Source organism: Candidatus Electronema sp. JC (genome assembly GCF_048287365.2).
Classification (GTDB): domain Bacteria; phylum Desulfobacterota; class Desulfobulbia; order Desulfobulbales; family Desulfobulbaceae; genus Electronema.
This window is the reverse complement of record NZ_JBLWEM020000001.1, coordinates 1-54380: the sequence shown is the minus strand read 5'-3', so window position 1 is coordinate 54380 and position 54380 is coordinate 1. Positions and strand designations below refer to the sequence as shown.

At 58.7% G+C, this 54380-nt stretch carries 49 protein-coding genes, 1 tRNA gene and 1 pseudogene; 31 read left to right on the top strand and 20 right to left on the bottom strand.

What is annotated here, in order from left to right; genetic code table 11:
• On the bottom strand, positions 1-469 hold a 469-nt coding region (locus ACNKH3_RS00255), incomplete at its 3' end, for an FG-GAP repeat protein (protein WP_420207802.1).
• Positions 470-842: 373 nt separating this feature from the next.
• Here ACNKH3_RS00255 and ACNKH3_RS00250 point away from each other — a divergent pair.
• Both ACNKH3_RS00250 and ACNKH3_RS00245 read left to right on the top strand, forming a co-directional pair.
• The gene (locus tag ACNKH3_RS00250) at positions 843-1922 is read left to right on the top strand and encodes a hypothetical protein (protein ID WP_420207801.1); all 1080 of its coding nucleotides are present in this window, start codon (positions 843-845) and stop codon (positions 1920-1922) included.
• 13 nt (positions 1923-1935) lie between these two features.
• The gene (locus ACNKH3_RS00245; protein WP_420207800.1) at positions 1936-2109 is read left to right on the top strand and encodes a hypothetical protein; all 174 of its coding nucleotides are present in this window, start codon (positions 1936-1938) and stop codon (positions 2107-2109) included.
• Between the two features lie 132 nt (positions 2110-2241).
• On the opposite strand, the gene ACNKH3_RS00240 is transcribed toward ACNKH3_RS00245, so the two are convergent.
• Positions 2242-3345: an SO_0444 family Cu/Zn efflux transporter gene (locus tag ACNKH3_RS00240; protein WP_420207799.1), complete on the bottom strand. Its 1104-nt coding sequence runs from the start codon at positions 3343-3345 to the stop codon at positions 2242-2244.
• 168 nt (positions 3346-3513) lie between these two features.
• Between ACNKH3_RS00240 and tatB the strand changes: the two genes are divergently transcribed.
• Both tatB and tatC read left to right on the top strand, forming a co-directional pair.
• Complete coding sequence (tatB, locus tag ACNKH3_RS00235) at positions 3514-3957, top strand: Sec-independent protein translocase protein TatB (protein ID WP_420207798.1); 444 nt, start codon at positions 3514-3516, stop codon at positions 3955-3957.
• Positions 3954-4673 (top strand): twin-arginine translocase subunit TatC, encoded by a 720-nt coding sequence (tatC, locus tag ACNKH3_RS00230; protein ID WP_420207797.1) that lies wholly within the window; start codon positions 3954-3956, stop codon positions 4671-4673. The genes tatB and tatC overlap by 4 nt, the downstream gene beginning before the upstream one ends.
• A gap of 230 nt (positions 4674-4903) precedes the next feature.
• On the opposite strand, the gene ACNKH3_RS00225 is transcribed toward tatC, so the two are convergent.
• From ACNKH3_RS00225 to ACNKH3_RS00185, 9 genes are all read right to left on the bottom strand, one after another.
• Positions 4904-6478: a hypothetical protein gene (locus tag ACNKH3_RS00225; protein WP_420207796.1), complete on the bottom strand. Its 1575-nt coding sequence runs from the start codon at positions 6476-6478 to the stop codon at positions 4904-4906.
• A gap of 5 nt (positions 6479-6483) precedes the next feature.
• Complete coding sequence (locus ACNKH3_RS00220; RefSeq protein WP_420207795.1) at positions 6484-7641, bottom strand: LysM peptidoglycan-binding domain-containing protein; 1158 nt, start codon at positions 7639-7641, stop codon at positions 6484-6486.
• Complete coding sequence (locus ACNKH3_RS00215) at positions 7638-9950, bottom strand: Hsp70 family protein (RefSeq protein WP_420207794.1); 2313 nt, start codon at positions 9948-9950, stop codon at positions 7638-7640. Before ACNKH3_RS00215 ends, ACNKH3_RS00220 begins: the two co-directional genes overlap by 4 nt.
• Before the next feature lie 107 nt (positions 9951-10057).
• Positions 10058-11125: a response regulator gene (locus ACNKH3_RS00210; RefSeq protein ID WP_417916986.1), complete on the bottom strand. Its 1068-nt coding sequence runs from the start codon at positions 11123-11125 to the stop codon at positions 10058-10060.
• A gap of 262 nt (positions 11126-11387) precedes the next feature.
• Positions 11388-12758, bottom strand: a complete 1371-nt coding sequence (locus tag ACNKH3_RS00205) for a DUF1015 domain-containing protein (protein ID WP_420207793.1) — start codon at positions 12756-12758, stop codon at positions 11388-11390.
• A gap of 201 nt (positions 12759-12959) precedes the next feature.
• Positions 12960-18581, bottom strand: coding sequence for a toxin TcdB middle/N-terminal domain-containing protein (locus ACNKH3_RS00200; protein WP_420207792.1), 5622 nt, complete (start codon positions 18579-18581; stop codon positions 12960-12962).
• A 7-nt stretch (positions 18582-18588) separates the two neighbouring features.
• On the bottom strand, positions 18589-18807 hold the full coding sequence (locus tag ACNKH3_RS00195; RefSeq protein ID WP_420207791.1) for a hypothetical protein: 219 nt from the start codon (positions 18805-18807) through the stop codon (positions 18589-18591).
• 3 nt (positions 18808-18810) lie between these two features.
• Entirely contained in the window at positions 18811-20235 is a 1425-nt protein-coding gene (locus ACNKH3_RS00190) for an RHS repeat domain-containing protein (RefSeq protein WP_420207790.1), read from the bottom strand.
• 2 nt (positions 20236-20237) lie between these two features.
• A complete protein-coding gene (locus ACNKH3_RS00185; protein ID WP_420207789.1) occupies positions 20238-21128 on the bottom strand; it encodes a hypothetical protein in 891 nt (296 codons plus the stop codon).
• A gap of 220 nt (positions 21129-21348) precedes the next feature.
• Here ACNKH3_RS00185 and rpsU point away from each other — a divergent pair, with 220 nt between their 5' ends.
• The gene (gene rpsU / locus ACNKH3_RS00180) at positions 21349-21540 is read left to right on the top strand and encodes a 30S ribosomal protein S21 (protein ID WP_420207803.1); all 192 of its coding nucleotides are present in this window, start codon (positions 21349-21351) and stop codon (positions 21538-21540) included.
• 51 nt (positions 21541-21591) lie between these two features.
• Positions 21592-22500, top strand: coding sequence for a site-specific tyrosine recombinase XerD (gene xerD / locus ACNKH3_RS00175; RefSeq protein ID WP_420207788.1), 909 nt, complete (start codon positions 21592-21594; stop codon positions 22498-22500).
• On the opposite strand, the gene ACNKH3_RS00170 is transcribed toward xerD, so the two are convergent.
• The gene (locus ACNKH3_RS00170; RefSeq protein WP_420207787.1) at positions 22485-22844 is read right to left on the bottom strand and encodes a hypothetical protein; all 360 of its coding nucleotides are present in this window, start codon (positions 22842-22844) and stop codon (positions 22485-22487) included. The two genes, xerD and ACNKH3_RS00170, sit on opposite strands and share 16 nt — an antisense overlap.
• Positions 22841-23035 carry a hypothetical protein gene (locus ACNKH3_RS00165; RefSeq protein ID WP_420207786.1) on the bottom strand — a complete coding sequence of 65 codons (195 nt, stop codon included), beginning with the start codon at positions 23033-23035 and terminating at the stop codon, positions 22841-22843. Before ACNKH3_RS00165 ends, ACNKH3_RS00170 begins: the two co-directional genes overlap by 4 nt.
• 33 nt (positions 23036-23068) lie before the next feature.
• Here ACNKH3_RS00165 and pgsA point away from each other — a divergent pair, with 33 nt between their 5' ends.
• The 5 genes from pgsA (at position 23069) to ACNKH3_RS00140 (ending at position 27967) form a co-directional block, all read left to right on the top strand.
• A complete protein-coding gene (gene pgsA, locus ACNKH3_RS00160; protein WP_420207785.1) occupies positions 23069-23641 on the top strand; it encodes a CDP-diacylglycerol--glycerol-3-phosphate 3-phosphatidyltransferase in 573 nt (190 codons plus the stop codon).
• On the top strand, positions 23638-24567 hold the full coding sequence (locus ACNKH3_RS00155; protein WP_420207784.1) for an FAD-dependent thymidylate synthase: 930 nt from the start codon (positions 23638-23640) through the stop codon (positions 24565-24567). Before pgsA ends, ACNKH3_RS00155 begins: the two co-directional genes overlap by 4 nt.
• A gap of 372 nt (positions 24568-24939) precedes the next feature.
• Positions 24940-26163, top strand: coding sequence for a J domain-containing protein (locus ACNKH3_RS00150; RefSeq protein ID WP_420207783.1), 1224 nt, complete (start codon positions 24940-24942; stop codon positions 26161-26163).
• A gap of 10 nt (positions 26164-26173) precedes the next feature.
• On the top strand, positions 26174-26812 hold the full coding sequence (locus ACNKH3_RS00145; RefSeq protein WP_420207782.1) for a vWA domain-containing protein: 639 nt from the start codon (positions 26174-26176) through the stop codon (positions 26810-26812).
• Positions 26813-26821: 9 nt separating this feature from the next.
• A complete protein-coding gene (locus tag ACNKH3_RS00140; RefSeq protein WP_420207781.1) occupies positions 26822-27967 on the top strand; it encodes an AI-2E family transporter in 1146 nt (381 codons plus the stop codon).
• Between the two features lie 33 nt (positions 27968-28000).
• Here ACNKH3_RS00140 and ACNKH3_RS00135 read toward each other — a convergent pair whose 3' ends face one another.
• Positions 28001-28312: a DUF1844 domain-containing protein gene (locus ACNKH3_RS00135; RefSeq protein ID WP_420207780.1), complete on the bottom strand. Its 312-nt coding sequence runs from the start codon at positions 28310-28312 to the stop codon at positions 28001-28003.
• 12 nt (positions 28313-28324) lie between these two features.
• Entirely contained in the window at positions 28325-29923 is a 1599-nt protein-coding gene (gene serA / locus ACNKH3_RS00130; RefSeq protein ID WP_420207779.1) for a phosphoglycerate dehydrogenase, read from the bottom strand.
• A 284-nt stretch (positions 29924-30207) separates the two neighbouring features.
• Here serA and ACNKH3_RS00125 point away from each other — a divergent pair, with 284 nt between their 5' ends.
• From ACNKH3_RS00125 to ACNKH3_RS00085, 9 genes are all read left to right on the top strand, one after another.
• Positions 30208-30366, top strand: coding sequence for a hypothetical protein (locus tag ACNKH3_RS00125; protein ID WP_420207778.1), 159 nt, complete (start codon positions 30208-30210; stop codon positions 30364-30366).
• Between the two features lie 8 nt (positions 30367-30374).
• Positions 30375-31214 carry a zinc-ribbon domain-containing protein gene (locus tag ACNKH3_RS00120; RefSeq protein WP_420207777.1) on the top strand — a complete coding sequence of 280 codons (840 nt, stop codon included), beginning with the start codon at positions 30375-30377 and terminating at the stop codon, positions 31212-31214.
• Between the two features lie 192 nt (positions 31215-31406).
• Complete coding sequence (locus ACNKH3_RS00115; protein ID WP_420207776.1) at positions 31407-31655, top strand: AbrB/MazE/SpoVT family DNA-binding domain-containing protein; 249 nt, start codon at positions 31407-31409, stop codon at positions 31653-31655.
• Positions 31652-32050, top strand: a complete 399-nt coding sequence (locus ACNKH3_RS00110; RefSeq protein ID WP_420207775.1) for a PIN domain-containing protein — start codon at positions 31652-31654, stop codon at positions 32048-32050. Before ACNKH3_RS00115 ends, ACNKH3_RS00110 begins: the two co-directional genes overlap by 4 nt.
• 234 nt (positions 32051-32284) lie before the next feature.
• Positions 32285-32503, top strand: coding sequence for a hypothetical protein (locus tag ACNKH3_RS00105; RefSeq protein ID WP_420207774.1), 219 nt, complete (start codon positions 32285-32287; stop codon positions 32501-32503).
• Positions 32500-32901 (top strand): type II toxin-antitoxin system VapC family toxin, encoded by a 402-nt coding sequence (locus ACNKH3_RS00100; protein WP_420207773.1) that lies wholly within the window; start codon positions 32500-32502, stop codon positions 32899-32901. Before ACNKH3_RS00105 ends, ACNKH3_RS00100 begins: the two co-directional genes overlap by 4 nt.
• 34 nt (positions 32902-32935) lie before the next feature.
• Positions 32936-33430: a Uma2 family endonuclease gene (locus tag ACNKH3_RS00095; protein ID WP_420207772.1), complete on the top strand. Its 495-nt coding sequence runs from the start codon at positions 32936-32938 to the stop codon at positions 33428-33430.
• Positions 33431-33498: 68 nt separating this feature from the next.
• Positions 33499-35004, top strand: a complete 1506-nt coding sequence (gltX, locus tag ACNKH3_RS00090; RefSeq protein ID WP_420207771.1) for a glutamate--tRNA ligase — start codon at positions 33499-33501, stop codon at positions 35002-35004.
• 18 nt (positions 35005-35022) lie between these two features.
• Positions 35023-35286, top strand: a complete 264-nt coding sequence (locus tag ACNKH3_RS00085; protein ID WP_420207770.1) for a hypothetical protein — start codon at positions 35023-35025, stop codon at positions 35284-35286.
• A 69-nt stretch (positions 35287-35355) separates the two neighbouring features.
• Here the strand turns inward: ACNKH3_RS00085 and ACNKH3_RS00080 are convergent, their stop codons facing one another.
• The 5 genes from ACNKH3_RS00080 to ACNKH3_RS00060 form a co-directional block, all read right to left on the bottom strand.
• A complete protein-coding gene (locus ACNKH3_RS00080; RefSeq protein ID WP_417916699.1) occupies positions 35356-36732 on the bottom strand; it encodes a cobyrinate a,c-diamide synthase in 1377 nt (458 codons plus the stop codon).
• On the bottom strand, positions 36719-37063 hold the full coding sequence (locus tag ACNKH3_RS00075; RefSeq protein WP_417916698.1) for a type II toxin-antitoxin system HicB family antitoxin: 345 nt from the start codon (positions 37061-37063) through the stop codon (positions 36719-36721). Before ACNKH3_RS00075 ends, ACNKH3_RS00080 begins: the two co-directional genes overlap by 14 nt.
• Entirely contained in the window at positions 37047-37304 is a 258-nt protein-coding gene (locus ACNKH3_RS00070; protein ID WP_417916697.1) for a toxin HicA, read from the bottom strand. The genes ACNKH3_RS00075 and ACNKH3_RS00070 overlap by 17 nt, the downstream gene beginning before the upstream one ends.
• A gap of 38 nt (positions 37305-37342) precedes the next feature.
• Complete coding sequence (locus tag ACNKH3_RS00065) at positions 37343-38008, bottom strand: lysophospholipid acyltransferase family protein (protein ID WP_417916696.1); 666 nt, start codon at positions 38006-38008, stop codon at positions 37343-37345.
• A gap of 384 nt (positions 38009-38392) precedes the next feature.
• A tRNA-Thr gene (locus tag ACNKH3_RS00060) sits at positions 38393-38468 on the bottom strand.
• Between the two features lie 102 nt (positions 38469-38570).
• On the opposite strand from ACNKH3_RS00060, the gene ACNKH3_RS00055 reads away from it, so the two are divergent.
• The 11 genes and pseudogenes from ACNKH3_RS00055 to ACNKH3_RS00005 all read left to right on the top strand — a co-directional run.
• Positions 38571-40067: a hypothetical protein gene (locus tag ACNKH3_RS00055; protein ID WP_420207769.1), complete on the top strand. Its 1497-nt coding sequence runs from the start codon at positions 38571-38573 to the stop codon at positions 40065-40067.
• A gap of 48 nt (positions 40068-40115) precedes the next feature.
• Positions 40116-40760: a 16S rRNA (guanine(527)-N(7))-methyltransferase RsmG gene (gene rsmG / locus ACNKH3_RS00050; protein WP_420207768.1), complete on the top strand. Its 645-nt coding sequence runs from the start codon at positions 40116-40118 to the stop codon at positions 40758-40760.
• Between the two features lie 117 nt (positions 40761-40877).
• A complete protein-coding gene (locus ACNKH3_RS00045) occupies positions 40878-41375 on the top strand; it encodes a hypothetical protein (protein ID WP_417916615.1) in 498 nt (165 codons plus the stop codon).
• Positions 41372-42637 (top strand): caspase family protein, encoded by a 1266-nt coding sequence (locus ACNKH3_RS00040; RefSeq protein ID WP_417916616.1) that lies wholly within the window; start codon positions 41372-41374, stop codon positions 42635-42637. Before ACNKH3_RS00045 ends, ACNKH3_RS00040 begins: the two co-directional genes overlap by 4 nt.
• Positions 42638-42679: 42 nt before the next feature.
• Positions 42680-43195, top strand: coding sequence for a transposase (locus ACNKH3_RS00035; RefSeq protein ID WP_417916617.1), 516 nt, complete (start codon positions 42680-42682; stop codon positions 43193-43195).
• Between the two features lie 54 nt (positions 43196-43249).
• Entirely contained in the window at positions 43250-44983 is a 1734-nt protein-coding gene (gene msbA / locus ACNKH3_RS00030; RefSeq protein WP_417916618.1) for a lipid A export permease/ATP-binding protein MsbA, read from the top strand.
• A complete protein-coding gene (locus ACNKH3_RS00025) occupies positions 44980-47448 on the top strand; it encodes an O-antigen ligase family protein (RefSeq protein ID WP_417916619.1) in 2469 nt (822 codons plus the stop codon). The genes msbA and ACNKH3_RS00025 overlap by 4 nt, the downstream gene beginning before the upstream one ends.
• Positions 47445-48500 carry a glycosyltransferase family 9 protein gene (locus ACNKH3_RS00020; RefSeq protein ID WP_417916620.1) on the top strand — a complete coding sequence of 352 codons (1056 nt, stop codon included), beginning with the start codon at positions 47445-47447 and terminating at the stop codon, positions 48498-48500. Before ACNKH3_RS00025 ends, ACNKH3_RS00020 begins: the two co-directional genes overlap by 4 nt.
• 126 nt (positions 48501-48626) lie before the next feature.
• Positions 48627-49418 (top strand): glycosyltransferase family 2 protein, encoded by a 792-nt coding sequence (locus tag ACNKH3_RS00015; RefSeq protein ID WP_420207767.1) that lies wholly within the window; start codon positions 48627-48629, stop codon positions 49416-49418.
• The gene (locus ACNKH3_RS00010) at positions 49385-53218 is read left to right on the top strand and encodes a PAS domain S-box protein (protein ID WP_420207766.1); all 3834 of its coding nucleotides are present in this window, start codon (positions 49385-49387) and stop codon (positions 53216-53218) included. The genes ACNKH3_RS00015 and ACNKH3_RS00010 overlap by 34 nt, the downstream gene beginning before the upstream one ends.
• Before the next feature lie 18 nt (positions 53219-53236).
• Positions 53237-54139: pseudogene (locus tag ACNKH3_RS00005) on the top strand (ABC transporter permease); the annotation flags it as partial.
• Between the last annotated feature and the right edge of the window lie 241 nt (positions 54140-54380).

Below are 54380 nucleotides of genomic sequence, written 5' to 3'. Positions count from 1 at the left end.
CTCCAGCAGCACCATCCAAGGCTGGCACCTTGACCTGCTGGCTCCATGTGCCGTCCGCCGCCCGGCCAAAGACATAAACAGAGCCGGAATCAATGCCTGTGTCGTCATCACCATAAGCTCCGATTACTGCCGTGTCACCGGATACAGCCACGCTAAAGCCGAAATGATCTCCAGCCGCACCATCTAAGGCCAGCAGTTTCGCCTGCTGCGTCCATGTGCCGTCAGTAGCCCGGACAAAGACATAGGCAGAGCCGGAATCAATGCCGTTGTCGTCATCCCCATCAGCCCCGATCACCGCCGTATCACCGGATATAGCTATGCTTCTGCCGAAATGATCTTCGACCGCACCGTCCGAGGCCATCAGCTTCTGCGCTGTGGCTGGATCAATGGCCGCCTGCGCCGTGCCTCCAGCCAGCATAAGCAAAAAGAATGCCGCAAGCAGCATACGCCAATACGTCTGTTTTCTCATTTTGCTCCTCCTTGTGCAAGGATGTGATTTTCTTCCGCCCTCATCCAATGGAATGCTGGCCGTGCGAATAGGGGGAGCATAGTTCGGAATGCGTAACATATCAATAAGAAAAGCACGCTGCCGCTGCCGCTTTTCCTTCAGCGTCACGCTCCTGCTCATTTTGCAGCAAGGCGCCTCACTCTCAGAACGATAGGCACCTATCGCCAAACTCGATAGGAGCCTATCGTCAGCAGAGAGAGGAACCTATCGTTCTTCCGCCAAGGCGCCTGCAAAAATCAGCAGCAAAATCCTTGACAGGCAGGCTTCGCCGTCTTAGGATTGGCGGTATAAGGTTTGCACGGTTATCTCAACTGTTTAAGCAAGGAGAAAGATCATGGCGACTCTTCAATGGCGGCCCGAAATCAATGCCCTCACCACGCCGCAATCCTACTGGATTCGTTTTGTGCCCCGCAACAAGGCCAGCCGCAAGGATATCGCCGCTGACATCGCCCGGAAACATCCGAACTTCAATGAGTCTGATATCCTGACCATCTTGAACACGGAAACGGAAGCCATCCAGGAGCGGCTGCTCAATGGCGAACAGGTGACGCTGGAGGGCAGCTTCAGCTATTTTCCGTCCTTCACTGGCCGCCTGGACAGCCCGGACGACCCGCTGCCGCCTTTGGACGAGTGCCTGCAAGTCAATGTCCGGGTCTCGCCGCCCTTTGTCGAATTTTTGTGCCAGAATGCGCAGGCCGAACGTCTGCCGGAGGAGAAAAAGCTGCCCCTGATCAGCACCGCGCAGGATACCGTGCTTGGACTGAAAAATGTGCTCAACCCAGACGGCGTGCTGCTGCTGACCGGCAGCAACCTTGCCTTTGACCAGACCGCGCCGGACAACGGCGGGTGCGTGCTCGAAGGCACCCAGAGCGGCAGCTCGGCGCAGAGCCGTTTTGTCCGCGTTGATTCGAGCGAGATACTGCTGATGCCAACGATCCCAGCGCAGGCGCATCCGTGGAACAACGAGTACACGGTTTCAATCAGCACCCGCTACAGCGAGCACGGCACCCTGCGCACCGGCAGCTATGGACGGATGCTGCGCACACCGCTGACCTTGACCAAGATGGGCCATCCCAACCCGCCGGAAGTCGGCATTCTCAGCGGCAAGGAGAGCAGTCCGCATGTCAGCGTCACCGGCGGCAGCGTGGCGGCAGATGCAACGCTGCGCATCCAAGCAGTATTTGACGTGCGCAGTGATGCGTTGCTCTTCAGTTTGCTGGATATGAAAGAGGGTGGCGCAGCAGGTGCAGAGATGAAAGTCACCGCGAATGGGGCAGTCACCCTGCAAGGCTTTGCTGGCTCGGCTGTGAGCAGTCTGAACATCCGGGTGAATGCGTATGCGGCATTGAAGGAGATGATCCGCAATGACTATGGCGGCAGGCTCGTAGATGTGCTGAAGGTGGAGACGGCGTAAGCAGGGCACGGAGATGGTGATTCCCGGCCTGCGTGAAGCAGTGCTGGCAGGCGCGGAGCTGATCGCCGTGGAAATCGGCGGCAGGGCGGTGCAGGCCATCTGCGAGCTTTCCCGGCGGTATCGGGAGATTATTGCTGCGGGTGGTCTGCTGAACTGGGCGAGACAGGAAGCTGGGAGCGGTTCATGAACCGCTCCCTTCGGCTCCGCTCAGGGAGCTTGTCAGCGGAGTGCCCGGAGGGAGCGGCGCAGATCACACAGCCGCCTGCTGGCTCCATGTGCCGTCCGCAGAACGGACAAACACATACGGGAATCTCAAAAGCTACTTTTTCTGCTGCTCAGACTGAGCAGCGCAGCAGGAAGGTTTTTTCTCCGCCTTGCTGAAGCGGCGGCGCAGGCCGCGCAGCAGCGGGCGCACCGACAGGGCGAAGAGCAGCAGCACAGCGGCCAGCATGAGCCAGTCCGGCAGCATCTCGCCATGCTTGCCGACCACAGCCGCCGCCTTGATGCCAAGGGAGAGATAGACTGCGTCCACGATCAGGCCGCAGATGACGCTGACCACGGCGATGGAGAGCAGATACAGCGCCGTGGCCCGCTTGCCAAGAATGCCTATGAGCACGGTCAGCGAGGTGATGTTAGTGGCCGGCCCTGCGAGCAGGAAGACCAGCGCGGCGCCGGGGCTGGCTCCTTTGAGGATGAAGGCGGCGGCAATCGGGGTTGAGGCTGAGGCGCAGATGTAGAGCGGAATGCCGACCGCCAGCATCAGCAGCATGGAGGAGAGGCCGCCGCCCAGCCAGGCGGAGAAGATCTCGTCCGGCACCAGAGCAGTAATCACCCCTCCGGCGATGATGCCGATGAAGAACCAGCCCACGATGTCCGGCCAGAGGTCGTTGACCATATACTGCACACCGGCCTTGAGCTTGGCGATGAAGCCCTGCGGCGGCGCAGGCTCGGCAGGCGCCGAAGCTCCGGCCATGCGGAACGGCGAAGGCGGCGCGGCCTGCGGCGGCTCGAAGGAGATGCTGTTCTCCAGCAGTCCGGCTGCGGCAGCGGAGATGAAGGCCGAGACCGGGCGGGCCACAGTCATGATCGGATCGAGCAAGGCCCAGGTCATGGAGATGGAGTCCAACCCGGATTCCGGCGTGGAGATGAGGAAGGCGGCCACCGCGCCGTTGTTCGCTCCCTGCTTTTTCAGCGTGGCCGCAGCGGGCAGCACGCCGCAGGAGCAGAGCGGGATCGGAATGCCGAGCAGGGCCGCCTTGAAGACCGAGCTGAAGCGGCCCTTGCCCAGATGCTTGGCCACGTAGGCGGGCGAGAGGAAGGTCTTCAGCAGGCCGCCCACCAGCAGGCCGAAGAGGATGTAGAAGGCGGCCTGATTGAGCAGCGTCCAGGAGGCTTGGACGGCCTCGGCAAGAAAAGAGAGCATGATGCACCTCGTTGGAGAAAGGAATCAGTCTGGGCATCTAAACGCACTCCGCGCCCGTCTGTCAACGGGAAAGCGGCAGCGCGCCGCGCCGCTTGACAGGCGGCGGCAAATCACGTACATTTTTCCCTTCAGCCAGTTCCCTCATCCTTCCAGCAGCGAGACAGCGCAATGTTCGGCATCGGCCTTCCTGAAATGATTGTCATCCTGGTGGTGGCCCTGATTGTGGTCGGGCCGGACAAGCTGCCTGACTTGGCCCGCTCTTTGGCCAAAGGCGTGAACGAGCTGCGCGGGGCGATGAATCAGATCAAGGAGAGCCTGAGCGAGGAAACACAGGCCATCAGCTCGGTGAAGGAGGACTTGCGCCAGACCGCCGGGCAGATGCAGCGCAGGCTGCTGGCTGACGACGAGATCGGCGGCACGCCGCGCAGGCCGCCGGTCAATGGCGAGGTTGATGCGGAGATCGAGGCCGACATGGAGTCTTTGACCGCCCGGCCTCTGCACGAGGAGCAGCCAGCGGCGGAAGCTGCGGCGGCGGCTGAGGAAGAGCCTGCCGCAGAGGAGCGGGTGGTCGGCAAGAATCCTGTCCCGCCGCCGCCCGAACCAGCGGCATGATCGCCTTTCTCGAACAGCTCCGGCCCCACCACGAGGAGCTGCGCAAACGGCTGTTAGTCTCCGCCCTTGCCGTCGCGGTCTGCACCGGGCTGGCGTGGCTCTTCATCGAGCAGCTTGCGGCCTTTGCCCTCCACCCGCTGCTGGCGCACACCCAGCCGGGCAAATTAGTCTACACCCGCCTGACCGACGCGTTCATTTCCTACCTCAAGCTGGCCCTGCTCTGCGGCATCACGGCCAGCTTCCCCTTTCTGCTCTATCAGGCGTGGATGTTCGCCGCGCCCGGCCTGCTGGCCCACGAGAAGCGGCTGGCCCGGCGGATCATCTTCTGGTCCGGCGGGCTGTTTCTGGCAGGCGCGCTCTTCGCCTTTTTCATCGTCCTGCCCCGCGCCCTGGCCTTTTTCATGAGCTATTCCGGCGAGAATCTTCAGCCCATGCTCAAGCTCAATCTCTACCTGGCCTTTGCCGCCCGCATGGTGCTGGCTCTGGCTGTCTCCTTTGAGATTCCCTTCCTGATGGTCATGGCCGCAGCAGCCGGGCTGGTGCAGCACGGCCACTTCCGCCGCAAGCGCAAATTTTTCTACATCGCCATAGTCGTTCTCGCTTTCCTGCTCGCGGCGGGCGACCTCACCGCCACAGTCCTGCTCGCCCTGCCGCTCTTCGGGCTGTACGAGGCAGGCATCATAGCAGTGCGGGTCTTTGTCCGGGCTACAGTTTGACAAGTTTTCAAGCCGCTGCGCGGCGGCTTCTTCAGGCTGCCTGAGCAGCGGAGCGATGTCCGTGAAATGCAGGAAAACGAGCACGGCCCGCTGCGCGGGATCCATCAGCATCTGCCGGGCCACCGCAATTTCGCGGGCGGAATGCCGCCGCTCCCGCAGCGCCTGCGCCGCCGCACGCATGACCTCCGCCGGTTCCGCATCTTGGCCGAGATTGAGGATTCTGAACGGATTCATGACAATGCCCGCCGCATCTGTTTGACAGCGCCGTGTTCAGCATCCACAGCGGAGCAGGCTGTCAGCAGCTCTTTCAGCACACAGGCCGCCGCTTCCTTATCAAGGCAACCGCCACATTCGGCGCGGGCCGCAGCTCGTCCGGCTTCTGCAAAAAAATGCTCCCGCGCCTGCGGGAAACGGCTGGCGGCGGCGACGCGGGCGGCCTCGGCGAAGCAGTCACAGGCAAAGGCTTCGTCCAACTGCGCCAGTTCAAGGCTGAGGCGGGCCTCGTCGTGCAGCTTCTGGGCGAACTCGTCGCCGGGCTGGAGCGCGGCGGCCTTGGCAGTCACAGCTGCCAGCAGGCGGGGAGACGCGCCTTCAGCCCGCAGCCGCACAGCCTGACTGGTCAAAGCCGCGCAGAACGCGCCGCCTGCCGGGCTGTCTTCCGGCAGCAGAGAGAGAATGCTCATGCAGGCGGTCAGCCGCCCGCCGTCCAGCTCCTCATCGCGCTCCAGCACAGCCAGCAGCCGTTTCTCCAGCTCCGCCGTCCAATGCGCCGGGCCGCAGCCGGTCAGCATCTGTTCCGCCTCGCGCAGCCGCCCGTCAAGAAGACAGCGCAGGCCGCAGGCAGCCCGAATTTCCGCCGCGCCCCAGATGGTGAAGGGATCAGCGTCCTCCTCCACGTCCGCCAGCGCGTCGAGCGCGTTCTCGTGCCGCCCCTCGCGGATCAGAATCAAGGCATGGCCCGCAGCGGAATAGGTCGCGCCTGCCGCCAGCCATGCCGCCTCATCGGCGAAAGCCGCCCGCCCGTTCCTGATCAGGGCGCAGTGCCGCTCCGCCAGCCCAGCCCGAAGAGCTAAAGCCGGAGCGCAGACCGGGCCGGCTGTCAGCTTACGCAATGATTCCAAGATATCCAGCGTCTCGTGCCACTGCTGAAGCAATTCCGCGCCGCCGTCCGCCAGCCGGTCCGCCTGCCGCCGCAGCCGTTCCATGCCGAAGTTCAGCAGGGCCTGCCGCAGCGCTTCTGCCTGCGGCCCGGCTTCCGGGTGGAAAAGCAGCGTCAGCCATGCGTCGATGAACTGCCGCGCCCGCGCCGCCGGAACCGGCTCTTCCGCCGCCATGAGCTGGCAAAGGGCCTTGGCCTGCACGGCCAGCGCGGCGGGCTGGAGCCAGTCCGTCTGATCAGCCATTGCCGCGATGTCCTCCAGCCGCCCGGCCTGCCAGAATCGGGCCAGCCGGATGCTGCGGCAGCGGGCCAGCAGCTCCGCGCCGCCGGGCAGATCAAACAGGGCGAACTCATCGGCCAGCGCAAAGACTTCTTCTTCCGCCTCCAGCGGCCCGGCATCCAAGCGGCGGCGCAGCTCTTCCAGCAGCAGGAGCTGGACGCGCAATATCTCTTCAGCGTTGTCAAAATGATCAGCTTTGCTCCAGAGCCGCAGGCAACCTGACAGGTCGCCAGCGGCAGCCAGCGCAAGCCCGGCTTGATGCGGATCGGGCGGCTCTGTTGCCTCGGCTTCAGCGGGTTCCTCCTCCGCTCGATCGCGCCAGCCGAAGAGCCGCAGCAGCCGCGCCCAGAGTCCGGCCAGCCGCATCGCCTTCAGCGCAGGATGATCAGCATGGTTTTCCCCGGCGCAACATCTTGATCACCATAGAAAATCATGCCGGAATAGCGGGGCAGGAAAAAACGGGCGTAAATCGAGCGCCACGTCTCGCCGGGCCGGACTTCATATTTCCACAGCAGCAGGCCGTCCCGCCGCTCGGTTCTGCGCTGATACAACGCTTCAGCCTCGCTCCGGTCGGCGAAGAGGCGCACTGTGCTGTTTTTACGGATAAAACCGAGAAAGACATGCGGATTCTGCTCCATCACCACCGGATAATATTTGCGGTCGCCGTAGAACCGCTCGGCAATATCCCAGACCGTTTCGCCGTCCTTGACCAAATAGGAAACGGCCCCGCCGGGCTGCGGCTTGGCAGCTGAAGGCCCGGCCTGCTCCGCTGCTGCCGCATCCTGCGCCACGTTTTCAGCCGCCGCCGCTGCCGGAGCAGGCCGCACACGGTGTTTCCTGAATTCCGGCTTGAGCAGCACCGGCGGCGTTTCGGGCAGGACGGCAGGCGGCGGTGGCTCCCGAACTTCTGCGCTTTGCTCCGCTGCTGCCGGTGATGGAGATGGAGGCAGTGCCGCTCCTGTCGGCTCCTCCTCGTCCGTGTCCGGCGATTCAATGGCTTCCAGCACAACTTTCGGCCCGGCATCAGCCTGTTCCGGCTTGACAGGCGGAACAGCGGCGGCCTTCTTCGTTTCTTTGACCGCCGCCGCCTGCTGCGCCGCCTCGCGCTCATCAATGATGCGGACGCGGGCATCAATCTGAATCTTGCTTTCAGGCGGCTTGGCGGTCTGCTCCGCCGGGGGCGGCGGCGCGGCGGCAAGAACAGGCTCCTGCTTCGGCGTGCTCTCCGCAGCCGTCCGCGCTTCCGCCGCTTTCAGCTCGGCAAGCTGACGGTCCAGCTCGGAAAGGCGGCTTTTCATGCTCGCCGCCAGCCCGGCCAGAAGCAGCAGGGCAAGCAGCACCAGCACACCGGCAGCCGCCCACGGAAAACGGCGTTTTTTCGGCGGCGCGGCGACTGTGGCCGCCGCCGGGCTGGCAAGCGAGTCAAGAGCTTGAAAGCAGGTCAAGTCCGCGTCGCACTGCGGACAGCTGCCGCAGTCGGGCGGCAGGCCGGGCCGCCCGCAGACCGGACAGTTGCGCGTCTGGCTCATCTGCGGATGTCCCGATGAATTTTCTGCGCGCTGCGGGCGTGCTGATCCAGCACGTCCTCGACTTCCGGCATGACCGCCTCCAACTGCGCAATATCCGGCTCCTCTCCCGTCTCAGCGGCCTCCAGCACCGCCGCCGCCGCCCGCATGAAGCGCGTGGCCTTGTCCGGCTCTGTCCGATGGCAGATTTCGCAGGCGTTCTCAATCTGGGTCAGGTCATGCGCCAAATTCAAGCCTGGATCCTCCAGCGCGGCGGCCAGCTCGTCCATGGCCTGCATGGTCTCCTCATAGCCGCCGTCCTCGTCGATTTTCCGCAGCCGCTCTATTTTGCTGATTATTTTTTCCTGCAAAGCAGGCGCGATCAGGCTGCCGTAGTCGTTCAACATGCTTTCCGCATAATAAATTCTGGTCAGCGGGGCTTCCTCTGCCTCGGCGATTGCCGCCGCCTTGCGGATTTTCTCCTCCACTTGACGGCAAAGGGCCTCGTCCGCCGCGCCGGTGCGGGGATCAACCACTTTGCGGATGGAGCGGATGATCCCTCTGGCCCGGCAGAGCAGATCGGCCACAGTGTAGGCGGAGCAGCCCTTGCGGTCGGCCTCGCTGATTGTCTGTTCCAGAAGAAGGAAAAGCCGCTCGTCCGCCTTGCCGCGCGAGAGCGTGCCCTCGACCTTCACCTCCGGCTGGCCGGCCAAGGCCGCCCGCACCGAAACCAAATTGCTCTCGTCAATGTCCAAGGTCACGGCGACGCGCGGCGGCTCCTCCGGCTCCGGCCCGCCGCTGTCGCGGTCAATGCCCAGCCAGAGGTCGCCGATGCGCTCCTCGCGCCCGTTGACCACGTTATAGAAGCGGATATGCGCCAGCTCCTGCTCGGCATCCACCAGCTGAAAAACCTCAGTGCTGGAACAGGGCAGCGGCGTGTTTTTTTTGATCAGCAGAAAACGCTGGTCGTTCTCCAAGCGGATGAAATAGTCATGGGCCGCCGCATGGACGATGTCCACCAGCCCGTGCCGGACAGCATGATTTTCAAGGTCGAACTGGCAATGCGGGCAGACGGCATCATGCTGCCCGGCCTCTTTGCCGCAGGACGGGCATTCCTGCGTGTCCGCCAGACGGCAGCTGAGGATGGCCGCGCCTTCCGCCACAGCCAGCATGGGCCGCTCGTGCGCCAGCACTTTTTCCGGGCCGAACTCCTGCCGCAAGGCGTTGATCACGCAGGAAATGCGCGAGCTGCCGCCGACCAAAAGAACAAGATCAACCAGCTCTTTGCTGAAATGAGACTCAGTCAGCAGGCCGCGCACTAATTTGAGCAGTGCCGCCAGCGTCGGAGCCATCAGCTCCTCAAGCTGCTCGCGGCTGCATTCCGCCTCGATGTTCAGCGGGTCGCCGTCCTCGTCCGTGAGCAGCCCCAGCACGGACAGACAGGCTTCCGGGCTGTCGCTGAGAGCGATTTTCGTCTTTTCCGCCGCTGTCTTCAGCTCGGCCAGCAGACGGTTGCGCTGGCCCGGCTCCAGCCGCCCGATCAGGGCGCGGAGGCGGAGGTCATCCATGTCCTCCCGCGCCGCTGTCTCGCGCAGGGCGTGGACAACAAGCAGGTTGTCGATGTCCTCGCCGCCGAGCCACATGTCGCCGCCCTTGGCTATTTCGATGATCTGCCCGCCGCTGATCGCCAGCAAGGAGAGGTCAAGGGTGCCGCCGCCGAAGTCGAAGACCAGAACGGTTTTGCCTTCGGTGCCGGAGAGCTGATCCACGCCGAAGGAGATGGCCGCCGCTGTCGGCTCCGGCAGCAGGCGGCTGACCTTCAGTCCGGCCAGCGCGGCGGCGGTGCGGGTGGCGTGCTTCTGCTTGTCATTGAAATAGGCGGGCACAGTGATCACCGCCGTGTCCACCTCGCCGCCGAGAGCGCGTTCGGCATCAGCCTTGATTTTGGCCAAAATATGGGCGGAGATTTCCTCCGGGCTGAACTCGCGGCCTCCAGCGGTGATCGCCAAGCTGTTTTTGGTGCCGCTGGAATGCGGCGAAAGCGGGCAGCGGAACCTGCCGTTCCTGATCAGCTCCTGCACTTCCGGGTCGTGATAATTGCGGCCGATCAGCCGCTTGACCGCTGTGACGGTGTTCTCCGGCTCCTGCCGCAGCCACTCCAAGGCATGGCGGCCAACGATAAACTCCGGCTTCCGCATCAGCCGTTTGCGCACGGTGACGCAGGACGGGGTGATGAACTCGCCTTCCGCGTTTTGCAGCACTTCAACCCGCGCTTTTTTGATCGCGGCGGCGGAATTGGTGGTGCCCAGATCTATGCCGATGGATTTCTTCATGCCGTTCTGTTCAGGGAGGAGGAGCCAACCAACGCAGCCGGTTTGCAGGCAAAATACCACGAAAACAGCGGCGGCGGAAGCCCTGACTTTGACTGGCGGGGAGAATTTCAGGCGGCAGGCAGAGTGAAGCTGACGACGCAGCCGCCTCCGGCCCGGTTTTCCGCCCGCAGCTCGCCCTGATGCAGCTCGATGATTTTCCTGACCACGGTCAGGCCGAGACTGCCCTCTTTGCCGCCGCCAGGCGGCTGAGGCGTTTCTCCGGCGGCAAGACGGGCCAGCTCCTCGGCGCTCAGGCCCGGCCCTTGATCAGCCACCGAGACCCTGACTTGCCCCGGTTCCTCGGCCACGCTCAAGGTGACAGCGGAGCCGGGCGAGGAGAATTTGACCGCGTTGCCGAGCAGGTTGTCCACGGCCTGGCGGATGCGGGCCGGATCAAAGCTGAAGGGCGGAATCTCGGCCAGCTGCTCGGCGATGCGGATCTGTCTGCGGGCCGCCGCCTGCCCCTGTATCCGCGCCGCCTGCCGGAGAATGTCGCTGATTGAGGCGGCCTCCCGGCTGATCTTGAAGGTACCTTCGCGCACCGCCGAGAGGTCGAGCAGGTCATTGATCAAACCCTGCATCACCGAGGCGGTTTCATGAATAGCCGAGAGATGGCTGTCGAGATTGGCGCGCATCTCAAGAAAACTGCTGTCCAAGAGCATCTCGGTCATGGTGATGATGTAGCCGAGCGGATTGCGCAAATCATGGGCGGCGATGCGCAGGAAGCGGTCTTTGAGCTTGTCCAATTCGATCAGGCGGTCGTTGGCCTCGACCAGCCGCCGCCCCACGGTGATCCGGCTGTGCAGCTCGCCGATGTGCACCGGCTTGCTGAGGAAATCGTGCGCCCCCTGATCCAAGGCGTGGACAACGTCCTCCTTGTCGCTTCTGCCGGTGAGGAGGATGATGTAGGTCAGCGGCCCGCCGCCGGGCGGGTTGAGCCGGGAGCAGATCTCCACGCCGTCCAAGCCGGGCATCATCCAGTCCAGCACTGCGATGCGGGGCGGCTCCGGGCCGCGCAGCAAAGTCATGGCCTCCAGCCCGTCCGCAGCCTCAACCACCTCATAGCCCCAGCGGGCGGCGCAATGCCGGAGCAGTATCCGGGTCGAGAGTTCATCGTCAGCGATCAGCAGTTTCATGGCGCGAGTTCCTCGCAGGTTTGTCATTGAAAGGACTGGGGCAATGCGTCAGCTTAAAGCAGAAAGCGCGGCAAGTCAATCAGAACAAACAGCCTGCGGCGGACTGGCTGCCGGACGGATATTTGGCAGCGCGGCCTGAATCCGTTGGCTGTTCATTAAACACTGCCTGAATGCCGCCCTTGTTCGCAATAATACCTGTTGACACAGCTGCCAATCATTGATTGCGAAAGCATCACCGCTGCCTGCTCCGCCGCGATGGCAGTCACAACAGTTCCACCTTTTCGTCCAGCTTCCGTATCAGCAAACCAGTGAGGATCTTGGGGTAGAAGAAGGTGGACTTGTGCGGCATGATGTTGCCGCTGTCCGCCACCTTCAGCACCTGCGCCACCTTGGTCGGATTGAGGAGGAAGAGCAGCGGCGTGTGGCCGTCCTCAGTCACGCTCTGCTTGACCGCTGCGTCAATCGCCTCGTCCGGGTCGCTGATGTAGCTCACCAACTTCTCCCGCACGCACTGCTCGTGGCTGAGGCCAAGCTGCTCTTGAATGAGGAAGTCGGAGAGCACGACCACATCCAGCCCGCGCAGCACCTCCGGCTTGGCGGCGAGGGCCGGGCTGGCCGCGAAGGTCTGCGGCGTGGAGGCGAGCAGGAAGGAGCGGTTCTCGCCCGGATGATAGACCCCGAAAGCGGGCAGGCCGCTGTCCGCCTCAGCCTCGTCCATGCGGTTGAGGGTCTCGGCGAGCAGGCTTTCGCGGCTGCCTTGGGTGATCTCCGCCACCTTCAAGCCCGCGCTCATCTTTGCCGCCAGCGCGTCCGCGCTCATCGCGCCCGGCCAGCGCACGAGGCGGTGCGTGGGCAGCACGGACAGGCCCGGATCCTCGCAGCCGCAGAGGTACATCATAATATAATTGCAGGGATGGTCGGCAGGCAGATCGGGGTTGGCGGCCAGCATCCGACGGCGGTACTCCAGCGCGGTGGTGTAACGGTGGTGGCCGTCGGCGATGTACACCGGCCTGTCGGCGAAGAACTGCCGCACCGCAGCAATCACCGCCGCGTCTGTCACCCGCCAGAGCGTGTGCGTGTTGGCATTGCCGTCCTTGACGTGCAGCAAAGGCTGCGACTCCTGCGCCTGCTCCAGCGTGCGGATCACCTCCTGCTGCGGGTCAGAGTAGATGGAGAAGATCTTGCTGAACTGGGCCGCGCAGGTCTCCATCAGCTTGAGGCGGTCGCCGATCACCCCGGCAAAGGTCTTCTCGTGCGGGCGGACGATGCCCTCGCTGAACTCCGCCAGCCCGACCAGCGCGACGATGCCCTTGCGGGTCAGCCGCCTGCCGTTCGGATGCTGGTACTCGATGCTGTAGAGGTAGATGGCGGGCTGCGCGTCGCGGATGAGAATCTCTTCCTCCTGCCAGGCAAGGAAGCGGTCGCGGGCCTGCTGATAGCGGCCATCGTCCGCAGTCTCGTCCTGAGCCGTGTTGCGCAGGTCCAGGTTGATCATCGAGTACGGGTTCTTCTGCCGCAGCTTCTCCCCGTCTCCGGCGGAGATGATGTCGTAGGGCGGGGTGAAGACATCATCCAGCCGTTCGATCTTGGCGGGGTTGTAGCGCAGAGCGCGGAACGGGGCAAGAGCAGCCATTGTTTATCTCCCAAGGGGCTAAGTGGTGTGTGAGCGTCATCAAGCCGCCCGGCGGACATGCCGCAGCGTGCGGTTCTGTTTACCATCTTGGCGGGAAGAGGCGCAAGCAGCTTTTGCTGCCGGGGTGAGAAAGTAAAAAAAAACAGCCGCTGAACATTAAGTTGCAGCGGCTGTTAACTGATATGATTGCGAAATGACTTTTTATTTCAGCAGCAGCATGTAAATACCACCCAAGTTTGACGCAGGAGGTTCGGCAAGGTCGGAGCGGGGACTGCCGCCGCTCCTGTATTCTTCCAGATTTCTCAGGCCATCTTTGTCAGAATCAAGCTGCGCGTCAGCCGGATCTTTCGGGTTAAGGCCATATTTGCTTTCCCACGCATCCGGCATCCCGTCATTGTCGTCGTCCTCGTCGCAGGCATCGCCTCTGCCGTCGCCGTCAGTGTCAAGCTGATCCGCATTCGCTGTCAGGCGGCAGTTGTCTTGACTGTCTTCCACTCCGTCATTGTCATCATCCGGGTCGCAGCTGTCGCCTAAACGGTCGCCGTCCGCATCTGCTTGGTCAGCGTTTGCGGATGACAAGCAGTTGTCATTCCGGTCGGCCACACCGTCTTGATCGGTATCGAAAATAATCAGGGCTGTTTCATGCAGAGGAATGAGACCGTTGCCGAGCAGATCATGGAGGAAAAGACCTGCGGAAGCACTGCGTTCGCCGCCGCCGGGCAGGAAGCGTTCCGCCTTGAGGAAATATTTTTTGCTCACCGCATCTTGAAACGGTGTCAAAGGATATGGATCGCGCAGGTCGTCCAGTCCATCATGATCAGTGTCGGGATCAGCCGGATTGGTGCCCTTGTCCACCTCTTCCTTGTCATTGATGCCATCGCCGTCGCTGTCTGCGCTGGTCGGATCAGTGCCGCGCAGAAATTCTTCTTTGTTGGACAAGCCGTCGCCGTCCAAATCGCCGTCCGCATCAGCAGGATCGTTGGGATTCAGGCCATAGCGCAGCTCCCATGAATCAGCCATGCCGTCAGCATCCCGGTCATACTTGTCCGGCACACCGTCGCCGTTGCTGTCGGCCAGATATTCAATCCGGTCGCTTTTCACTTCCGATTCGCCGCTGTCGTTTTTGACCTTGAAATAGACAGTCTTCTCGCCGTAGCCGGAAGAAAGGGTGAAGCTGGCATTTTCTTGATACGGCTGCCACGCAGCTCCGGTAAAGTCTTTATTCTCACTGGCCATGAACGAAGTGCCGCCGCTGATCACACTGTTCAGTGTCACTGCGGGACGTGTGGTGTAGAGGGCATTGTTGCTGATGAAGAATGACGCGATAATAGGCAAATCTGTGTTGATGGCGGTCACAGCGTGAGGAATGCTGCCGCTGCTGCCATAGGAGAGAAGCTGCATTCTGCCGTCTTGCGTGACACGGTTGAGATTGCCGACCGCATCATACTGATACTGAACAGCGTAGCTGCCTGCGCCTTCAGCAGAGATCAGCCTGTCTAAGTCGTCGTATTTGAAGGTTTCTTTGAACGGCTCAACCGCATCGGTGAGCGTCAGAATGTTGCCTTTTTTGTCGAATTCATACGCATAGTTCTGCTTGGCCGGAGTGAGCAGCGTTTTCAGGCGCAGGTTGCCGGGATAATACTCATAATCTGTATTCACCCCATTGCTGCGGGACAGTTTGGCAAGCTGGCCGCTGGCGTTGTAGTCGAGATTGGAAATCAGTGTTGGGATGCTGTCTAACAGACCTTGGTTGTTGTACTTATAAACAATACTTTTTCCATCCGGTCTGGTTTCTCGGATGACCCTGTCCATCTGGTCATATTGCCATGCCGTTGTCCAAGCGTACTGATCTATCTTGCGTGTTTCCTTGATCTTACGCAGACGCTTGTCGTAGCTGAAGCGCACTTCTCCTGCGTGATCAGTGATTTTCGCTATCGGGCCGATCACCTCTGTGTCGTATTCGTAGAAGATGTCCTGATCTTTTGGCCGATCTTCCTTGATCTTTCGGTTCAGCTTATCGTAGCTGATGGCAATCCGCACCTCCCGGCTGTCGGTCTGAGAACGGAGATTGCCAACTAGATCGTATTTATATGTCCACCTGCCAAGGTTAGGATCAACCGAGGCAGTCTTTCGGCCTAAAGCATCGTAGCTATACTTTGTGACATTGCGGTAATGATCGGTGATCTTTTCAATTTCACCAAAGCGGCTGTATTCGTAGCTGGTAGTGTACGGCCCTTGCTGGGTGTGCTCAATCACCTTGACCGGCTTTTCTTGGGCATTGAAGAAGTATTCCATCAAATGCCCATTTTCATCAGTCTCGCTGACCCGCCAATGATCAAAGACCCGGCTCAGGAAGGTGCCGTCCGGGTTAATCACTTTGACCGGTCTGCCCAATGGGTCGTATTCGTAGCTGAGGCCGGGATTATTTTTGCTGGCAGGAACATAGGCAGAACCAGCCGCGACAAAATAGGGCAGGCTTTTCCGCTGCACCCGGCCCATGCTGTCGTAGAAATGATCCGCAGCAATCTGCTGGGCCGGATTTTCCGCCTCGCTCCGCTCCTGAATTAGGTCGCCGAAGCCGTCGGTGTATTGCCACGCTTCCAGCCGGTTAAACGACGGGTCTTCAGGAATTTCTTTTTCCGCCGTCTTTTTCGAGACCCGCACCGACTCCGGCGCAGTGCCGTCGATAAAATAAGCAACTGTTTCTGTGGGAGAACTCAGGGAGTCATACGGCAAAGCCTTTTTCACCAACCGCTGGAAGGTATCGTATTGATACTGCGTGATGTAGCCGTTCGGGTCGGTTTCAGTCAGCGGTTCGCCGGTGGCCGGGTTGAAGGTCGCCGTGGCCGCATGATTCAGGGCGTTGATTTTCTTGACCGGAAAGGCGTGGAAAGTTCCATCCCATTCTGTCCGGCTGGTGCGGCCCTCGGCATCGGTGACGCTGATCTGATTGCCAAAGCTGTCGTATTGATACGAGGTCAGGGCTTCGCTCTTGGCTTTAATGACCTCAATTTTGCCGGTCAGATTGCCCTTGTCCGGGATGCCTTGCTGTCCCTTGCCGTCGTAGATGTACTTGGTCTCGCGCAGAGCCGGGCCATTTTCCGCTGCCGCAAAGTAATGCCGCCACGGTTTGTCCACAATCCAGCGCGAAGTGTTGTAAACATAGGCCGAATATTCATACAGATCGTCGGCAGCAGTGGCCGTGTCATTCAAATGCCGGATCAAGAGCGGGTTGCCGAACATGTCCCAAGACGGATATTCCGTCCGCAATGTCTTGGCCGTGTCTGTGCCGTCAAAGGTCTGCTTGTTCTCCGCCGCCAGCAAGGTTTTATACACCCCGCCGCTGGCAGTTGCTGTCCAAGCAGATTCAGTATTAGAAAATTTCCGGCCATCTGCGGCAAAGAGCGGCTCGTTGTACTGTTTGCCCTTGCGGCCCTCGTCCTGATGGAAATAGTGCTCCTTTCTCGTGCTGTCGGCTCTGGTTTCCGTCACTTTTGAGAAGCCACGGAATTCGCGGGTCGGGTAATCGTAAAGGCCGCCCTGATAGCTGTAGCTGGTGCTTGTGTTCAAGGCATGATCGCCGCTCATGCCATTATTGGTGGACATGGAGGAAACCAGCCAGAAGTTGAAGGGCAGGCGGGTTTGCGGGAAGCTGCGCGAGGATGCGTAATTGACCGTGACTGTGCCGCCGTAGGAGGTGGTGACGTTGTTCAGCAGATCGGTCTGCACAGCCCGGTTGGGATATACCGTCCAGTCGCCGGAAGTCGAAGTCCGCCGGAGCAAATCCGGCGAACCGTCGCCGTTGATGTCGAGAATCTCCCGGTGATTGCGCAGCCCTTCCTTGATGTCGCGCAGATTTTTGTCCGGCAGACCAGCGTTGGTGGCCCAGCTCCGCTCGGTGAAGCCTCTGCCGTTGTTGAAGCGCACCCGCCATTCACCGCCGTTGATGCCGTACACCCGGTCAGGCAGACCGTCGCCGTTCATGTCAATCAGGTTGTCCTTCAGGTCGCCGCCTTCTTTGGCGTTGCGGATGTACTCAGCTCCAGCGGCCCACGTTTCAGCAGGCTTGAGGAAGCGGCTGCCGTCGTTGAAATAAATCTTCCAGTTGCCGGAGTTGTCCCGCGCATCAATCATATCCGGCAGGCCGTCGCCGTTCATGTCCTCGTAGGTGACTTTGACTGGCGTGGTTTTGTCGCTTTTTTTGTAGTGAACATCGGTGATGTAGCCTTTGTAGTCTGCACCGAGGGGATCAGGCCAGAGCCACCAGCCGGGAACAAAGCTGGAGCCGGTATTTCTCCAGACCACCCAGCCGTTGTCAACATTCTTCATGAACTTGTCGTCGGAGATGTTGGCCTTGACCAAATCAGGCCGTCCGTCGCCGTTCATGTCAATGAAGGCTTGGCGGACATCGCCGGAGCTGTCCTTCATGTCCCGCACCCGCTGGACAAAAACCTTGTCCGTGGGCAGCGGCCAATATTGCTGCGTCGGGAAGCCGCCGCCGTTGCCGAGAAAGACATTGAACACGCCCTTTTGCAGGCAGGTGTCGCGCTTGCCGTCGTCGTCTGTGTCGTCAGCGCAGACAAAATCAATGTAGCCGTCCCGGTTCACGTCCATTGGCGCGGTGCGGGTGTTGGCCTCTTCTTTCTTTTCATCCGGGGTGTGGACTTGGCGGATGGCCCATTTCTTGGAAGGAATGCCCCAGACTGTTTCCGCCGCGTCAAAGCCCGCGCCATTGTTCAGGCGGATTTTCCACGTGCTGTCCTTGTGCTGCACCCGGTCGGGCAGGCCGTCGCCGTTGACATCAATCAGGTCTTTAACTGTGTCGCTGTCGTCGTCGGTTTCCATGATCGGGACACCGGCGGAATTGCCCCAAGCGCGGCCCGTGTCAAAGCCGGTGACAAGCGGTTTGTAGCTGAACCTGACTGGCGGCAGCGTGGACGCGCCATCCGCGCCCACCGTGGTGATGGCGGTGAGCAGGGAGTTGGAGCCGATTTCGTTGCTCTGGTAGCTCAGGTCGTAGCGTCTGACCAATTTGCCCTGCACGCTGACGCTGACCGATTTCAGCCGCTGCGTGAACCGTTCTTCCGAACCCTGATTGATGGTCAGGTAGGCGAAGGGATTGTTTTCCCACGTGAAGCTGATCCGCCGCTGCTTGTCGCGGTTGTATTCAATCGCGCTGGGATAGGTGATGCCGCCGATTTCGCTGTAGGTGAAATGAATGCTGTTGCCGTTGGTGTCCGTCACTGTGTCCAACCACCAGCGGGCGGCCTGCGTTGCCACCCGCGTGTCGCGGTTGGTCTGCATCTGCTCGGAGTTGCTGAAATAGCCGAAGCGGTAGGTCGTGCCGTCCTTGCTGCGGACAAGCCAGTACGTGCTCTTCTCGTTGCTGCCGCCGGGCAACGCCTGAATGCTCATCCAGCTGTCGATCTTGGTTTTAAACTGGCCAGAACCCTGCGCCACCAGATCGTGCTTGCCGTCCATGATGAGGTCAAAGCTGTCGTCCGAGGCATCGGTTTTGGTGTGCTCGATGTCGCGCTGGATGTAGGGAATGGGCAGTTCCCAGCCCGCGCCCGTCCAGCCAGCCTTGCTTTGAGCGGCTTGGCTGTTGTAGGTGAGCTGGAGTTTTGGCTGAAGGCCGCCGGTGCCGGGCGGCGTTTCAAGGTCAAAGCTGTAGCCGAACGCGCCGGAGTTGAGATCGGTCTGCCATGCGCCCCAGTTGGTTTTGAGCCGGGTTTCCGGCTTGGCAGCGGCGGAGAATTTGTAATGGTAGTCGAACTCGCTGGAGGTGGCGGCGAGAGCGGGGGTGGAAAAAATAAGTATCAAAAAAATACTACATCCAATCAATAACCCAACGAGATTCCAAAAAATACCCTTCAATAGCAGATTCATTTTCTACCCAATCATCATAGCCAATTTTAAATTCGATATCTTCTGATGTAATAATTAGATATCCACCTGTGTTTTCTGTGTCATCTAATATTTTTATAAACTTCCCCTTGTTATCACCATCGATTATCTTCCCTATATTATCTATTTTTATAGAATTCATTTTTCAGTCTACATATAAAATATGATTATTAGCGTAAGGTTTATTTGAACCCTGTTTTTTTAATTCTAAATGAAAATGAGGAGCACCTGGGGAATGCTTCCCAGTTAACGAGTTCTCATCTATTCTAAATTGCCTTGTACCATCAGCACTTAAAAATACACCGCTACCTGGCTTGCCTATTTCTTTATATCCTGCACCAAGGAATTTTTCTCCTGCATCGAGAGCCTCGTCTGATGTAACAGTATATTTACTTAAATCTGGTTTCTTTAAAGAAAAAGTTTCTTTAATAACATTATCGACATTGTCCGCTTTATCTATATTTTTTCCTACAGATTTTATTGCATTTCCAGCATTATCAGTATTTCTAAAAGGATTAAATCCTTTTTTTGTAGAACTTAAAACATCACCTGTTTTATCAATAGCCCTTACTGTATCAGCAACGTTATCTACTACAGCCGCTCCCGTGAGAGCAACTTTTACGCCTGTACCAAGTCCTGTTGCTCCAGGAATAAGAAGACCTGCTACATCAGCACCTAAAGCAAGATAATTAACTGCCGTCCTGCTGCTTGGATCAGTTACTAACGTTTTTATATCGTTTGCGATAAAAATAACATCAAAAACTACATCAAATAGATGTCCTGATGGATCAACATATTTAACAGGATTATTTCTCGTGTACGCATACCTATTCAAACTCTGCGGATCATACAAATTCGGTGTAACCGTATCCGCCTGCGCAAACCTCCTGATAAACGGATTGTAATACCGCGCTTCGTAATAATATTGCTCTGTCGCCTCGTCGCGCTCCTTGCCGGTATAGGTGTGCCGCTGCGCATTGGGCTGCGTTCTGTATTCCCCATACGGATAATACCGGACTTTATCCGTCACATTGCCCTGCGCATCAACAACCACATCGGCACTGCCAAGGTGATTGTTCAGATAATAACTGACCTTGGCCAGTCCATTGTCCTTCTTGATGCTGGCCGCAACCCGCTGGCCATTGACAAAAATATAATTGGTCTTTTCGTTGACCGTATTTCCTTTGCGTTCTTCGTAGTGCTTGCCGATGTAATAGGTAGTGATGCCGTTTTCTATCTTCTTAACCCGCTGGCCTTGGTAATCATAGACATATTCCGCAATCACCGGGCCGCTCGGCGCGTCCTTCCTGACTTTGACTAACTGGTTTGCATCATTGTATTCGTAATACAGCCCTTGCCCGGAAATCATGTTCCCGGCTTGGTCGTATTCAAATTTGAGCGTCGCCGCGCCTGCGGATGTGGAACACAGCAGCAGGAAATACGAAAAGGCAATCTGGAGGGCCAAAAATTTCTTTGCCCAAGCCCGCCATCGTCGTAAGGGCAATTCATGAATTGCCCTTACGACGATGGCGACACCATTCGCCATGAAATCCACCACGTTCCGCCCCATGATCACAATTTCATGATAAAGGCCAAGGCGTAAAACGGCGGCAAAGCGTTGCCTGCGCCGGTTGCGCCGCCGTGGTTGTGATCCGGCACCGCATGGCTGTGCGTGCCTGCGCCCCATGTGTCGCCAGCAATGCGGTGGCCGTGGCTGTCCGAACCAACATTTTTGCTGCCGTCGTCGGCTCCGTCGGTGCAGTCGTCAATGCACATCTCTTTGTGAATCTGGAAATCCATGTGATGGCCGTGGTCGCCTGCCGCGCTGGTGCTCAGGCTTTGCCCGCCGATGCTGTGGCTATGGCCGCTGCTGCCGCCGGTTTGCCCGACGGTGTAGGCACCGCCCGCGCCAATGACGAATTTGTCCCGCAGATCAGGCGTGCTGTTGCTGCCGTCGCAAAGTACCCAGCCGGATGGAATCGCATCAGCCGCGCCGCTCCACATGATGATGCCGCCAGTGGGAACGCTCGATCCGCCGCCAGAGCCGCCGGATTCAGCGGTTGATGCGGTCATGGCATACGGCACCGAAGCAATCCGCTGCCGGGGCAACAGCTCTTCATCACCGCCCACCGTCATGCCAATCCACGTGCTGGGGTTCTGGCTGAAAAACTGCGGCGTGAGCGGCTTGTGCGTGCCGAGCAGCAGACGGAAATGGCCGCCGGTCACTGCCGCCTGCGTGGTGTCCTTGTTCCACGTCTCTGTCCAAAGGGCTTGGCCGCCAGTGGGAACGTTGTAGATGCGGAAAACGATGTTGTACGTGCCGTCCGGCAAAGCAACGCCGCTGCTGTCGGTGAGATAGCCTTCGTAGTGGAGAAGATTGGGCGGAGGTGCCGCCGCAGACAAACTTGAAGAAAACAGCAGGAGGAAAAAGCAGAGCCAAACAAAAAGATTCCGGGTCATCATCGTGCTCCTCGGTGCGTTGTTGCCGGACATGCGGCTGACTGGGCAGAATTAGAATGTTTTGCAAAAAATGTCAAGAAAAAAAATTCCATGTCCGCCGGGCGGGAAAAAACAGAAAAGCGTTGACATGGCCCCTGCTTTGGCATAAATTAGCTGCCTTCTTTTTTCAGATGAACACGCAGATGGGACATGCCATTTCCGCAAAGGATGTGATTTTTTCATGATTGAGGTCGAAGTCAAAGGAGACTTGGAGTACGCGATCCGCCAGCTCAAGAAGAAGCTGCAAATTGACGGCATCAAACGCGAACTCAAACGGCGCGAGGCTTATGAGAAGCCGAGCATCAAAAAACGCCGCAAGTCCGCCGAAGCCCTGCGCAAGCTGCGCAAATACAACCGGATGAAGAACCGGATGTAGGCTTTCAGGCCCTGTCAGCAGCACGCTGGCGGGGCTTCTTTTTTATCCGCCGTGGAATCCTCGCCCCTCACCGACAGCCTTGATCATTTCCTGCGCCATCTCACGGTGCAGCGTAGGCTCTCGCGCAACACGGTCAACAGCTATGGCTCAGACCTCCGCTTCTTCATCGAATTCCTCCAGCAGCAGGGCATCAGCGATGCGGTGCGGATCACCGCCGTCGAAGTGCGGGCTTTTCTCAAAGACTGCCATGCCCGCGAAATCCAAGCCCGCAGCAACGCCCGGCGGCTCTCCGCCTTGCGTTCATTCTTTGATTTTCTTGTCTTTCAGGGAGTGTTGCCGCTGAGTCCGGCGGCGGAGATTGACCTGCCCAAAATCGGCAGCGCGCTGCCGGGGACGCTGTCGTTAACTGAAGTTGATCTGCTGCTGGCCTCGCCCACCGAGGCGGAGATGAATCCGCTGCGGCTGCGCAACTGCGCCATGCTCCATCTGCTCTACGCCACCGGCATCCGGGTATCTGAATTAGTCAAGCTGCCGGTGCAGGATTGCAGCCTGAGCAGCGGCCATGTCCGCATCCTCGGCAAGGGGAGCAAGGAACGGATGGTGCCTTTCAACGCTGAGGCCGGAGTGCGGATATCCGATTATTTAGAACAAGGCCGCCCCGCCCTGCTTGGCGGGCGCGGCAGCCGTTTCCTCTTTGTCACCAGCCGGGGCGGGGCGATGACCCGCACCCGTTTCTGGCAGATCATCGGCGAAATGGCGCGTGGCTGCGGCATCAGCAAGACCGTCAGCCCCAAGACCATGCGCCATTCCTTTGCCAGCCACATGCTCGCGGGCGGGGCTGATCTCCGCGCCCTTCAGATGATGCTCGGCCACGCCGACATCGCCACCACCCAGATTTACACCCACATTGACACCAGCCGCCTCAAGGCCGGGCACCAGAAGTTTCATCCGCGCGGCTGAGAATGCCGCTTCTGCGGCACGGTCTCAATGGTGACGATGCTGCCGCAGTCTCTCACCGCGCCTGCCGGAGCGCAGTTTTTTGAGCTGACAATGGCCACTGTCGCCTTGGATTCCATCGCCTGCATCAGCATCTCCCCAATCTCCTGAAACGTGGTCGAGACAGAACAGCGGTGAGACGGCTGCCCGCCTGCGCTGTCAGGGATGATTTCGGCGCTCGTTTCCTTGCTGTTTTTGGTCATCGCCGCCACCTTGCCGGTGATGGTGTCCGCCTGCGCGGCAGAAAGCCCGGAGAAGACGGCAGCGGACACGACCAGAAGAAGCGCGGAGAGAATTTTGTTCTTCATAAGGAAGCCTGTTGGGAATGAATGGATGGAAGAGTTTCTGCCGTCAATTTTTCGCCAACATTCCGGTTGATGTCAAGAGCAAAAGCAGCGCGGAACGGGCCGGGAGGAAGATTTTTTCCGCCGCCGCACAAAGAAACAGCATCCCGGCGCAAAACGCGGTACATTGTCAGCCATGACGGAACGCCCGGCATCCGCCGCTCCTCTCAGAACAACCAAAGCGCGCCATGAAGCTTATGCGACACCTGCCGAACCTGATCACCGCCGCCCGCCTTGTCCTCACCGCCCTGCTGGCTGTCCTGCTCATGTTCGAGCAGAGCAATGTGCTGGCCGTGTTCTGCTGCCTGATTTTCACGACCGCCGCTGTCACCGACTTGCTCGACGGCTACGTGGCCCGCCGCTATGGCGCGGTGAGCAATCTCGGCAAGTTGATTGATCCGCTGGCGGACAAGCTCCTCGTCACCACCGCGCTGATCATGCTCATTCCGCTGAACCGTCTGCCCCCGTGGATCGCCCTGCTCATCCTCTCCCGCGAGCTTTTGGTGACAGGTTTGCGCGGCATCGCCTCCTCAGCCGGGGTGGTCATGGCGGCCAGCGGTTTGGGTAAGATCAAATCCATCACCCAGTACGTCGGCCTCGGCATCCTGATTTTCCCGGTCGGCGTGCTGCCGATTCCTTTTCTCCATGAGATCGGCCTTGCTCTCGTTTATGTCGCCCTGATCCTCACGCTCTGGTCAGGCTTTGATTATTTCTACCGGCTCCGCCGGGTGTTCTTTGTTGAAGAAGACGGACAATCATGAAGATCATCTCTCCCTCCTGCGAAATCCTTGACCATCTTGATCAGCAGAGCCTCGCTGTCCGCATCGAATACTGCGGGCGCATCTGCTACAAGAGCGAAGACCGAATAACGCAGGAGTCAGCCTTGCCCTTTGTTGAAAAAATGGCCGAGCATGGCCACAACTCTGTGCTGGAAATGGGCGTGGTCACACTGGAAGTTTACGCGGATGACATGGTGATTGCTGATCTTTTCCTGCGCCAGTCCAAATATCTGCACATCAGCCGCGAGGAAAACCGCCTGCTGATCACCGGCAGCATCCGGGCGTGGCGTGAAATGCTGCTGTTTCAGCCAGACTGCGCGGTTGTCCGGGCCGCCTGCGCTCTGCTCAACGACCGCCACCCGTATTTTTTCAGCACCATCCTGCCGGAAGGCGGATTGATAGCCGTGCCGGGCATCGCTGTCCGCAAAGTGCCGCTGGAAGAGGTAGAGCGGCTGCCTGCGGACAAGCTCGCCAAGCACCGTCATGTCGCGGTGAAATTTGTCGTCAACCGCGCCGTGACCCACGAGCTGGTGCGCCACCGTCCCTGCGCGTTTCTTCAGGAATCACAGCGCTATTGCCGCTACAGCGATGACAAATTCGGCAGTGAAGTGACTTTCATCAAGCCGATGTTCTGGACGGAAGACAGCGCGGAATATGCCCTCTGGCGGCAGGCGATGGAGGAAACCGAACGGCTCTATCTGCGCCTGCTGGAGACCTCCACAGCCCAAGCGGCTCGGACAGTGCTGCCCAATTCCTGCAAGACGGAGATCATCGTTTACGCGAATCTGGAGCAGTGGCGGCACATCTTCAAGCTACGTTGCTCGAAGGCGGCGGAGCCATCCATGAGGGAAGTGATGGTGCCGTTAAAGGCGGAGTTCGAGAGGCGGTTTTCGGTGGTGTTTCTATAACGTGCCAGTGCAAGAAAGCAAGGGGCAGAGTTAGGCGGTTTCTGGCAAGGGAAACCGCCTTTTTTCTTTTTATATTCCTGCTTGACTGATCAGCACTTATCGAATATTTTTGGAAAACGTTGGATGCGGCGGAAAACAGAGTTTTTAAATGCAACAAAGGAGGCTTGATTATGGCGGCAGCAAAATGCAAACCATGCAACGGCAAGGGAACGGTTGACTGTCCAAAATGCAAAGGAAGAGGCCAGTACAGCCCTTCTCTTTTTGCCAAACTGAAGAAATGCGAGAACTGCGGTGGCACTGGAATGCTTAAATGTCCTGTGTGCAAGGGGAAGTGTTCTGTATAACTAATTATTTTTATCGAAGATAAATAAAATGGAGTTGCTTGTTGTTGCGATCTTGATTGCGATAGGACTTGATTTTTTGTCTGAAGTCCTGCCGGGATTGTTTGGTTTGCTGCCTCAAGCATTTCTGGCCAGCGCACCTGCTTGGGGGACAGCAGGTGCGCTAATGGCTGTCGGTGTATTTTTGCACTATATTCTGAAGGACTTTGCTCTTGATTCACGATTACGAAATATAATAACGGCAAGGTATGACGGGGAAAAATTAAATTTATCCATTGATAATGATCAAACCAAATCATACAGCGAGTCTTATGGTACAGAGGTAAAGACGATTTATACGCTGTGTCAAATTTTATATTTTATAATATTTGTTGTTTGCATAAAAAATTATGCTTTTTCTCATATGATTTTTTATGGGAGAAAAAACGAATCTGATGTTTCAGAGTGTGCTGGTATTTTTATCGGTTTTACTGTTTCATTTATTATGATAAATTCTATTTCGTGCTTTATCTCCTTGTTTAAAGTCGAACCTGAGCAAGAAATAAGAGAAAGAGCTAATGCGCTGATAAGTCAAGCAAACACATCGCTAGAACGTACTCGTGAGCTTGATCATCTGGAAGAGTCTGTGAAATCTATCAACGTTAAACTGGGAATTTCTTTTCCAGTTGACTTTAAATCTGAGATTCAACAGTTCGTTGATGCTCACAAGCAGGAGCTACTTTCAGACGTTACTCGCCTGAATAATTTGATTTCAGAGATTATCAGGAGAGCGAAAGAGGATGTTGCGCAGCTTGAGAAGGCAGGCAATCTGTATGATCTATCGAGAAAATTCTATACAGAAACGGTGCGCGAGGTCAATAAGACAGGAAGCAGTCCAGCCCTGCTGACGCACTTGGATTACATTCATACTTATCTGCATTCTGAAAATTTGAAAGATATTCTCCAGCGAAAGAACTGGAATGATTTTCATCAGATTGCCAATGATATCCTGAAGGAACTGACCGGCATCAAAGAGGCTGCGGCTGGATATCGAGAAAATGACTGCGAGGAAGAAATTTCCACACCTAAAGAGACTGACGAGGAAAAATCCTGCCGCATTTTAGGTGTTCCGCCCAATGCAACTGCCGATCAAATCAAGAAAATGTATAAAGCGTTGGCCGCCGTCTGGCATCCTGACAGCAACACCGTCCAAGACGACAGCCGGATGAAAAAAATCAACTGGGCATACGATTTTCTGATGAAATTTCGCAAGTAAGAGGAAGCACATGAGCGACAACAAGAACAGCATCAGCCGTTCAGGCGGACAGAGCATTGCTGCAAAATTCGCGCAGAAAGATTGGGTCAAAAAGCTTGAAGCGGCTTCAGGCAAGCCGATAGTTCCAGCAAAGCCATTTTTTGGCGGCATTGTCTATCTTGTCATAGATTGCTCAGGAAGCATGGACGGCGACAAGCTGCATCAGGCCAAAAGAGGTGCTTCCGGCTTTGCTGTTGAGTCGCAACGAAAAGGATACTCGCTCGGTTTGATCCAGTTTTCCTCTTATGCCGAACATATCTCCGAGCCGCAGAAAGAAATTGCGCGGATCAATGCCGCTCTTGAAAAAATGCAGACGGACGGCTCGACCAACATGGCTGTGGCTCTCAGTTTGGCGACAGACAAATTTGCCGACCGCAGCGGAGAAAAGATCATCTGCCTTGTGACCGATGGAATGCCGGATGACCGCAATGCCGCACTTGCCGCCGCAAACCGGGCCAAGCAGGCGGGCATTGACATCATGACCATCGGCACTGATGATGCTGACAGAGAATTTCTCGAACAGCTCGCGACAAGAAAGGAGCTGGCGGCGAAAGTAGTCAGAGAACGCCTTGAGCAGGGCATTGTTTCCATGGCGCGGCTGCTGCCGTAATCAACTAAAATGATCAAACATCCCAAGCTGAACACTATCGTCCTCTTGGTCATGGTCGTGCTGATTTCGGCTCTGTTCCTGATCATGATCCGGCAGTTTCTCATGGCCACCTTCATGGCCGGACTGTTCTCCGCCATGTCCGCGCCGCTGCACCGGCGGCTGACCCGGCGGCTGCAAGGCCGCGAGAATCTTGCCTCCGCCGCTGTGGTGGCCGGGGTCTTCTGCCTGATTCTGGTGCCGCTGGGCTTCCTCATCGGGCTGGTGGTCAGCCAAGCCATCCATGTGGGGCAGTCTGTGACCCCATGGGTGGATTCCTTTGTCAAGGAGCCGGGCCTTCTCAGCAACTACGCGGAGAAAATCCCCTATTACGAGCAGATATTGCCCTACCGGGACATGATCATCGCCAAGGCGGGCGAGCTGGTCGGCAATATCTCCGCCATGCTGATCAACTCGCTCTCGTCGATCACCAAGATGACCGTGAACGCCCTGTTCAACGCGGTGATCATGCTCTACGTGATGTTTTACTTCCTGACCGAGGGCCATGCGCTGCTGAACAAGATACTCTATTATCTGCCTTTGGCGCATGAAGACGAGGAGCGGCTGCTGCGCCGTTTCACCTCGGTGGCCGGGGCGACGATGAAATCCACACTGATCATCGGCTTCCTGCAAGGCGGGCTGTGCGGGCTGGCCTTCTTCTTCGCCGGACTGCCGGGCGCAGCCTTCTGGGGCGCGGTGATGGCTGTGCTGTCCATCATTCCGGCTGTGGGTTCGGCTTTGGTCTGGGGTCCGGCGATGATTGTTCTTGGCGTGAAAGGCGATTTCTTCGGACTGATCATTCTGGCTGTCATCTGCGGCGCGGTGGCGGGCAATTTCGACAACCTGCTCCGGCCCCGGCTGGTGGGCAAAGACACCGAAATGCACGACCTCTTCGTGCTTTTCGGCACGCTCGGCGGCATAGCCCTGTTCGGTGTGCTGGGCATCATCATCGGGCCGATCATCGCCGCGCTGTTCATCACTATCTGGGAGATCTATGGCGATGCCTTTCGCGACTATCTGCCGGAGGTGGGAGAGCTGCGGCGGGAGCCGGAAAAGCGGAATGATGAGAGACAGTCTGAAGCAGTCGCAATGCCGGAGGACGGGAGCGGGGAGGAATGACGCAGCGGGCGCGCCCTCCCTTCCCCCGCAGGACTATGCTCCGCCTTTCGCCTTGATAAACCGCATCTTCAGCTCGTAGACCACCCGGCTGACCAGCTCCTGCTCCTCGCTGTCCAAGTTGCCCTTGGTCTTCTCCTCCAGCATGGCCAAGGTGTCAATGGCATGGCGGGCAAGCTCCAGATCAAAAACCTTCCGACCGGTTTCAGGATGAGGGATGTCCCCCAGATGAAACAGGGCGGTGGTGTTCAGGGAGAGGATGAAGGAGGTGAAGGAGACCGCAGGCATCACACAGCCTCCTTGCCGCTCTCCCTCCGGGCTGCCCTTGCCGTTCTTCTGCTCGGTCATGGCGGCGGTCAGTCAGGACTTGTACGCGGGCAGCGTCAGGGCCTGAGCGTGCTCAACATGCTCCAGCTCCAGCACTTTGGCCAGCAGCTCCTTGCTCACCGGCTGATCGGTGTTAAGGAGGATGACGTTCTGCTGCGAAGTCTCCTCACGGCCCACGGTCATGCGGGCAATGTTCACGCCTGCCGCGCCGATGGTCGTGCCTAATGCACCAATTACACCGGGAATGTCTTTATTGTAGGCCAGCAGCATCGGCCCGGCAGGCAGCGCCTCCAGCCAGAAGGAATTGAGGCGCACCAGACGCGGCTTCTTGGTGCCGAAGACCGTGCCTGCGAGCACGTTTTCGCCCTCGGTGCTCTTGACCGTGATCTTGACCAAGCTGGTGAAGTCCGCGCTGCACGTGGTCTTGGACTCAATCACCCGGATGCCGCGCTCTTTCGCAATCAGCGGGGCATTGACAAAATTCACCGCGTCTTGCAGGATCGGCGTGAACAGGCCCTTGAGAAACGCCACGGTGATCGGGCCGACATGCTGCTCGGCCACGTCGCCGCTGTACTCCAATTGCACTTCCTGCACGCCGCCTTTGGCGATCTGCATGTGCAGCGAGCCGAGCATTTCACCAAGGGTGATGTACGGCCCGATCTTGGCCAAGACCTCATCGCTGACTGAAGGCACATTGACCGCGTTGCGCACTGCGCCTTTGGTCAGGTAATCGGCAATCTGCTCGGCTATGGCAACCGCGACATTCTCCTGCGCCTCTGAAGTTGACGCGCCGAGATGCGGGGTGCAGATGAAGTTGTTCAGACTGAGCAGCGGCGTGGTCTCGATGGTGGTCGGCTCCTTCTCGAACACGTCCAAGGCTGCCCCGGCAATCCGGCCTTCCTTCAGAGCCGCGTACAGTGCTTCCTCATCCGCCACGCCGCCGCGCGCGCAGTCGATGAACATGGCATCTTTCTTCATCGCATTGAAGAATTCGGTCGAGAGCATATGCCGGTTGTCCTTGGTCAGCGGCGTATGCACTGAGATGAAGTCAGCGCGGCGGGCCAGCTCCAGCAAATCAACACGCTCCACGCCGATCTTCTCCACCAGCTCCTGCGGCATGAAGGGATCAAAGGCGATGACCTTCATCTTCAGCCCCTGTGCGCGGTTGGCAACGATGGAACCAATGCGGCCAATGCCGACGATGCCCAGCGTCTTGCCAGTGACTTCGCGGCCCATGAAGCTCTTCTTCTCCCACTTGCCCGCCTTCATTGAGGCAGTGGCCTGCGGAATGTTGCGGGCCAGCGACATCATCATTGAAATGGCGTGCTCCGCCGCAGTGACCGCGTTGCCGTCCGGCGCGTTCATGACCACGATGCCCTTCTCGCTCGCCGCCGGCACATCCACGTTGTCCAAGCCGATGCCTGCGCGGCCCACCACCTTCAGCTTGGTCGCGGCCTCGATGATGTCCGCCTTCACCTTGGTCGCGCTGCGGATGACCAAGCCGTCGTACTCGCCGATGATCGCCTTCAGCTCTTCCGGCGGCAGGCCGGTCTTCACGTCCACTTCCAGCCCGGCATCTCTGAGTATTTTCTCTCCGACAGGCGACAGGTTGTCGCTGATGAGCACTTTCATGGTCTTCCTCTTGTTGGATTCGTGTATAAAGACAGTATAAAACTGTTGATTTTTCCTCGCAAAGCAAGCACTATACCGGGAATCGGCAGCACCGGCAACTGCAAAAAATCAGGGTTTGGGCTTTTCAGGACACAGGGCGGGGTTGAGTAGGGGCGCAAGATCTACCCGCAAACGTTTGTGAGATAAACACTCTCGTGTTTGTGCGTTAGAGTCACAAGCACGATCGAGTTTGCCCGCGCCGCTGGAATGACCCCAGCAGGATTGTTACAGGAGAGAAAAGCGAGATGAGCCGCGCACCAAAAGCCTTCATGAGCTATGTGAATCTGGATGATCAGCATGAGAATGGTCTGATCACGCAGTTCCGCGAGCATTTGAGCCGGGCGGTGCGGATGCAGACCGGCGAGGCGTTCGAGATATTTCAAGACCGCAAGGATATTGCATAGAGCGAGACATGATTATACAGTGCCAAGGTTGTCAAAAGAGACATAACATTGACGAGAAGAAGATTCCGGCTGGGGCAAAGCAGGCAAAATGCAAGAGCTGCGGCGGAACAATTCTGTTAAGTTCTGCGCCACAAAATCCTGCCAGATTGCTGGTTAATACTGTAAAATCATGTCCAAAATGTGGTTGTCAGTTAGACGCAAAAAAACAAGGTGAATGCCCAACCTGCGGAATCATTTTCAAGAGATACAAAGAAGCGGAAGCTCGTAAAAAGCAAGAGGAGCAACGTGTAAAGGCTGAGGAAGAACAAAGGAGAGCGCAAGAGGAAGAGGAACGAAAAGCAAATCTTGTTAACTGTTCGGTATGCAAGAAAGAAATTTCCAAAAATGCTGAAAGCTGCCCTAACTGCGGAGAACCTTTAACGAAAGAACATATACAAATAAAATCTGAAAATGATGCTGATCATAGTCGATTAAGAGGATTGCCGGTCTACTATAAAATAATTATAGGTATCGCAGGTTTTTTCCTTCTCCCATCAATATTCCCTTTATTTGGCAATGAAGCATTTGTTATGTTTTTAGTTATCGCATGGATATTCACCTATCCTCTTGTTTTTTACAACATGTCTTCTAAAAAGAGAATAATGAATATTCATTGCCCGAACTGCAACTTTACAGGGAAAGGAAAGTTTATTACAAAAGGTTCGATTGGAATAGAGTTGATTCTTTGGCTATTCTTCATAATTCCAGGCATTGTTTATTCTGTATGGAGACTCTCGAATAAAAAATGGATTTGTCCGCAATGTCATTTTGAACACGTTGTCAAACTTGGTATAACAAAAATTTCCTAACCAAATCCGCTGCAACGTATTTTGACAACACACAAAGCCGAGTAGTGTGGGCAACCGGCTTTATCGTTTGCCCACGCGGAATACTGTGCATCACGGGTGCAGCGGAGAGGGAATGAGGGGGAGGAGACGCGCTCGACATCCCTGCGCCTGAACTTCCTTGCCCAATCGGAATACCATACAAGGAGGAGACGCATGCTGCTGTCAACGCTTACTGCCAAAGGGCAAATGACCATCCCAAAACACATCAGAGACGCAATGAAGCTGCGTCCCGGCGATAAACTGGAAATCGTTCTCAATGAGAACCAAGAGGCGGTGATCAGACCTGTGGCAAAGAAAGTTGATGAAGTGTTCTGCAAACTGCATAAGCCGGGCAGGCGAGCGGCAACCTTGGCGGAAATGGATGAGGCTGTACGAAAGCGAGTGAAGGAACTCTTCAAGTGAAAGGCATTGACACAAACATCCTTGTCCGTTTTTTGGTTGGTGATGACGAGACGCAGGCAAAGAATGTTTACGATATCCTCAAGAATGCGGAAGTGGCCCGGAGTGAACTCTTTGTGCCTTTGCTCGTCATCTTAGAACTGATCTGGATTCTGGAATCAGTCTATGCAATACCGAGGCATGAGATAGTAGATGCGCTGCGGGAGCTGCTCCTGATGCCGGTGCTGAACTTTGAACATCGGCCAGCTCTGCATCATTTCATCCAAGCCGCGCAAGAGAGAAAATACGATCTTTCTGATCTGCTGATTGCTCATGCCGCTAAAGCGCAGGGCTGTGAAGCCGTCATGACCTTTGACAGGAAAGCGGCCCGCTTTGCGCTGTTTGAGCTTGTTCGTTAAAAAATGCTTGCCAAACCTTTCTGGCCAGCATTGTCCGCAAGTTCCTTTCCGACCAGCTCGTTGACCGAAGAAGCATCTTGAAGAGCATGGATATCCTGAGAGAGTCTGGTTTGGCACTGTCGGAATAACAGCACATGACACGGCAACATTGTTCCCGGCTCCGGTTCTGTGTACAATGAACTAACGAGGCTGCCAAGCAGTCTTTTTCCTGCAAGCTCAACCTGTTCCACCGCCATGACCAGAGCCGCCCTTGAAATCCAAGTTCTCAATGAACTGCGCCATCTGCCCTTGGAACAAGCTCAAGAAGCATTGGACTTCGTGAGCTTCCTGCGCTCCCGCATCCAGCAGCGCAATCAGCCTCAGCCCCGCCCGATAGGACTCATGCAAGGCAAAGCCTCCTGCCAGTTCTCTGAAGACTTCGAGATTTCCGATGAGGAGCTGCTGCGGTCATGAGTGCCTATCTTCTCGACACCCACAGCTTTCTTTGGAGCGCATTCGAGCCGGAGAAGCTCAGTCGGGCCGTTCATGCCGAGCTTGCCAGCAGCGGCAGCCCGGTTTACGTCAGCAGCGTGACCTTTTGGGAAATATCGCTGAAAGCAGGCATAGGCAAGCTGACTCTGACAAACTGCTTGCCCGATGAACTGCCGAGCATTGCGGATCGTTTGGGGTATCTGCCATTGCCTCTCGAACCCGAAGAAGCCGCCAGCTTTTGCCGCCTGCCAAGATGCGCTCACAAAGACCCTTTTGACAGAATGCTGATCTGGCAGGCAGTCCAACGGAAGCTGATCCTGATTTCCAAGGACAGCGCGTTTGATGCGTACCGCTCAATGGGACTGCAAACCTTTTGGTAGCGTGCAGGAATAACTGACATGCAGGTGAACCATCATGATAAATTTTAATCAATCTGCAACATGGCAGGAAATATGCAGCAACAGCAGCCTGCACGACTTGCCATTTAAGATAGAATCCAATCAGCAAGGGCAGCTTCTGATGACACCAGTCAAGGTTTACCATTCCTTGTTTCAAGGGAAAATCACCGGCCTGCTGTACAGCCATATAGAAGACGGCGAGGTGCTGGTTGAATGCGCAGTCCGCACCCGGAAAGGAACAAAGGTGGCTGACGTTGCTTGGGCTTCCTCGCAACGACTTGAATTCATCCAAGATGAGGCGGAATGCTCCGTCGCCCCTGAAATCTGCATCGAAGTGATGTCTTCAGCCAACACCGAAGAGGAGATGCTGGATAAGAGAAAGCTGTATTGCGAAAAGGGTGCAGAAGAGTTCTGGATATGCGGCCAGAAAGGCCAGTTCCGCTTTTTCTCTCCTGATACGGAACTGCCCCGCTCTTTGCTGCTCCCTGAATTTCCTGTGACGATACGGTGAAGTTTTGGTAGCCGCACAGTCTGTGCACAATGAAACAAATCAACCTGAGCAATAAAGGAACATTCACCATGACTGAAGTCCGCGTCCGTTTTCCACCAAGCCCTACCGGCTACCTGCACATCGGCGGCGCGCGCACCGCGCTGCTCAACTGGCTCTGGGCCAAGAAGAACAACGGCAAGCTGGTGCTGCGGATTGAGGACACCGACGAGGAGCGCAGCACCCAGACCTCAATAGACGGCATCATTGACGGCCTGCAATGGCTGGAGCTGGACTGGGATGAAGGGCCGTATTTCCAGACTGAATTCGCTGACGAGCACCGCAAGGCGGCGGAGCAATTGCTGGCTGCTGGTCATGCCTACAAGTGCTTCTGCACCAAGGAAGAACTGGAGCGCAAGCGCGAGGCGGCAATGGCAGCCAAGCAGGATGAGGTCGGTTATGAGGGCACCTGCCGCGACCTGACTCCAGCGCAAGTGGCGGAGAAGGAAGCGCAGGGCATACCGGCAGCGATTCGCTTTAAAGTGCCCAAGCGCGAGGGCAAGGTGGCCTACGAGGACAAGGTGCTCGGCACCATTGAGCGGGCCTACAGCGACATAGAGGATTTCGTCATTGTCCGCTCCAACGGCAAGCCGCTCTACCTGCTCTGCAATGTGGTCGATGACATCCGCGACCGCATCACCCATATACTGCGCGGCCAGGATCACATGAGCAACACCACGCGGCAGGTGCTCTTGTACGAGGCGTTGGGCGCGCCGCTGCCGGTCTTCGCGCACATGCCGCTCACGCTTGACTTGCAGAAGCGCAAGATATCCAAGCGCAGCCACGGCGAAGTGGTGGCCGTGCAGTTCTACCGCGAAAAGGGCTTCATCCCTTGGGCCTTGTGCAACTTCCTCGCCCTGCTTGGCTGGAATCCCGGCACAGATCAGGAGATCTTCAGCCGCGAGGAGCTGATTGAAGCCTTTACCCTGGAGCGCATCGGTAAGGTCAACTCGGTCTTCAACTTGCAGAAGGACGACCCGAAGTTCTTCACGGATCCGAAGCTGATCGCCATCAATGAGCACTATCTGCGCACCATGCCGATTGAAGAGCTGGCGGAGAGAGTCAAGCAGGACTTCATCAAGCAGGGCTTGTGGGATGATGCCTATGAGGGCGAGCGGCGGGCGTGGTTCTTGGAGACGCTCAATCTCATCCGCGACCGCTTCCACACCGTCTGCGATTTCGCCACGCTGGGGCGGGCGTATTTTGCCGAGGATTATGCCGTCGAGGCTGCGCCGCTAAAGAAGAACGTGCTCAAATATCCTGAGCTGAAAACCTGGCTGCCCATGCTGGCGGAGCGTTTCGCCGCCCTGCCTGAGTTCAGCAAGGAAAGCACCGAGGAGGCTTCCCGCGCCTTGGCCGCCGAGCTGGACATCAAGCCCGGCGTGCTGATCAATGCCATGCGCACAGTGCTCACTGGGCAATTAGCCGGGCCGGGCATGTTCGACATTCTCATCGCACTCGGCAAAGAGCGCACAGTGCGGCGGCTGCGGAGCATTGAACATCATTACAACAGCTCAGAAAAACTGACAGCAGCTTGACATCAAGGAGGAAAGGCTATGGAGACCTATATGACAATTGTTGACGTTACAATTGACGGCACATTGAAAAGAAACGCCTTTGCCATCAAAGTGCCGACGTGGCATCCGGTGCCTCTGCCAGGAGATCTGATTCAGATTTCAGAGGCTGCGGCAAAGCATGAGCAAATTCCAATGGTGCTGAAAGTGACGGCGAGACGGTTCATTTTTGACGATCTTATTCTTGACCGTCTTAGCCGCGACTGCCAGAGCTGTGTCATTCTGCAAACCGAGCCGCCAAGCTGAAAACACGGCATCTGCCGTCACGCCGCTTGGCAATGAGGCGGGTTTTTCTCAGAGGAAGACCCGCCTTTTTTATTTGCAGTTCGCCGCCGCCCGCAGCAGGCCCGCCGCCCATTCCGGCGCGCCCGGAGCGAGCACGTGGGTGTACAGAGCCAGCACGTTGTTTTTCAGCAGACCATCCCGCTTGCCCTGAAAGCCAGTGCCGCGCTCCATGCGCAGAGCTAAATCTTCCTGCCTGCCGTCCCAGTTTTTGACGATGGAATAGCGGAATTCATGCCCCTTGATCTGTGTGCCGATGGGATAAAAGGGATTCTCCCGCTCGACCGTGAAGACGGTGTAGCCGTGCGCCTGCGGTTTATTCGACATGGCAAACGTGACCGGAAAGACACCGGCCAGCGGGTATTCTGTCCCGTCCACGATGATTGAGCGGCCAAGGAAAATCAGGCCGCCGCATTCAGCGTAGATTGGCAGGCCCTGCTCCGCCGCCTGGTGGACAGACTCTCGGAATGAAACATTTTCCGCCAGCCGTCCTGCACTGGTTTCCGGGAAACCGCCGCCGATATAGAGCGCGTCCAAATCTTCCGGCAGGCGGTCAGCGGTCAGGGCGTTGATCGTGACCAAGTCCGCGCCGCCCTCGCGCAGGGCATCAAGATTTTCCTGATAATAAAACTGAAAGGCCGCGTCGCGGAGGATGCCGATGCGCAGTTTCCCGCTGCCGGACGGTCGTTCAGGCAGCCGCGCAAACTGCCGCTGTTCAGCGATGCGGCGTATCTGCTCCAGATCAAAATGCTCTTCAGCCAAATCAGCCAGACGGCTCACCGCCGCTTCGGCGTTCGCGTCGCCATATTCCTGCTGCGGCACCACGCCAAGGTGGCGCATGGGAAAAATGTCGTCCTTCAGGCGCGGCACAATGCCGACGACCGGAATGCCGGTGTCCTGCTCCACCGCCTGCCGGACGACCTGCTCGTGGCGCATTGAGGCGATCTGATTGAGGAGCACCCCGGCGATGCGCACCCGCTTGTCCAATTCGCGGCAGCCCAGCACCATCGCCGCGACCGTGCGTGTGGTCTTGCTGCAATTGACCACCAGCAGCACGGGCAGATCAAGCAGCACGGCCAGCTCGGCAGTGGAGAATTCGCCCTCGGCGGTCACGCCGTCGTAAAGGCCCCGGTTGCCCTCAATCAGGGCAAAATCCGCGCCCGCCGCGTGCTGCCGGAAGGAATCGCTGATGGCTGCCGCGCTCATCAGGAAGGGATCGAGATTCCAGCAGGGCTGCTCGGCGGCTGTCGCCAGCCAGCCAGCGTCAATGTAATCCGGCCCCTTCTTGAACGGCGCAACTTGCTGGCCGCGCCGCCGCAGAGCCGCTGCCAGCGCGACGCAGACCACGGATTTGCCGGAGCCGCCGCTCAGTCCGGCGATGACAAGGCAGGAGGTTTCAGGGACGCTCATTGTTCTGACAGAGACGGGAGCTGACCAGCCGATTGATGCTCACACCAGATTCTGCGGCCTGAATCGCCAAGCTGCGATGCGCTTCAGGCGGAATCCTGACCATGAATTTGCCGCTGTATTTTTTCCCGGCTATTGCCGCCGGGATTTCCTCTCCATTTTCTTGCATATCTTGGATGACCTCAGCGACAATTTTTCTGATTCCTTTCAACGCCGCTTCTGGAGATTTAGCCAGCCAGCTCAGGCTTGAAAATTCTGCGCATAACCCAACATATTCATCATCTTCTGCGGACCATGTGACTCGGTACGTGTAGCGGTCATTCTTCAGAGGCATCTTTACTCTCCAATTTTTCTATGGCTTTCAGCACCTGCCTGACCTGATACGCCTTCGCCTTTCCTCTGCTGTTTTGAATATTGACTCGCGGATCACCCGTCCAAGGCGTTTTGTAAATGCGATGACTGCTGCCGCTCTGACGTGCTTGGCCAAAATAATGATCGCATACTTTGCACAGCTCGGAAAAACGCACATCAGCCGGGTTTGCGTTGAACTGCTTCAGGATATCTTCCAGTGCCATATCATGCTCTTTTTATAGTATCATTGTTGACACTGAAGTCAATGCCCCTCCCGGCCAAACTCTCCCCAAAGCCGCCGGTACATGCTGTTCAACGTGGTTTCAAGCTGCTGGCGGCGCTGCTCCACTGTCTCGGCGGTTTGTTGCGGCTCAACCCAGATCAGCTCGCCATATTCCAGAATCATCGGGCTGAAGGGCATGGGAATGATGGTGCGGTCCCAAGAATTGAACGCCTTGTAGCGTTTCGCCGCCCAAACGATAGGCAAGATCGGCGCGCCGGATTTGGCGGCCACGAGAATCGCCCCCGGCTGCGCCTTCAGCGGCGGCCCCTGCGAGCCGTCCGCGACTATACCCGCGTTTTTCCCCAGCCTGACCTGATCGACCATGCCTTTCAGGGCGCGCACGCCGAAGCGGTTGGACGAGCCGCGCACGGTCTCGAAGTTGAGCAGATGAGCCACGCGGGCGATGTATTCGCCGTCCTTGCTCGCGCTGACCATCGCCACGCCAGAGTATTGGCGCAGATGATAAAGCATGTAAAAAACGGAGTAATGCCAGAACGGTGCCACGCCTGAGCCGTGCGCCAGCATTTTGTCGAAATTCTCCTGTCCGCGCACTTCAAGGCGGCAGGTGCCGAACCAGAGCGAGGACAGGACGACATACAGCCGTGGCACAACAGCGATGGAGGCTTTGTAGAGCAGATCAGGCAAATTTCCAACCTAACGTGAACTCTTGAAAAATACTCGGCCATTGGCGCATCCTGCAGAATAGCGGCATCTAAGCTCTGTTCGCAAAGGAGGGTGCCAGTCAGATGCAACCGTATGGCTTTTGTCACGTAAACAATGGATTGGGAATGAAGAAGATATTTTTGTGTAAAAAATTATTTGCATAATATTTTGTTACACAGCAAGCGCAGCTGCAAGGAGCTGTTTAATTGAACATTTCGCAATCTGCCTTGGCTTGAATGACATCGAACCAAAAAAGTCATTTTTTGTCCTCTTTAGAGGAGGATAAGGCGAGCAAAAAAGTAGTGGCAGGATGGGGGCTGAAACAAGAGAAAAAAACGGATTGGCACAGACAAGGATTGAAATCACTGGAGCCGATAACCAGACTTGAACTGGTGACCTACTGATTACGAATCAGTTGCTCTACCAACTGAGCTATATCGGCCTGCTTGCTTGTGCCGCTGCCGGACCGCGCGGACGGCACCGCCGCCAGTTCCAGCAAACTGGACTTTATTATGTATCAGGTTCGTGCTATACTGTCAAGTTCATGAGAACGATTTTTCTGCTGCCGACTGCTTTCCTGCTGATTTTCCTCAATAGCTGCCGGGAGGAAAAACAGCCGTCCGTCCCTGCACCGCCTGCCAAACCGCAGGAAGCGGCGACCATTCCGGCAGCTCCGCCGCCGCCCGGCTGCCGGGGCTGCCATGCGGAGATTCAATTGGACACGCCGCATGACTTCGCCTGCACGGACTGTCATCAGGGCGACAACAACGCGAATGACCGCCAGCTTGCCCACCAAGGGCTGAACGCCAAGCCTGCCGCGCCGGAGAGCATGGCCGCCGTTTGCGGTCGCTGCCACGCGCAGCAGGCGGAAGGCTGCGCCCAGAGCGGGCATTTCAGCCTGCGCAACGAGGTCAATCTGATCCGCCGCCAGTTCGGCTTGGAGCCGGTCAACAGCCTGCGCGAGCTGCCGGAGCCGAACAGCCTGCCGCAGAGCAAGGAGGATTTGGTCAATGACCTGCTCCGCCGCCGCTGCCTGCGCTGTCATCCGGGCACAGCAGGCGACAGCTACCCGCACACGCGGCGCGGGCTGGGCTGCGCGGCCTGCCATTTGCGCAAAACAGAGGGCAAATTGGCCAGCCACGCCTTCAGCCTGCCTGATGAGGCGCGCTGTCTGAGCTGCCATTACGGCAACCGCGTGGGCAGTGATTTCGTCGGAATGCACGAGCACGATCTTGGCAGCGACTTCCGCTCGCCGCAGACAACCAAGGCCCCGTATTTTCGTCCTTACGGTGTTGAGCAGCACGATCTTGCCCAAGACATCCACCGTCAGCGCGGCCTGACCTGCCTCGACTGCCACAACGGCGCGGAGTTGTCCGGCAAACAGGCGGCGGTGCGCTGCGCAGATTGCCACGATCCGCAGCCGGGCCAAATCCCGCCGCTGAAAAATCTGCGGAGCGAAGGCGGACAGCTCATTCTGACCAGCAAAGCCAGCGGCAAAGAACATCCCGTTCCTCGGCTTCAGCATCCGGCCCATGCGAAATACGGCGGCAAGGTCGCCTGCCAAGTCTGCCATGCCCAATGGAGCTTCAACGATCAGGGCACGCACCTGCTGCTCACTTACTCGTCTGACACTGATCCATGGAGTTCGCTGACCGTGCAGAGCAGTTCAGAAGCCGAGGCGTTTCTTCTCGGCGAAGAGGACGAGCCGGTCATGAGCGACACTCTGAGCGGAGAGAAGAAACCGGGCGTGTGGCTGCAAGGCTACGGCCTCCGCCGCTGGGAGAACATGATTATCCGGCAGGACAAAGACGGCATCGTCAAGGTCTTCCGGCCCATTCTCGACCTGCATCTCTCTGCTGTCGATGAAAACGGTGAGGTGCTTGCCGGCTTTGACAACATCGCCGGAAACAGCGACGGCCTGCTGCCATACACGCCGCACACCACCGGCCCGGCTGGACTGTTTTACGAGCAGCGTTTCCTCCGCCAGCTGGAGAAAGACAGCGTTTCAGGCCACAGCAAGCAATCTGCTGCGCGGCCATAAAAAACAAAACACGCTGTCACAATTTTTTCCTCTGCCCTTATGTTGCAAATGTGTGAACGCAGTCAGCTTTTGACCGGCCTTGACCGTCTCGGCCTCAGCATTCCTTCTGTCTCTGTTGACAAGATCATGCTGTATTGCCAAGAACTGCAAAAATGGAACCGGAAGATCAATCTGATCGCCCGCGAAACTGCGGCGGCGGAAATGGTCGAGAAACATTTTCTCGACTCGCTGGCCTTGCTGCCGCTGCTGCATAAAAACAGCGGGCTGGACGCGAGCCTGCTCGATGTCGGCAGCGGCGCCGGCTTTCCCGGCTTGGTCTTGGCGGCGGCTTGGCCGGAACTGCGCGTGACCCTGATGGAGCCGCGTCAGAAACGCACCGCTTTTCTTCGCCATGTTGCCCGGACGCTGGGACTGTCCAATGTCAAGGTGCGGGAAGAACGGCTGGAGCCGGGCCAGCCGCTGCCGGAGCAGTTCACTTTCATCACCAGCCGGGCTGTGGCCGCGCCGGAGATTTTTCTGCCCCTGATCCAAGCCGCCGCCGGACCGGAAACTGTGGTCATCCTCATGCTGGCGGCGGAGGAGCGGCAGAGCTGGGACGCAGAACTCTGGCAGACTGTCGGGCAGCTTAAATTCGTTTTGCCCTTTTCCGGCGACCCGCGCCTGCTGATCGCCGTGCGGAGGCATGTCAGCTGATTCTGGCGCCTGAAAGAACATTTTGATGTTCACGCAACTTGAAATCGCCATTTTTCTTTAACGGTGCAAGATGCTGCGGCCTGTCGCCACAGTTTTTATTTTTTTAAGCGCAAAATTATGACTGCTTCCGCTGGATTTCTCATTTATGCCGCCCTGTACCGCCTGACTGTGCTGGCGGTCGGCGCGCTGGCCATCTGGCTGGGCTTCCGTTTGTTCAGCAATGCCGCGAGCAAAAAAGCGGACGGTGCCGCCAGCGCGGAAGGCGGCGGCTTCAAGCTGGCCCTGACCAACATCCTGCCCGGAACCTATTTCGCCCTTTTCGGCACAGTGATCATCAGCATCATGCTGTGGCGGGGCGAGCCGCCGCAGTTGGAGCAGAAAAGTGTCGCCGAAATAACGGACACAGGAGAAGTTCGATCTGAATATCAGCTAACGCGTCACAATGAATCGAATCTTGACGGGCCAGCAGCAGGCAGGGAAAAATCTGGCATCACAGGGGCGGAAGCTGCCGAGATGCTGGATGCCATTGCCAAGCTGCTGCGGGAAAATGGCCATGAAGAGGCGGCGGTGACAACCGAGCAAGCCGCCAAATCCTTGCGGAGGCCAGAAAAATGAAACTGCGCGGAAGGTGCTTGCTGCTGATTGCGCTGGCCGTGCTGCCCGCTGCTGCGCAGGCGGATTCCGGCTTTGGCCGCTTTCACGCCTTGGTGATCGGCAATCAGAATTACCGGCATCTCACCAAGCTGCAAACTCCGCTGGCTGATGCGAAAGAGGTTGCCGAGGTACTGAAAACGCAGTACGGCTTCACGGTGGACTTGCTTTTGGACAAGCGCCGGGACGAGATCAAGCTGGCTCTGTCCGAGCTGCGCAAGACCATGATCGACGAGCGCGACAACCTGCTGATTTACTACGCCGGGCACGGCTATCTTGACGAGCGCACCAGCACCGGCTACTGGCAGCCCGTGGATGCGGAAAAGGACAACGATGTCTATTGGCTGCCGACCGATGAAATTTCCCGGCTGCTCAAGGCTGTCCGCGCTAGGCACGTGCTGATTGTCGCGGACTCCTGCTATTCCGGCAGCCTGCTGATGCGGGATTCCGGCGCGAGGCTTCCTGCCGCCGCCAGCCGCGATGAATGGCTGAAGCGGATGCAGGCGAAACGGTCGCGCACTGCGCTGACTTCGGGCGGCGAGGAGCCGGTTGCGGACGGCGGTGGGAGCGGGCATTCGGTCTTTGCCAAGGCATTGCTGGAAGTGCTGCGGGAAAACAAGGAGATTCTGGACGGCGACAGCCTCTTTGATCGGATCAAGCGGCCAGTCATTTTGAATGCAGATCAGACTCCCCTGTACGGCGACATCAAGATGACCGGGCATGAGATGGGTGATTTTTTGCTGGTGCCGAAGGAGATGCAGGAAGGAGGGATGCAGGAGAAGCCAGCGGGTAAGGCGGATTTGGATTTTCTGAAACGTGAATTTGATAAAAATGCATTAGATCAGCCGAAGCAATCAGAGCTTTTTGATCGGGCTATGCAATTTTTCAAAAAGAAAGATTTCAGAGCTGCATACAAATTATTTGAGCAAAGTCTGTCTGGGAAGATAGGAGATAAGCAGGCCGCTAAAACGCTATATATGATGGGAGAGTGCTTATTTAATCAGGGAGATTACGATATTTCCATTCTTGACTACCAGAAGGTAATATCCGATTACAGCGATGATTCGTACAGTGCGGCTGCGCTGCTCCGGCAAGGGATGGCTTTTGAAAAGCTAACGGACAAAGTAACAGCCGCAATAATTTATGAAAAATTAAATAGGAAACATCCTGATAGCAGAGAGGCTAAGGCAGCTAAAGAACGACTTGAATCTTTAACGACGAAGTAGGGGTGAAAAATTTTTCGCCCCTACATGTCCCCAATTCTTAAAATGTCATTCAACTCGAAAATTCACCGCCGCCGTTCCATCCGTCTGCCCGGATATGATTACACCAGCGCGGGCGTGTATTTCATCACCATTTGCGCCAGCGGCAAGGAATGCCTGTTCGGCGTGGTGGAAAATGGGCAAATGCGGCTGAACGATGCCGGGCGGATTGCCGCGCAATGCTGGCACGACATTCCATTGCATTTTCCTCATGCGGAATTGGACGAATGGGTGGTGATGCCGAATCATGTGCATGGGATTGTCATGATTGATGATGGCAAGGTAGGGGCGAAAAATTTTTCGCCCCTACACGGCACATCGAAAACCATTAGCTCAATCGTGCGCGGATTCAAAATCGGCGTGACCAAATGGATGCGGCAAAACAAATCTATTCATCAGGTCTGGCAGCGCAATTTTTACGAACACATTATCCGCAATGAAACAGAATTGCACGGCATCCGCGAATACATCCAAAATAATCCAGCCAAATGGGAACTGGATGAACTGCATGTCGCCATATAGGGGCGAAAAATCTTTCGTCCCTGCTTGTTTTCTGCCACTGAACTTCCTCCAACCATGACCAACCGAGCCATACTGCTCCGGCTGCGCGAGGTGCTGCGGCCTTACAGCGGCAAGCTGCTCATCGCCATGGCCGCGATGATCGTCGTCGCCCTGTTCAACGCCGCCCAGGCCTACATGGTGCAGCCGCTGCTGGACAAAATTTTTTATGAAAAAAACGCTGCTTGGCTGACCGCGCTGCCGCTGGCCCTGCTGGCGATTTTTTTCGTCAAAGGGGTGTTTTACTTTTTCTATTCCTACCTGCTCGAATGGGTGGGGCAGTCGGTGATCAAAGACCTGCGCAACAGCCTCTACGGGCATCTCCACGAGCTGTCGATGGGCTTTTTCTACAAGAATTCCACCGGCGAACTGATCTCGCGGATCATGAACGACGTGGCCATGCTCCAAGGCACGGTCTCGCACGCCCTGATTTATGTCCTGCGCGATTTCTTCAGCCTGGCCGGGCTGCTGGCGGTGATTTTCTACATGGACTGGCGGCTGGCCTTAGTCTCGCTCGTGTTCATTCCGATGGCCGCAGTGCCGATTGTGGTGTTCGGCAAGAAATTCCGCCGCATCAGCACCCGCTACCAGCAGGGCATGGGCGAGGCGAGCAACTTCCTCAATGAGACCATCCGGGGCATCCGCATCGTTAAAGCCTTCTGCGCCGAGGAGCAGGAAAAACGCCGCTTTGCCGCCAAGATGCAGCAGCTTTTCGACACCCTGATGAGCGAGACCCGCTACCGCAGCCTTGCCCATCCGCTGATTGAATTCCTCGGCGGCATCGGCATGGCCCTGATCATCTGGTTCGGCGGCAACGAGGTGCTGAAGGGCAATGCCACGCCCGGCACCTTCATGTCTTTTCTCACCGCGTTGGTCATGCTCTATGAGCCGATCAAGGGCGTGAGCAAGATCAACTCCACTGTGCAGTCGGGCATGGCTGGCGCGGCCCGCATCTTCGCCCTTTTGGACACCGAGCCGGAAATCCGCGAGAAGGAGAATGCGGTTGAGCTGCCACCCTTCAGCCGCCAGATTGAATTCCACAAGGTCAGCTTTTCCTATCAGCCCGGCGAGCTGGTGCTGCGCGAAGTCAGCCTGACAATCGCGCGGGGCGAGGTGGTGGCCTTGGTTGGGCCGTCGGGCGGCGGCAAAAGCTCCTTGGCCAGCCTGCTGCCGCGCTTTCACGAGGTCACGGACGGCGCAGTCCTGCTGGACGGCCACGATCTGCGCGACCTCAGCCTGCGTTCGCTGCGCAGCCAGATTGCCATTGTCACCCAGCAAACTATCCTGTTTAATGACACGGTGCGCAGCAATATCGCCTACGGCAGTCCTAATTGCAGTGAGGAGGAGATCCGCCGGGCTGCGGCAGCGGCCTTTGCTTTGGATTTCATCGAAGCTCTGCCGCAGGGCTTTGACACCGTGATTGGTGAGTCTGGCGTGCGACTCTCCGGCGGCCAGCAGCAGCGGCTGTCTATAGCCAGAGCGATACTCAAGAACGCGCCGATCCTTATTTTAGATGAAGCCACGTCCGCGCTCGACACCGAATCCGAGCGCAAGGTGCAGCAGGCTTTGGACAATCTGATGAAGAACCGCACCACCTTGGTCATCGCCCACCGCCTCTCGACCATCAAGAACGCCGACCGCATCGTGGTCATGCAGGACGGTCGCATTGCCGAGGAAGGCGACCACGACAGCCTGCTCCGGCGCGGCGGCATTTACGAGGGGCTGCACAGCTTGCAGCACGCCGCCCGATGAGCAGGCTCCGCAGCGGCGCAGGCCGGGCCAATGTCTGGCTGCCGGGCCTGCTCGCCTTTGCTTTGCCGCTTTCCACGTCGGCAGTGTCGGCAATCGCCCTGCTCATTCTCCTGCTCTGGCTGATCGAAGGGAATTTCCTGCTTAAGCTGGCTGAGACCCTCTTCACGCCAGTCGCGGCGGCTTTGCTGGGCTATTTAGCCCTGCTCTGTCTCGGTCTGCTCTGGACAGCAAACCCGACGGACGGCCTCAGCGTCCTGCAAGATCACTGGAAGATTGCCCTGCTGCCGGTCTTTCTCACGGCCATCCGCCACGAACGGCGCACCTTCTATCTGAGCTGCTTCATCGCCGGAATGAGCACGGCCATGCTGCTCACCTTCTTAGTCTGGCTCGGCCTAGTCCAGTACGCCGATGTCAGCCCAACGCATCTCACGCCTAAGACGTTTCACGTCGTCTATAACCCCCTGCTGGCCTTCGCCATCTACCTGACGCTGCACAAGGCAGTCTGGGAGGAGCCAAGGCGGCGTGCGCGTGCGGGCCTCTTCGCGCTCGCCGGGCTGATGAGCCTCAACATGTTCATGACCGAAGGCCGCACCGGGCAGGCCGCCTTCTTCGTCCTCCTCAGCCTCTTCCTGCTGCAAGTCTTCAGCCAGCAGCGCGTGCGGGCTATCTTCCTCCTCTGTCTGCTGCTGCCTGCGGGCATCGCCACCGGCTATTTAGCCAGCCCGGTCTTTCAGCAGCGGGTTGACTTAGCCCTGAGCGAAGTCTCCGGCTTTCACGACAACCCCAACACCTCAGTGGGTCTGCGCCTTCAGTTCTGCCGGAACGCGCTGTTCCTCATCCGCCAGCAGCCCTGCCTCGGTGTGGGCACCGGCGATTTCAAAGCCGCCTACGCGCTGGTCAATCAGCAGCGCAGCCCGCACTGCGTCAGCACTGACAACCCGCACAACCAGTACCTCTTGAGCGCGGCGCTGCTCGGCCTGCCCGGCCTGCTCATCCTGCTGCTGATCTTTGTTCTCATGCTGCGGCAGGCCCGCTCTGAGCAGGAGGACAGCCTGCGCCGGGCGCGTTTCGCCTTCTCGGTCTTCTTCTTAGTCATCATGCTGGCGGAGTCCTATCTCAAGGTCTATCAGACCGCCTTCTTCTTCGCCCTGATGGGTGCTGTGCTGTATAAGAAAAAGCCTTTGCCGCAGGCCGCAGGCCGCTGCTGGCTGATTCTCTCCTACCGCGCCAACATCCCCGGTTCAGCCTGCTCGCAGCATCTGGACGACCGGCTGCCGCACTTGCAGGCCCAAGGCATAGAGCCGGTGCTGCTCACCGGCCCAGCTGGCTTGGCGCATCCGACATGGCGGCACTTCCGCACTGTCAGCCTCGCGCCCTCCGGCCTGCGCTTCGAGCTGCGCCATTACCTCCGCCGCCGACTGCGTCACCGCTGGCAGTTCAAGCTGGCAGAAAGCCTGCTCCTCTTGCCGGTGCTGCCCTTCTACCTGCTGGAGAAGATCGTCGTCAACTTGGAGAGCGAATGGTCCTGGGGCCTGCTTGCCTCGCTGCGCGGCCTGCTGCTCTGCCGCCAGCTCAGGCCGGAGCTGGTCTATTCCACCGGCGGCTCGGCTTCAGCCCATGTCGCTGGCCTGCTGATCAAGCGCTGGACTGGCATCCGCTGGCTTGCCGAGACGCAAGACCCGCTCGTGCACGATCAAGGCTGGCGGCGCAGCCGTCTCGCCCTGCTGCTGTATACGAATCTGGAGCGGCGCATCTGCCAGCAGGCCGACCTGTTCGTGTTTCTCGTCGGCGCGGCGCTGGAGCACTGCCGCCAGCGCACCGGCTGCGGCAGGCTGGCCGTAGTCTATCCCGGCGCGGAGCCGTCCTGGTTCGGGCAGCAGCAGGCATACAGCAAAGGCGGCCGCTGCTCCTTCGCGCACTTCGGCTCGCTCTCCGGCACCCGCAATCTGGCTGTCTTCTTCCAGGCGCTGGAGCAGGCAGTCAGCGGCAGGCCGGAGCTGCGCGGCAGGGCGCAGGTGGACGTGTACGGCTCTTTTGACAGCCTCTCAGAGCGGGAGATGCAACGCCTGCGCCTGCACGACCTCGTCAGGGTGCATGGGCCGGTGCCGCGAGAGAAGGCCATAGCCCGGATGCAGCAGGCAGACTGCCTGCTCTTAGTGCAGAACATCATCTACTTCTCCTGCGAGACCATTCCGTCCAAGGTCTATGAGTACCTGCTCACAGGCCGCCCAATTCTTGGCCTGCTGCATAATAATAAGGAGCTGGCCGCCATGCTGGCGGAGAGCGGCCATCGCGCCGCGCCTGCCGATGACGTGCAGGCCACAGCCGCAGCCATCGCCGCGATCTTGGACGACTGGGCTGCGAACAAGCTGACAGCGGCCAAGGCGGCGGCCCCGACTTGGACTGTCGAGGCGGCGGTGCGCAAGCTGATCTGCCTGAGCGAGGGCTGCGGCGCCTGCGCATGAAGCCCCGCAGCATTCTCATTGTCAAGCCCAGCTCGCTCGGCGACATCGTCCACACGCTGCCGCTGGCGCACGCGCTCAAACGCTGCTGGCCGGACTGCCGCATCGGCTGGATCGTGCAGCAGGCCTTCGCGCCTCTGCTGGCAGCAGATGAGAGCATAGACCGCATCTACCCCATCCGCATCCCCTCGACCAGCGAGCCGCAAGCGGGCCGCTCGGCCTGGCTGGCCGCCTTTAGCGCGACCCTGAAGACCCTGCGCGGCCTGCGCCGCCAGTTGCAGGCGGAGCCGTATGACCTCATCCTCGACCTGCACGCCTCGCTACGCAGCGGGCTGCTAGGCCGCTGCAATCCGGGCGGCCTGCGCCTTGGCTTCGCTGATGCCAAGGAGCTGAACACGCTCTTTCAGCAGCAGCTTGTCGCTGTCCCGGCAGACGTGCGCCATGCGCAGGACAAGAACCTGCTCTTCTGCCAGCAGCTTGGTCTCAGCGTGACCGCAGCGGACTTCCATCTCCGCTGCGGCGCGGCTGACCGCGAGGCGGCGCAGGTCTTCCTACGCGAGGCGGGCGCGGCAGGGAAGAGGGTCGTTCACGCCAACCCGGCGGCCCGCTGGCAGACCAAGTTCTGGCCGCAGGAACGCTGGGCCGAGCTGGCCGACCGCCTGCATGGACAGGGGCTGGCTGTGGTCTTTGGCGGCAGCGGGCAGGATCTGGCCTATCTGGACGGCATTGTTCGCCTGATGCGCAGCCCGGCACTCATCGCCGCTGGCAGGCTCAGTCTGCCGCAGGCCGCCGCCCTGATCGCCCAATCCGCCCTGCACATCGGCTTGGATTCCGGGCCGATGCACATCGCCGCCTTAGCTGGCGTACCGGTTGCCGCGCTCTTCGGCCCGACCCACCCGGAGCGCGTCGGCCCCTACGGCGTGCAGCACCGCATCATCCGCGCCGAAAGCCTGCCTTGCTTAGAGTGCCGCAAACGCAGCTGCTCCCATCTGTCCTGCATGAAAGGCATCACCGTGCAGATGGTGGAGGAAGCCGCCCTTGCCTTGCTGACATGACTCGATGCCTGCATCGAGCTTTGCCCGATAGCGCTTTCGGGCTGGCCCGCAAGTAGTATCGGGCTGGTCCGATACCACTATCGAGATATCCCCGATGCCTGTATCGAGATTTCCCCGAAAGCACCCATGCGAATCAGTCTCATCATCACCACCTACAACTGGAAGGAAGCCTTGGAGCTGTCGCTGCGCAGCGCGCTCCAGCAGAAGAAGCTGCCAATGGAGATCATCATTGCCGACGACGGCTCCCGGCCCGACACCGGCGAGCTGATCCGCCGCATCGCCGCGACCGCGCCGGTGCCTGTGCTCCATTCCTGGCAGGAGGACGAGGGTTTCCGGCTGGCTGCCAGCCGCAACAAGGCCATCGCCAAAAGCAGCGGCGACTACATCATCCTCATTGACGGCGACATCATCCTTGAGCGGCATTTCATCTTTGATCATGCCCGCTTCGCCAAGCCCGGCTGCTTTGTGCAGGGCACGCGGGTGCTGCTCGGCGAGCAGCTGTCACAGGAGATCCTCGCCCGCCGCAAGCCGCCTGTCGAGCCGGTCTGCCGCTGGGACGTGGGCAACCGCAAGAACTGTGTGCGCTCGGACATACTCTCCTGCATCTTCTCCTACCGCGACCGTGGCATGTACGGCGTGCGCACCTGCAACTTCGCCTTCTGGCGGAGCGACGCGCTGGCCGTGAACGGCTTCAACGAGGCTTTTGTGGGCTGGGGCCGCGAGGACTCTGAGTTTACCGCCCGCCTCCTCAACTGCGGTCTGGTGCGGAAGAACCTTAAATTCAGCGCGGTCGCCTACCACCTTCATCATGCCCTCAATGACCGCGCCCAGCTGACCGCCAACGACGAGCTGCTGCGCCGCACAGTGGAGCGGCGGCTGCGCTGGTGCGAGCAGGGCGTGACCGCCTATCTGCCCTGAGCCGCAGCGGCAAGAAAGTGCCGCCGCAGGCTGGAAGCACAGGGGCCGCTCTGCTATACTTTGATCTCAAGACCCATGTCAGCGCGCCGGAGAACCGCCTTGCCCCGAAGCGGCCCGGCCCGCTGCCCCGCAAGGCATTGCCGATGAACCCAGCAGCTCAGTCTCTCCCGGAAGAAAACGCCGCCGTCCCCTTGCTGCGGCCCGCAGGCATGATGCTGCTTGCCGTGCTCCTGCTTGTCCTGCTCGGCGGGCTGGGCAGCTTCCTGCTGCTCGCCCGCGCCCAGGCTGTCCGCAGCGCCGAAGTGACTGCGGAAAATCTTGTTCAGGTCATTGAAGCGCAGGTGGCCGGAGATTTGGGCCGCTTGGAAAGCCTGCTGCGCTATGCGGCCACGGAGTTTGACCCGGAGCGGATCAGCCGTCTGCCTGCGGCGGAACGGGCTGTCCTCTCCCGGCGCATAGCCCAGCTGCTGCATGATTTCCCGGCAGCGGGCGGGCTGAATCTCTTTGACAGCCAAGGCTGGCTGCTGCTTTCCGATCAGGCGGAGCGCGTGCCCTTCAGCATTGCCGACCGGCCTCACTTCCAGGCCATGCGGAGCAACACCGGCCTGAGCACGGTCTATTCCGACGCGCTCGCAGCCCGCAGCAGCGGTGCCTGGTCCTTGGTGCTGTCCCGCGCTGTCCGCAGCTCGGACGGACGGCTTTTAGGCTTGGTCAACGCGCCGATGAACTTAGAGGCGCACGCCAGACTCTTTGCCAGACTGAATGTCGGCCGATACGGAGTCACTTTGATGCGGCGCAGCGACACCTTCCAGCTCATTCAGCGGGTGCCGCGCATGAGCGAGGCGGACTTCAACCAGCCCCTGCCTGAGAGCAACGCCATCCGCCAGCGCGTGGCCGCTGGCGGGCAGCGCTTCACCCTGCATTATGCGGCCAGCGTTGACGGCCTGGCGCGCATCGGCAGCGTCAGAGTGCTGAAGCAGTTCCCGTTCTACGTCCAAGTGGCCTTGGCCGAGGAGGACTTCCTCGCCGCCTGGCGGCGGCAGGCGGCCTGGTCCAGCGCGCTGACGCTGCTGCTGCTGGCCGCTTTCGGCCTGGCCGCCTTGCGCCTGCGCCGGAGCGAGCTGGCCGCAGCCGCAGCGCTGGCCGCGCAGGCAGAGGCCGACCAGCGCGTGCGTCTGGCCCTGAGCGGAGGAGATTTGGGGCTGTGGGACTGGCACATTCCCAGCGGCCGGGTGGTGTTCAACGAACGCTGGTGCGCCATGCTCGGCTATGCTCTGTCCGAGGTGAAGCCGCATGTGGACAGCTGGGGCGAGCTGGTTCATCCTGAGGACTGGCCGGTGATCAAAGCAGCCTTGGAGCCGCATCTCCGGGGAGAGACGGCTTTATACGAATGCGAGCACCGGATGCGCCACAAGGACGGCCGCTGGGTCTGGATACTTGACCGGGGCAAGGTGGTGCGCCGCAACGCGGCAGGCGGTGCGCTGCGGGCCGTCGGCACGCACATGGACATCAGCGGGCGCAAAGCGGCGGAGCAGGCGCTGGCCGAGAGCGAGGAGCGGCTGCGGGCCTTGTTTGACATCTTCCCGGACGGCATCCTGCTGATCGACCCGCAGACCACCATGCCGACAGTGTTCAACCCGCTCGCGCATCAGCAGCTCGGCTACACGGCCGAGGAGTTCGCCCGGCTGCCGATCCGCGCCTATGAGGCTGCGGAAACGCCGGAAGAGATTGCGGCCCGCAGCGCAGCCATCCTTCAGCAGGGCCGGGCTGACTTTGAGACCACGCACCGCCGCAAGGACGGCTCGCTGCTGCCAGTGCAGGTCACGGTGCTGCGCGTCAGCCTGCGCGGCGCCATGCACTTTCTCTGCGTGATGCGCGACATCAGCGAGCGCAAGGCGGCGGAGCAGAATCTGAAAACGGCCTTGGCCGAGCTTGAGCGGGAGCGCAGCTTCCTCAAGACCCTGATTCGCACCCTGCCTGACCTGATCTGGCTCAAGGATGCTGACGGCGTGTATTTGGCCTGCAATCCGGCCTTCGAGCGTTTCTTCGGCATGGCGGAAGCGGAGATCGTCGGCAGGACGGATTATGATTTCGTCAGCCGCGAGCAGGCGGAGATGTTCCGCGCCAACGACCGGCGGGCCATGCTGGCAGACAGGCCGCAGGTCAACGAAGAGTGGATCACCTTTGCCGCCGACGGGAGCCGCGTGCTCCTGGAAACCACGAAAATGCCGATGCGCGGCCAGCAAGGGCGGCTCATCGGCGTGCTCGGCATCGGCCACGACATCACCCGCACCCGCAGGCTGGAAGAGAAGCTGCGGGCCGAGCGCGACCTCAAGCAGAGCTACTTGGACACGGTTGAGGCGGTCATTGTCTCGCTCGACCGCAGCGGCCTGATCACCATGATCAACCGCAAAGGCTGCGAGCTGCTCGGCTGGCCGGAGGAGGAGCTGCGCGGCGCCTTCTGGTTTGAACGCTGCCTGGTCCAGCCGCAGGGCCTGACCGAGGCGTATCCGGCTTTTGCTGATCTCATTGCTGGCAGGCAGGCTGTGACCGGGCGTTTTGAAAACCGCATTCTGACCCGCTCCGGCGAAGCCCGCCTGATCGCTTGGCGGGTCAGCTGTCTCCGCGACGAGCAGGGCGACATAGTCGGCACGTTGAGCGCGGGCGAGGATGTCACCGAGCGCAAGGCGGCGGAGCAGGAGCTGCGCCGGATTTCCAAGCTGATGCGGATGATCCTTGATTCCGCCAGCGAAGGCATCTGCGGCCTGGACCGCCAAGGCCGCACCATCTTCATCAACCGGGCAGGCGCGGCCATGCTCGGCTGGCAGCCGGAGGAGCTGCTGGGCCGCTGCCAGCATCAGATCGCCCATCACCGCAAGGCGGACGGCGCGCCCTATCCTGAGGAGGACTGTCCGGCCAGCCGCTGCTGCTGGGACGGCCAGCCCCGCGAGGTGACAGACGAGCTGCTCTGGCGCAAGGACGGCAGCTCCTTTCCGGCTGAGTATGTGGCCAGCCCAATCATTGACAGCGACGGCGGCATCACCGGGGCTATGCTGGTCTTCCGCAGTCTGAGCGAGCGGGTCGCCCTGTGCAACGATCTGGCCCGCTCCAATGCCGAGCTGGAGCAGTTCGCCTACGCCGCCTCCCACGACCTGCGCCAGCCGCTGCGGATGATCGCCAATTTCCTCCAGCTCCTGCACATGGAGCTGGAGGCGACGCTGACAGACGCGCAGAAGGAGTATATTCAATTCGCGGTCAGTGGGGCCAAGCGGCTGGACACGATGCTGCTTGGCCTGCTGGAGTATTCCAGAGTCGGACGCGCGGGCGAGCCGTCCGTCTGGCTGGAAAGCCGCGCGGTGCTTGACGAGGCGCTGCTTTTCCTCCGCCCGGCTGTCGACGAGGCCGGAGCGGCTGTGCGCGTGGCAGGCGACTGGCCGCGCCTCAAGGCCAGCCCGGACGGTCTGCTCCGCCTGCTCCAGAATCTGATCGGCAACGCGCTCAAGTTCCGTCTTCCCGGACAGGCGCCGGAAGTCACGGTCAGCGGCGAGCTGCTTGCTGACCGCTGGCGGCTGACTGTGGCCGACAAGGGCATCGGCCTGCCGCCGAATCAGCGCGACCGGCTCTTTCAAGTCTTCAGCCGCCTGCGCACCAAAGGCGAGTACGAAGGCACCGGCATCGGTCTGGCCGTGGCCCGCAAAATCGCCGAGCAGCACGGCGGCGGCATCCGCGCCGAATCGCCGGGCGAAGGACTGGGCAGCTCCTTTGTCGTCGAGCTGCGGCTGGCTGCGGACGCAAGCTGAGAAACAGCATCATTGCCAATGAACTCCCTTCTGCGCATCTACGCTGTCTTCACCAAAGAGCTGCGCCAGCTCCGGCGCGACCGCATGACCTTCGGCATGGTGGTGATGATTCCCTTCATCCAGCTGCTGCTCTTCGGCTATGCAATCAACACCAACATCCGCCACATCCCGGCAGGTTTGGTGGATCAGAGCCGCAGCAGCCTCAGCCGCCAGCTCGTTCAGACCGTCGCGGCCACGCAAGCACTGTCCTTCACCGCCCGTTATGCGGATGTGCGGCAGGCGGAAGCGGCCATTGCCAGCGGCGAGGTGCGGGCGGCGCTGATTGTTCCGGCGGATCTTGCCCAGCGGCTGATTCGGCATCCGTCTGCCGGACTGCCCTCCGCTGACAGAAGAAGCAGCCGCCCGTTGGCCCAATGGCTGGTTGACGGCGCGGACCCGGTGATCGCCGGAGCTGTGAAAAGCCTGCGCAACATGCCGCTGGCCGAGCTGCTGCGCACGTCAGCCCGCGCCGCTGCTCCAACCTTTGAAGTGACGTTGCTCTACAACCCGGAGCAGCGCACTGCGGTCAACACGGTGCCGGGCATCGTCGCGGTCATCCTCACCATGACCATGATCATGTTCACCTCTGCCGCGATAGTCCGGGAAAGCGAGCGCGGCAACATGGAGATGCTGATCACCACGCCGGTGCGCCCGCTTGAATTGATGCTCGGCAAAATTGTCCCGTACATGTTCATCGGCGGCGTGCAGGTGACGATAATCCTCGGTCTGGGCCACCTGATTTTCAAAGTGCCGGTCAACGGCGGCCTGCTTCAGATTGCTGGCGCGACCCTGCTCTTCATCGCCGCCAGTCTGACACTGGGGCTGGTCATCTCCACCATTGCGAAAAATCAGCTGCAATCCATGCAGATGACCATCTTCGTCGGTAATGGTGATTTATGAGTGACAAGGCGGGTCGCGCCTGAAAAATATATTGAATTTATCATTAAAAACAATACAATAGCGAAAAGCAGACTTTCGGGTGCGCCTTCACCGCTTGGCTTTCAAAGGAGGGATTGTCCGCCGGAAGCCGTTCGATAAAAAAAATCAACGATGGGGAAAAAAGTCATGCAATGTCCAAAATGCGGCTCTTCAGCTGTTGTTAAAAATGGTTCCATAGCAAATG

Coding starts and splice junctions, on each gene's coding strand:
- ACNKH3_RS00190 (WP_420207790.1), bottom strand. CDS start 20,235: ATGGGGCGGAACGTGGTGGATTTCATGGCGAATGGTGTCGCCATCGTC.
- msbA (WP_417916618.1), top strand. CDS start 43,250: ATGACCAACCGAGCCATACTGCTCCGGCTGCGCGAGGTGCTGCGGCCT.
- ACNKH3_RS00075 (WP_417916698.1), bottom strand. CDS start 37,063: ATGCCTCTGAAGAATGACCGCTACACGTACCGAGTCACATGGTCCGCA.
- ACNKH3_RS00140 (WP_420207781.1), top strand. CDS start 26,822: ATGATCAAACATCCCAAGCTGAACACTATCGTCCTCTTGGTCATGGTC.
- tatB (WP_420207798.1), top strand. CDS start 3,514: ATGTTCGGCATCGGCCTTCCTGAAATGATTGTCATCCTGGTGGTGGCC.
- ACNKH3_RS00035 (WP_417916617.1), top strand. CDS start 42,680: ATGTCATTCAACTCGAAAATTCACCGCCGCCGTTCCATCCGTCTGCCC.
- gltX (WP_420207771.1), top strand. CDS start 33,499: ATGACTGAAGTCCGCGTCCGTTTTCCACCAAGCCCTACCGGCTACCTG.
- ACNKH3_RS00040 (WP_417916616.1), top strand. CDS start 41,372: ATGAAACTGCGCGGAAGGTGCTTGCTGCTGATTGCGCTGGCCGTGCTG.
- ACNKH3_RS00085 (WP_420207770.1), top strand. CDS start 35,023: ATGGAGACCTATATGACAATTGTTGACGTTACAATTGACGGCACATTG.
- ACNKH3_RS00210 (WP_417916986.1), bottom strand. CDS start 11,125: ATGAAACTGCTGATCGCTGACGATGAACTCTCGACCCGGATACTGCTC.
- ACNKH3_RS00225 (WP_420207796.1), bottom strand. CDS start 6,478: ATGCGGCTGGCCGGACTCTGGGCGCGGCTGCTGCGGCTCTTCGGCTGG.
- ACNKH3_RS00245 (WP_420207800.1), top strand. CDS start 1,936: ATGGTGATTCCCGGCCTGCGTGAAGCAGTGCTGGCAGGCGCGGAGCTG.
- ACNKH3_RS00020 (WP_417916620.1), top strand. CDS start 47,445: ATGAAGCCCCGCAGCATTCTCATTGTCAAGCCCAGCTCGCTCGGCGAC.
- ACNKH3_RS00170 (WP_420207787.1), bottom strand. CDS start 22,844: ATGAAGAACAAAATTCTCTCCGCGCTTCTTCTGGTCGTGTCCGCTGCC.
- ACNKH3_RS00250 (WP_420207801.1), top strand. CDS start 843: ATGGCGACTCTTCAATGGCGGCCCGAAATCAATGCCCTCACCACGCCG.
- ACNKH3_RS00240 (WP_420207799.1), bottom strand. CDS start 3,345: ATGCTCTCTTTTCTTGCCGAGGCCGTCCAAGCCTCCTGGACGCTGCTC.
- ACNKH3_RS00135 (WP_420207780.1), bottom strand. CDS start 28,312: ATGACCGAGCAGAAGAACGGCAAGGGCAGCCCGGAGGGAGAGCGGCAA.
- ACNKH3_RS00025 (WP_417916619.1), top strand. CDS start 44,980: ATGAGCAGGCTCCGCAGCGGCGCAGGCCGGGCCAATGTCTGGCTGCCG.
- ACNKH3_RS00205 (WP_420207793.1), bottom strand. CDS start 12,758: ATGGCTGCTCTTGCCCCGTTCCGCGCTCTGCGCTACAACCCCGCCAAG.
- ACNKH3_RS00080 (WP_417916699.1), bottom strand. CDS start 36,732: ATGAGCGTCCCTGAAACCTCCTGCCTTGTCATCGCCGGACTGAGCGGC.
- pgsA (WP_420207785.1), top strand. CDS start 23,069: ATGAAGCTTATGCGACACCTGCCGAACCTGATCACCGCCGCCCGCCTT.
- ACNKH3_RS00055 (WP_420207769.1), top strand. CDS start 38,571: ATGAGAACGATTTTTCTGCTGCCGACTGCTTTCCTGCTGATTTTCCTC.
- ACNKH3_RS00115 (WP_420207776.1), top strand. CDS start 31,407: ATGCTGCTGTCAACGCTTACTGCCAAAGGGCAAATGACCATCCCAAAA.
- tatC (WP_420207797.1), top strand. CDS start 3,954: ATGATCGCCTTTCTCGAACAGCTCCGGCCCCACCACGAGGAGCTGCGC.
- ACNKH3_RS00195 (WP_420207791.1), bottom strand. CDS start 18,807: ATGAATTCTATAAAAATAGATAATATAGGGAAGATAATCGATGGTGAT.
- ACNKH3_RS00155 (WP_420207784.1), top strand. CDS start 23,638: ATGAAGATCATCTCTCCCTCCTGCGAAATCCTTGACCATCTTGATCAG.
- ACNKH3_RS00095 (WP_420207772.1), top strand. CDS start 32,936: ATGATAAATTTTAATCAATCTGCAACATGGCAGGAAATATGCAGCAAC.
- ACNKH3_RS00125 (WP_420207778.1), top strand. CDS start 30,208: ATGAGCCGCGCACCAAAAGCCTTCATGAGCTATGTGAATCTGGATGAT.
- ACNKH3_RS00165 (WP_420207786.1), bottom strand. CDS start 23,035: ATGCCGGGCGTTCCGTCATGGCTGACAATGTACCGCGTTTTGCGCCGG.
- ACNKH3_RS00215 (WP_420207794.1), bottom strand. CDS start 9,950: ATGAAGAAATCCATCGGCATAGATCTGGGCACCACCAATTCCGCCGCC.
- ACNKH3_RS00185 (WP_420207789.1), bottom strand. CDS start 21,128: ATGATGACCCGGAATCTTTTTGTTTGGCTCTGCTTTTTCCTCCTGCTG.
- ACNKH3_RS00150 (WP_420207783.1), top strand. CDS start 24,940: ATGGAGTTGCTTGTTGTTGCGATCTTGATTGCGATAGGACTTGATTTT.
- ACNKH3_RS00105 (WP_420207774.1), top strand. CDS start 32,285: ATGACCAGAGCCGCCCTTGAAATCCAAGTTCTCAATGAACTGCGCCAT.
- ACNKH3_RS00015 (WP_420207767.1), top strand. CDS start 48,627: ATGCGAATCAGTCTCATCATCACCACCTACAACTGGAAGGAAGCCTTG.
- ACNKH3_RS00120 (WP_420207777.1), top strand. CDS start 30,375: ATGATTATACAGTGCCAAGGTTGTCAAAAGAGACATAACATTGACGAG.
- serA (WP_420207779.1), bottom strand. CDS start 29,923: ATGAAAGTGCTCATCAGCGACAACCTGTCGCCTGTCGGAGAGAAAATA.
- ACNKH3_RS00145 (WP_420207782.1), top strand. CDS start 26,174: ATGAGCGACAACAAGAACAGCATCAGCCGTTCAGGCGGACAGAGCATT.
- rsmG (WP_420207768.1), top strand. CDS start 40,116: ATGTGTGAACGCAGTCAGCTTTTGACCGGCCTTGACCGTCTCGGCCTC.
- ACNKH3_RS00070 (WP_417916697.1), bottom strand. CDS start 37,304: ATGGCACTGGAAGATATCCTGAAGCAGTTCAACGCAAACCCGGCTGAT.
- ACNKH3_RS00100 (WP_420207773.1), top strand. CDS start 32,500: ATGAGTGCCTATCTTCTCGACACCCACAGCTTTCTTTGGAGCGCATTC.
- ACNKH3_RS00045 (WP_417916615.1), top strand. CDS start 40,878: ATGACTGCTTCCGCTGGATTTCTCATTTATGCCGCCCTGTACCGCCTG.
- ACNKH3_RS00220 (WP_420207795.1), bottom strand. CDS start 7,641: ATGAGCCAGACGCGCAACTGTCCGGTCTGCGGGCGGCCCGGCCTGCCG.